The organism is [Bacillus] enclensis (assembly GCF_001456935.1).
In the GTDB taxonomy this organism is placed as follows: Bacteria; Bacillota; Bacilli; order Bacillales; family Bacillaceae_B; genus Rossellomorea; species Rossellomorea enclensis.
The window spans coordinates 1-56,912 of sequence record NZ_KQ758484.1 but is presented as its reverse complement, the minus strand read 5'-3'; the positions used below and the strand labels follow the sequence as shown (position 1 = coordinate 56,912).

Below are 56,912 nucleotides of genomic sequence, written 5' to 3'. Positions count from 1 at the left end.
ATGACGAAGCAGAATTGCAGTGTCGTCTACTCCGATAATATCGAGGGCGGCAGGCTTGCCGTGAATTATCTTCATTCACTGGGTCATTCGAAGATCGCCCATATCTCAGGGGATCCGGGCATCGATGCCGGTGCACAGCGTATCAAAGGATTCAAGAAGGGCATGAAGGAAGCGGGCCTTCCGATACGGAAGGAATTCGTGGTGAACGGCGGATTTTTCTCCATTGAGGAAGGAAAGAAAGCGATGAATACGCTACTCTCGCTCGAGGACCTGCCGACGGCTGTATTCGTATCCGGTGACCATATGGCAATCGGGGCGATGGAAGCGATCAAGGAAAAAGGTCTCAGGATTCCTGAGGACATTTCGATCATCGGCTATGATGATATTGACATGGCATCCTACGTGACACCGAAACTGACGACCGTCAGGCAGGACACCGACAAGATCGGTGAACGGGCCGGCGGAATGCTGATCAAACAGATGGATTTGAAGAAGAAGTTGAAGACGACGGACATCATCCCGGTGGAGCTCATCATCAGGGAGTCCTGTACATCAATTAAATAGTGCCTGGACTCCAGGCACGAAAAAATTTTTTAGGTGATTTCGAAACCGGTTTCGGAAAGAGTTTCCAGCTGTTGATTTCCGTGTAAGACCTTACCGTTTTACAGGGAAATCAACAGCGGCACCGAAGATTTTTTTACAGGTTTTACCGAAACCGATTTCGACCACATATATCCATAAAGGACAAAGGGGGATAAACATGAAGAAGTTTCTAGCATTATTTATGACAGCGGTCCTGCTTGCAGGGGTGCTTGCCGGCTGTTCCGGGAGCTCCGAGTCATCAGGCGGCAAGAAAGACAAAGATGTTGATTTGAAGATCTGGTCATTCACGGATGAATTGAAGAAGCCGATCACGAAGTTTGAAGAGAAGAATGGGGTCAAAGTGGAACTGACAATCGTTCCGATCGCGGATTATCCGACGAAATTGAAGCCGGTTCTTGAAAGCGGTGTCGGAGCTCCTGACGTGTTCACAGGGGAGATTGCATTCCTTAAACAATGGGTGGATGCAGGATACTGGGAAAACCTTTCAGAGGATCCGTACAATGTTGAAGAAATCAAGGATAAATATGTACCGTATGTATTCGATTTAGGAAAAGACAAAGATGGAAATGTAAGAGCCCTTTCTTGGCAGACAACGCCTGGAGGAATTTTCTATAGAAGAAGCATTGCAAAAGAAGTGCTTGGAACCGAAGATCCGACAGAAGTCGGCAATATGATGGCATCGATGGACGGCGTGTTTGAAGTAGCTGAAAAGATGAAGGAAAAAGGCTACAGCATGTTCCCGGATGAAGGTGCGATGCGCTGGTTCTCACAAGGCGACAATCCGCAGCCATGGGTGAACGACAAAGGCGAATTGCAATTGACAGACCAAAAGAAAGAGTTCATGGATCATGCGAAGACCCTTCGCGAGAACAGCTATACGGCTCTTGCTGCCGAGTGGTCTCCATCATGGTTCGAAGGCATGGATAAGCCGATCAAAGTGAAGCAGGACGGAAAAGAAAAAGAAACTCAAGTATTCTCATATGTCCTTCCGACATGGGGACTTCACAGCGTATTGAAAACAAATGTTAAAGAAACAAACGGCGACTGGGCCGTTACAAGCGGACCGAGCCCGTACTTCTGGGGCGGAACGTGGTTAGGTGTTTACAACAAATCAGAGAACAAAGAACTTGCGTATGATTTTGTGAAAATGATGACACAGGACGATGAATTCCTGACAGAGTGGGCGAAGGAAACAGGAGATGTCCTTGCCTACAATCCGGTAACGAACGCAATCAAGGATGACTTCAGCAGTGAATTCCTTGGCGGACAGAACAACTACCAGTTCTTCCTGGAGCAGGCGAAAGAAATCGAGCCTGGAATCGTCACGAAATATGACCAGCAGCTTGATACGTTCTACGGAAATGCCGTTCAGCAATATGTAGACGGCAAGAAGTCTAAAGAAGATGCAATTAAAGAATTCTATCAAAAAGCACAGAACGCGTACCCTGACTTGAAGGTACCGAAGAACTAAATTTAGTAGAAAGAGTGCGTCGAGGGGAAATGCTGCGGGGCCGGCCGGTGAACATTCAGCGGCCGTATCCGGCACTTCCGCCTGGCGCATGACCATACAAAAAAGGCAGGCGGCCGAAGTCTTGGCCGCCTGCAAAATCCAAGATAACGAAGGGGGCTCGGGGAATGAAAAACGTCAATAAATACGGCTATTTCTTCATTGCGCCGTTCTGGATCATCTTTTTGATCTTCAGTATTTATCCCGTGGCACTTACATTCTATTACAGCTTCACAAACTATACAGGAAGCGGCGTCGCGGAAGTCGTCGGCCTCGCCAACTATAAGCGGTTATTCACGGATACTTATTTTGTGGAAGCCTTTTTTAACACATGGAAGATCTGGGGAGTCAACTTCATCCTGCAGATCGGACTGGCTCTCATCCTGGCATTGATCTTTTCTGATATGAGAATGAAGTTGAGGGGACTCGCCTTCTTCAGATCGATTTTCTATCTGCCAAATTTGATCACCATCAGCTCGGTCGCCCTGCTGTTCGGTATTTTACTAGATTGGCAGCACGGCTCATTAAATATGATTCTTCTAAAAATTGGTCTTATATCAGAACCGATAAACTGGCTTAACGAGCCTGCCACCGCCCAGCTGTCCGTCTCGCTCATCCTGACGTGGATGTGGTTCGGCCACTCCTTCATCGTCGTGATGGCGGGGGTGTCGGGCATTTCGAAAGATTACTATGAAGCGGCACTGATCGACGGGGCCAACCGCTGGCAGACGTTCACGAAGATCACGCTTCCGCTCTTGAAGCCGATCCTCCTGTACATCATGATCACGTCGCTGATCGGGGGTCTCCAATTGTTCGACCTGCCGATGCTTTTGACCGACGGAATCGGGTCGCCGGACGGCTCGCTGAATACGATGGTGCTGTATTTATACAACCAGGCATTCAAGTATAACAATTACGGCTATGCTTCTGCAGTCGCGTACGGATTGTTCGTCATCACCCTGATCTTCTCGGCGATGGTGTTCAAAGGGATGTACCGAAATGAACGCAAGCAGACAAGGCAGGTGTAGGAAAGATGTTAGGAAAAACAGCAGTCGAAAACGAAGTGCAGTTCGAAGAAGAGGTGAAGGACCCGAACCCGGGGACCCTCCCTCAGGAAACAAAGGAAAAAAAGAAGGGCCGCACCGTCAAAAGCATCATCTACATCGTGCTGTCCGTGATGGCGGTCGTCTGTTTCATCCCGTTCCTGATGATGCTCGTCAACGCGACGAGATCGAATGAGGCGATCCTGTCGGGATTCACGCTGATCCCGGGCACCGCCCTCATGGAAAACTACCGGACGATGATGGAATACGTCAACATCTGGGCCGGTTTCAAGAACAGCCTGATCATCTCCGTGCTCGTGACGGTCCTGTCGGGATACTTCTCGGCGCTGACCGCGTACGGATTCGCCTTTTACACATTCAAGGGGAAGAACTTCCTGTTCGTCTTCATGCTCGTCATGATGATGGTGCCGGGACAGCTCGGACTCATCGGATTCTACGAACTGAGTAAGAACCTGGGAATCCTGGATACTTACATCCCATTGATCGTGCCGACGATCGCCAGTCCGTTCGTCGTGTTCTTCCTGCGACAGTATATCCAGACGACGCTGCATCCCAGCCTGATCGAAGCGGCAAGGATCGACGGCGCAAGCGAGTTCAAGATTTTCCACACAGTGGCGATTCCGATCATGATGCCGGCGATTGCGACGATGTCGATCTTCACCTTCATCGGTTCATGGAACAACTACATCATGCCGCTCGTCATCCTGTTCTCGCCTGAGAAATACACACTGCCTGTATTGATGGGTTTCCTAAAAGGATCACAGGTGGCACAGAATCTCGGAAGCATGTACCTGGGAATCGCGATTTCAGTCGTACCAATCATGATCGCATTCCTGTTCCTATCAAAATATATCGTCAACAGCATCTCTGCTGGATCAGTCAAAGAATAAAGGGGACGGTTGCGGCCGGTCAAATATCCGATTCTTTTGGAAGCGTCCGGCCGGGCTCACTCGCTTCAATCTGGAAAAATGGGGACGGTGCATGTGTATTAGGCACCGCCCCTGTTTTTCCCTGCATACACAAACAGGAAGTGCGGAGACGGTTCTCATGCTTCGGAAGCAGCAGAACCGTCCCCTTGCTTCCATACACAAACATAAAGGGGAGAAGACATAATGAAATTCGATAAACAGTTTACGTTCGGAACGGCAACATCCTCCTATCAAATCGAAGGGGCGGCAGCGGAAGGCGGCAGGACACCGTCCATCTGGGATATGTTCTGCGACATCCCGGGCAGGGTCCACAAGCAACATAACGGCGACGTTGCCTGCGACCATTATCACCGGTTCGAGGAAGACATCCAGCACATCAAGAGACTCGGTGTCGATACATACCGATTCTCAATTGCATGGCCGCGGATTTTTCCTGAGAAAGGCAAGTTTAATAGAGAAGGCATGGATTTTTATAAAAAATTGGCCTCGCGCCTCACGGAAGAAGGCATCAAGCCTGCAGTCACGCTTTATCACTGGGATCTGCCAATGTGGGCACATGAAGAAGGCGGCTGGGTGAACCGCGAGTCTGTGGACTGGTTCCTTGAATATGCGCGCGCCTGCTTCACGGAGCTTGACGGTATCGTCGATTCCTGGATCACGCATAATGAACCGTGGTGTGCCGGGTTCCTCGGCTACCATCAGGGTGTGCACGCACCGGGGCACACAAATATGGACGAAGCGGTGAAAGCCGTCCACCATATGCTGCTGTCACACGGAAAAGCCGTCGAGCTGCTGAAAAAAGAATTCGGATCGAACACGGAGATCGGCATCACGCTGAATCTGTCGCCTGTCTATGCGAATACCGATTCCGCCAACGATCGATTGGCTGCGAACAATGCGGATGGCTACTCCAACCGCTGGTTCCTTGATCCTGTATTTAAAGGCGAGTATCCGAAGGACATGATGAATCTATTTTCAAAATACGTGCACTCCTATGATTTCATCAAGGAAGGCGACATGGAGGCCATTTCGGTCGAGTGCGACTTCTTCGGCATCAACTACTACAGCCGCGGAATCGTCGAGTTCAGTGCAGCGTCTGACTTTTTACACAGAGGGGCGTATTCCGATTATGAAAAAACCGGCATGGGCTGGGATATCGCGCCGAATGAATTCAAGGACCTCATCCGCCGCCTGAGAGCGGAATACACGCAGCTTCCGATCATCATCACGGAAAACGGCGCGGCATACGATGATGTCGTTGAAAACGGACGTGTACATGATAAAGAGCGCACTGATTATGTCGAGAAGCATCTCCAAGCAGTTTCTGACCTGAACGGAGAAGGAATGAACATCTCAGGCTACTATCTGTGGTCATTGATGGATAACTTCGAATGGAGCTTCGGGTATGACAAGCGCTTCGGGATCCTTTATGTCGATTTCGACACGCAGGAGCGGATCTGGAAAGACAGCGCCTACCGCTACGCGGAAATCATCCGCGATCATAAGAAGAGCCATAATCTTCAAGCGGAGGTCGCGCAATGAGATTCAAGAGTGCAGAAGTGATCCTTACTGCCAAAGAAACAGGGGACCGGCTTTCTAAAAAGGAGCCGGTTTCCTTTTCGACTGGCCTGGATGCGGCAGGTACCCATATCGAACTTGATCCGGGGCTGAAATTTCAGGAGATGATCGGGTTCGGCGGCGCGTTCACGGAAGCGGCTGCTTACAGTTTGTCACTGGTGAGCCCGGAGAAGAGGGCAGAAGTGATCAAGCGTTACTTCGATCCCGTTGAGGGGCTAGGCTACCGTCTCGGACGCACCCATATCAATAGCTGTGACTTTTCGCTGGGGAATTATACGTATGTGGAAGAAGGGGACGCGTCGCTCGAGAGCTTCACGGTCGAACGCGAACGGAAGCTTGTCCTTCCTTTGATTCATGATGCGGTGAAGGCTGCGGGAAGCGAGCTGTCGATCGTGGCGTCCCCCTGGAGCCCTCCGCCGTGGATGAAATCTAACGGTGAAATGAACAACGGCGGCAAGCTGCTGCCGGAGTTTGAAGGGGCCTGGGCGGAGTACTATTCGAAGTATATCGATGCAATGGAAAAAGAAGGCGTCGCAATCTGGGGAATCACGATCCAGAATGAACCCGAAGCGAAGCAGGTCTGGGATTCATGCCTGTACACCGGGGAAGAAGAACGCGAATTTATCAAGAACCATCTCGGGCCGTCGTTGGAGCGGAACGGGCACGGCGATGTAAAGGTGATCATCTGGGATCATAACCGTGACGTCATTTTTGAACGTGCAAGTGCGGTACTGTCGGATCCGGAAGCAGCGAAGTATGTGTGGGGGACCGGCAATCACTGGTACGTGTCGGAGGAATTCGAGAATCTTTCGAAGGTTCACGATGCGTTCCCCGATAAGCATCTGATTTTCACAGAAGGATGCATTGAAGGCGGCGTCCAGGTCGGTGCCTGGCACACCGGCGAGCGGTATGCGAGGAATATCATCGGCGATCTGAACAATCATCTCGAAGCGTGGATCGACTGGAATCTCGTGCTGAACGAAGAAGGCGGACCGAACCACGTCGGCAACTACTGCGACGCGCCGGTCATCGTGGACACTGTGAAGGATGAGGTGCATTATAACAGTTCGTTCTATTATATTGGGCATTTCAGTAAGTTCATTGAGCCTGGTGCCCGCCGGATTTGGAGCGGAGTATCTTCCGACCGGGTTTCAGCCACGGCGTTTGAAAATCCGGACGGCCGGGTTGCAGTCATTGTGATGAATGCAGGTGATGATAAGGAAGACGTTTCGATGGCGGTCAGCGGCTCGGATGAAGCGGTTAGATTGGAACTTCCGGGTCATTCAATCGGGACGTTTGTGTTGAGTTGATTTTTGGTTTGGTTTGGGGCAGTCCTTTTTGCAGGGGGCTGCCTTTTTTGTGTGGCGGGCAGGTGAACCGGGGCCGGGATGCCGGATGTGGCTGGGTCGCGGGGACAGGTACGGCGGCTCTTTTTTAAAAGGAGAATGGGGGCGAAAGGGTGGAGGCAGGGTGGCGCCAGTTTAGAATGATTATCATGAGATCATATATTTCGATTTAGGATCGTATTTTTCGAATTAGGATCATAAATCCTGAAAACGGCACGTATTTTTTGTCGAATGGATCATAAATCTTTATTTTGGATCATATAAAGCGTTCAGCACCCTTGCAGCCGGATTTTAGCGGGAATGACGCCCCCTTTTCGTCTCCGAAACTCCATTATTTGCTCGTGAACTCATTGTCGCCCGAATGTTTTAGCTGAAAATGACAAATTTAGCTTTTTACAGGCTTGAAATGAGTTGTTTTCAAAGAGTAAGCTGCCCGCAAATGGCAGCCCCATCTTATCTTTTAGCAAATTAAAACTCTTTCAAATCAGACAGCAGCATGCCATAAATAATGCTGTCTGTCCATTCTTCTTTGTTCCAATAATTCTTGATGAAATGAGCTTCTTTCCTCATCCCTATACGTTCACACAACTTTTGGGAGGATGTGTTTCTGGCATCAAGCTGGGCCTGGATCCGATGCACATGAAATTCGTCAAATAACTTCTTGACTAAATTACCCACCGCTTCTGTTGCGTAGCCTCTTCCCGAGATTTCACTTGAAAAGCTGTAACCGATCTCCACCGTATCCTTCATATCTGTATACCAAACTGATAAATCGCCAATGACTTTGGTCTCGTGGACCACGGCCAAACTTAGCATCGTCTCTTTTGAGAGTGAACTATTTTTCACCTTTTTGTTGAATTTCTCCTGCCTATCTTCAAAAGTCCACCGATCATGCAGGAGATATCTGCACGTATCGTCATCCTTATAAATATCAAATACATCTTGTAAGTCCGTGCTCCTAAACGGCCTGATGAAGAGTCTATCGGTTCTGAATTCCATGAAACATCCCCCTTAATAGATTACGTTCATCAGTATATACGGTTTTTACGATGAAATTGTTTCAACTTAAAAGTTCCGGCTGTCAACGCAAATTACATATTTTAACAATACAGACACAATCTTATGTCTGTATTTCTAAAAAAAGTAAATCTTCCTATACTTTGAATGCCTAAAAACGTACATTTAAAATAGGTAAAAAGATACACGGAACTTACATATCAAAGGGGGAATCACATGGATACCCAAATGATCATATCCATCATCATTCTCATCACACTGGCGGAAGCAGGAGCCGTCATTCTGTTTGTGAAATACAGGAGGGGGGACATGGAAGCAAATCCGTTCGTGGCGATTTTGAAGAAAGAGTGGGTGGTGTTCTATCATGCTTTGTTCAAGTGGAAGATAAGGGATAGGAAAGAGGACCGGACTTACGCATTTCATAAAGGCTCAAACTATTTCTGGCTGTTTATTGCCCTCATTCACGAACAGGTAATCGAAGCATTCGCTTTTCATTACTACCTGAAAGAAGTGGACCCCCTCCGCGCAAACATCCTCGTTGTACTCCACATCTACACGATTCTCTACATGCTGGGGGATTATAATCTCGTCCGCAACTCTCCCATCCGGATGAAAGGAAACCATATTTTAATGAAAATCGGGGCGAGAAGGTCGCTTTGCTTTCACATTGGCGACGTCGCTGCCATCCAGCCTGCACGGACGCAGTACCGGAATAACGGCGGCATCATCCATGAAAAGAATGTCTTTCATGTAACGGCACTGCCAAGGGTGCTGACCCGGATTTTCGGTATGATTGATGAGCTTAGATACGAAATTGTTTTTAAAGAACCGATTTATGCCCGCGGTTACTTTGGACAGAAGAAAGAGGTGCGAAAGGCTTTGATTTATATGGAACAACCTGAGGCGCTCATAAAGGATTTCCAAGAAAGAGCCGCGGGTTATGATGAAAATGAAGAAGCTGAAGAAGAGAGGCTGACAGCTGCGGCTACGGAAGGGAAAAGACCGGCGCTGATTAACTGGAAGGTGTATTTCACACTTCTTTTCCTTAATTTGTTGGGCGCGCTTGCCATCGCCCCTTACGCGATGGCCCGGGAAAATCTTCATGAAGTCATGGGGCTGGGCAAGCTGTCCTTCACCCTGTTCTATGTGGTCCAGGTTCTTTTGGAAGCGGGAATCCTCTTATTCATTGCCTTGTGGCTTGCTAAAAAAGTGAAGCTGGGAGCTCCTGTCATTGATGCATTTTTCAATAAAAGCAAGCCGCTTCATTCTTTTAAAAAGAAGGGTATCCAGTCTGCTCTTTACGGTATCTTGGTCGGGGTGGCCATCAGCATCTTCAGCCTGATCGTTTCAAAACCGCTCGGCGTGGACAATTCCTCTTTGAATGAGCCGTCCTGGTGGCTGGGTATGCTCGGATCTTTCGGAGCGGCGGTGAATGAGGAGTCGATTTTCAGGTTGTTTCTCATCACCCTGATTCTTTGGCTGTTCCTGAAATTCACGAAAGGGACTGTCACGAAACCGAAGATATGGACAGCAATTGTCCTTTCATCCCTAGTGTTCGGGATCATGCATTTCAGCGTGGCGGCATCCAGCCTTGATATGACGCTGGGAGTTGTACTCAGCATGCTTGTCATAAACGGGATCGGCGGGCTGGTATTTGGAGCGCTGTTTGTGTTTATGGGGCTCGAGTTCGCGATGATTGCTCATTTTACTGCAGATCTTGTGATTCATGTGGCGGGGCCGCGGGTGATGGAGTGAAGCTGAACAATGGTTAGGGTTCTTGTCATGCCGGGGTTATTTTATAAAAAAAGTCAGGGAATGATTTCCCTGACACCTTTTACCCTTTATTCAATTCAATCCATTTCTTAATATCTTTTAATTCAATTCCTTCTTCATATAGCTGATCCGGGTCTAATCCCAGTTCTCCCGGCCATGTGACGGTTTTTAATTTCTCATCGACAGATACTTGTTTGAAGAATGCAGGATCTCTGAGCTGTTCAAGAACTCCATCCATATGCGGCTTAATATCAACGAACTTTTTTGATCCGTTTGAAAAATTTACAAGCAGCCATCCGTCCATCTCTGGAAGGACGGTGGCTTTTTTTATTTGAATCATGGAAACGCCTCCTATTAGATCGATAAATTTCAAACACAGTCTGTATCATTATACGCGGATTGAAACACGGGTCAAGGAACGTGTACCGCCGGCCCGCGCCGGAGACCCATCTGAAAGAGGGTGCGGTCGTGGAGCCGTTCACCCGCCCTGCCAAGAAGAAGTCAATCCTCCTTCAACACCCCGATCAGTTCCCGGATGACGCTGCCGGCCGGGGAGTCTGCAGGGCAGACTGCGAAGAATGGCCGGTGGATGACGTAGGGGTCGAGGGGGATGAGCTTTCCGGCTGCTACTTCGTCTTTGACCATGGAGCTTGAAAGGAAGGCGATGCCGAGACCCCTCAGTGCGAGCTGTTTGATGAGGTGGTGGCTGCCGGCTTCGATGATTTCGGCCGGTGTGATTTGTTCGGATTTGATGAACTGGTCGGCGTAGTCGCGAGTCCCCGATCCTTTTTCCCGGAGGATGAGGGGGGAGGTGTGCAGGTTCATGCCCCTGTTCGCGAAGAAACGCAGTTCGTCGCGGCTGATGACTTCGGTCTGGAACGGCTCGATCCCTTTTGTTCCTTCCACGATAGCAAGGTCGAGTTCCTGATTTTCAAGGAGTTCGACGGTGCGGTCATGGTTGTGGATCTCTATTTTCAGCCGGACATGCGGATGGAGCATTTTGATCTTTTTTATAAAATCAGGGAGCAGGGCCGCGCTCACGGTGTGGGTCGATCCGATCTTCAGCATCACCTCTTCGCGTTCTTCGCCTGCATGCTCCATTGATTTCCAGAGCTCGATCATCTTCTGGCCGTCGGCGAATACCTTCTCCCCGGCAGGTGTCAGGGTGAAGGGTACGCGGGTGGAGCTTCGGTCGATGAGTTTCACACCGAGTGACTCTTCCAGCTTCTTCACATGAATGCTGACGGTCGGCTGTGACATATTCAGGAACTCGCTCGTTTTCGTGAAATGCTGAAAATGGGCGAGCGTGACAAACGTGCGGATCCAGGTCAGTTCCATAAAAAAACACCTCCATTACGAAACGTAATCATACCCATTGTTATTATTTATTATTATTATAGCCAATCCCGCGATATAATAATAGTGAAGGAGTGACGAACGTTATGGAATGGATATTATTTATACTCGGGGGCGCCTCGATCGGGGTGATTTCCGGTTTCTTCGGGATCGGGGGAGGCATTGTGCTGACTCCGGCATTATTGATTCTCGGCTATGAACCGAGCCAGGCGATCATGCTGTCGCTGATGCTGACACTGGGCTCGACGATCACGGGAAGTTTGTCTCATTTCAGGCTGAACAATGTGAATGTTAAACTGGCCATGATTCTCGGCGGTTTCGGTGTGATCGGTTCTGTTGTGACCGCACCATTTGTGAAATGGCTGGATTCCCTGAACGGGGCCGCGACCGTCATTTCGGTTGCCTATATCGCCATATTAAGCTGGTTTTCGTACCAGTTTTTCAGTAAGCGTGAGAACGAATCGAAGGCTAAAGGAAAAGGCGCAGTACCTGTGATCGGATTTTTTACAGGCGTGATTTCTTCCTTGATGGGGGTCAGCGGCGGTTTCGTCATGACGCCTTTACTGACGAAATGGATCAAGCTCGATTTGAACAAGGCGATCGGCACGAGCATCTCGGCCGCGTCGATCATCGTGATATCAGGCATCGGATCGTATATGTTCACAGGCGAGACGCTGGATTTCAGGCACGGCATCGTCCTGATCATCGGGGCACTGCTCGGCACACCGCTCGGATCCGTGCAATTGAAGCGGTTCAAAGTGGCCAAAGTCAAGCAAATGCTGTCCTATATGTACATGATCGTCGCGGTGAGCGTACTCTTCAAAATGCTCTCGCTCTCAGCCGTCTCATTCGGCCTCATCCTCCTGTCCGTGATTGTCTTCTTCGGAATCCTCATTCATTCCGTGCAGCAGGCAAAGCGTGAAGAGAAGATGGAGCAGATGATGTAGCTGGCCGGGGTGCCGGTTCCCGGCCCGTTTTCGGGTAATACTTTGGCGTCCGGTTCCAGGTGAATGAGTGTTAACTAATCCAAAAATACAACAAAAGAGGCAGGATCCGGCACACCGGGTACTGCCTCTTTTATTATTCCCCTAAAATGAGTCACCGTACCTGTCCCTCCGGCTCTCCCCGCCCTTTCAAAATGGGCCGCCGTAGCTGTCCCCCCGGCTCACTCCAGACCCAAACTCTCTGACTTTTGTTTAACTTCTCCTTTTTGCGTGAAAACAAGAGATGTGGATAAAACTATATCAGTAAAAAATTTTACTTAAACGGGAGGAATCATTAATGAGTTCAAATAAAACAGCAATTATTACCGGAGCGAGCAGCGGGATCGGACAGGCGACAGCGAAGGAGCTGGCGTCGAAGGGGATTACGGTGATGCTTGCGGCTAGACGCGAGGAGCGCCTGAAGGAACTGCAGCAGGAAATCCAAGACAGCGGCGGCAAGGCTTTTTATCAGGTGACGGATGTGACGAACGTCGAAGAGATGGAGCAGCTTGCGAAGAAGACGAAAGAGGAGTGCGGAAGCATCGATATCCTTGTCAATAACGCGGGTCTCATGCCGCTTTCGTATATGAATAAGCTGAAGATCAAGGAATGGGATCAGATGGTGGACGTGAATATCAAGGGTGTCCTATACGGGATCGCGGCCGTGCTTCCATATATGGAAGAGCAGAAATCGGGGCACATCGTCAATATTTCTTCCGTCGCTGGCCACAAGGTCATGCCGGGCAGCTCCGTGTACAGCGGGACGAAATATGCGGTCCGTGCAATCACCGAGGGACTGCGTCAGGAAATGAATACGTCCCATAACATCCGCACGACAATCATCTGTCCTGGTGCGGTGGCGACGGAACTGACAGAAACAATCACAGACGAAGATGTCATCGAAGGGTTCAAACAGCAGGAAATGAAGCCGCTCGACAGTGAAAACATCGCGAAATCCATCTCATATGCAGTCGAACAGCCAGAACATGTCGACGTGAACGAAATCATTGTGCGTCCGACACAGCAAGGAATGTAGGAGGGATCATCATGAAGACCGATTTTACAAAACTATTCATCAATGGTGAATGGACAGACGGAAACAGCGACAGTACCATCAACAACCGCAATCCATACGACGGGGCAGATCTAGGAACGATCAAAGCCGCCAGCAAGAAGGACCTGGATCACGCCTACCAATCTGCCCAGAAAGCACAGGAGGAATGGGCAAATGAGCTTCCTCAGGTGAAGCGCGAGGTAATGGAAAAAGCAGTCCGCATCGTCGAGGAAAATCAGGAGATGATCATCGACTGGCTCATCAAGGAATCCGGCAGCACTTACATGAAAGCAGCCGGCGAGGTGAAGGTGTCGATCCTCAGCATGAAGGAAGCAGCCACCTATCCATATCGTATGGAAGGTAAGATTCTGCCTTCTCAGGTACCGGGAAAAGAAAACCGGGTCTACCGCGAGCCGCTCGGCGTCGTCGGCATCATCAGCCCATGGAATTTCCCGTTCCATCTCGCAGTGCGCTCGATTGCGACGGCACTCGCCACCGGGAACGGCGTCGTGGTCAAGCCGGCCACCCATACACCGGTAACGGGCGGACTGTTGTTCGCGAGCATTTTTGAAGAAGCTGGCCTTCCGAAAGGGTTATTGAACGTCGTCGTCGGACGCGGCTCTGAAATCGGCGATGACATCGTCACCCACCCAATCCCGCGCCTGATTTCGTTCACCGGATCCACCGAGGTCGGCCGCAGGATCGGCGAACTGGCTGGTAAGAATCTAAAGAAAACGGCCCTCGAACTCGGCGGCAACAACGTTTTTATCGTACTTGACGATGCCGATATCGACCAGGCCGTGGAGTCGGCCCTGTTCGGCAAATTCTATCATCAGGGTCAGATTTGCATGTCAATCAACCGCATCATGGTCCATAAGGATATCCATGACAAATTCGTCGATGCGTTCGTATCGCGGGTGAAGGAACTCAACACCGGAAACCCTGCTGAAAAAGCAACCCACATCGGGCCGCTGATCGATGAAGATCAGGCCGAGCGCATCCTGAAGGACATCGATGCCAGTAAGGAACAGGGTGCAGAAGTCATCCTAGGCGGAGACGCTAAAGACAATCTGCTGTCCCCGACCGTGATGACTGGCGTGACCAACGACATGCCGATTGCGAAAAACGAAATCTTCGGTCCGGTCGCCGCCATCATAGCATTCGACGATGATGAAGAAGCGGTGCGCCTGGCCAATGAACATCCATATGGACTGAGCGGAGCGGTTCATTCCTCATCGATTGAAAGAGGGACGAACTTTGCACACCGCGTCCAGACCGGCATGATCCACGTCAACGACGAATCCGTCAATGACGAGCCGCATATGCCGTTCGGAGGGGAAAAAGACTCCGGACTCGGCCGCTTCAACGGCGAATGGGCACTTGAGGAATTCACAACCGTCAAATGGATCGGCGTACAGCATAAACGCAGAGACTATGGTCCATTCATTGAGAAGAGATAAATAGAAGAGGGCTGATCTCGCGGCATTGGTTTTGCCGGGGACCAGCCCTTTTTATGTTTGATTTTAATTAAAATAGACAAATTGATCTTTTACAGGTGAAGAGTGTGGTGGATACGCTGCCGGTGGAATAGAGAAATTGAGGCTTGCGGTGGTTTTCGAGCCACTTTTCAGATTTACGGGACACTTTTTTGAAAATACGAGCCACATTTAAAATTTACGAGCCACTTTCGAAAAATACAGGCCAGATTTCAAAAATACGAGCCACTTTTTCATTTTATGAGCCACTTAGAATGATTCTAATTGGGTCATGCTGCGAGCGAGAGGAGCGGCGGCAGTAATAAGAATGCATCCGTCTTCTGGTGCACCACAGCGTAGGGAAAATGCATCCACCCATCCTCCGATTGCCACTCTCTCCAGCCCGACCGAAGCAAAAACTCCCCTAATCCCGCATTGCCCCGGCTTCACGCGATGTCATCGCACCCTGGCCGGCATTCACATCTTTCTGAATCTGCTTTTTGACTTCCTGCGCATTCGTTCCTGCGAAGTCAGGTTTCATAGCTGAATCAAGTTTCTGATTAGGCTTTTGATTTTGTGTCATGTTATCCACCCTCCTTTTAGGGTTTTATTATGAGCGGAAAGAGAGGGGGATATTCGTTTTCAGTGAAAAGGGTTGGGGGTGGAAAAGAAGAGAGGGGTGAGGGGCGTGTAGGTCTGCATCGGCAGTTCACTGATTTCATGGATTTGATAATATATTTCTATTTTTGATAATAAAAAGCCGTTTTTGATAATATAATTGGATTTTTGATAATAAAGTGTCCGGTTTTGATAATAAACGGGATTGAGGAGTTGAATATGGGGGTCCGGCCCCGGCTAAGGCACCACCGGGACCCGGTTTTAAACGTCATTCGCTCTTTTTAGTCAGATAAATGTGCAGGGAAGAGAGCAAAATGATGATTCCGTTCAAGATATAGAGGGCTGTGAAAATCACAGCCAATATACCGGCCCCCCAGCCGCCTTCGTCAAATATAAGGACGAAAAACAAGGTTCCAAAAAAGATGAGCGGGGTCAGCACCAGAAAGATGACACCTGCCCACAATCTTCTATTGATACTGCCGGCCGATATTTTGAATGCGTAGTAGTTAAACAGTACGAACACGAAAATCTCCAGTACAATGGTTAAAAACAAACCCAGGCCATCTGACATTCACGTTTCTCCTTTGTATGGAAATGAATTACAATTTCATTCTATCATATAAAAGAGTATGTGAATGGATCGTGATGTTGATAACCATTTTTCCATAGTGAATGACGCCATACCCCGCACAAAAGGAAATCTTGCGCTTTATCGCGGATCCCCCGCATCCATAATTTCTTTCCACTCACTGCCGCCGCCCTTGGACTGATAAATGTCATTTTTATAGGTCACAAACGTCAACTCGGCTGAGTCATCAGGATTGACGGCGATGTACATAATCGGGTTGTCCGCTTTCAAAGAAGGGAGCCGGTACTCGGTTTCTTCCAATGTGTCCAGGTCAAATTCCACAAGCTTGATGCTTTCGCCGTCGATGACGGAATAGATACCCTTTTGGTCGGTAAAGGCGATACTGGTGGAGGGTTTTCCCTCGGTGACGGGAGTGAAGGTGTCTCCTCCGTCTTTGGAAAGGTAGACGCCTGCCTGGCTGCTGACGCCGACAAGGTTCTGATCGGTCGGGTGGGCGGCCATGCTGACAAGGATGTCAGGTTCAACGCCTTTCATGTCCAGCTTGTCCCAGGTTTCGCCTTCGTCACTTGACGAGTAGAAGCCGGCTTGGAGTTCTGAGTTCTGCGCTTCATTCAGGACGTACAGCTTGCCGGATTCATAGCCTGCAGTGAGGTAGTGAAAGTCCGTTTCGCCGTAGAAGGCGAGCTTATCCAGGGTTTTACCGGAGTCTTTGCTCTTCACAAGTCCCAGGGGGTTCTTAAGGTCGGAACCGTGTTCAGGGTGTCCGCTGGAGTAGAAACCTTCCTTGTACGGAGCGAAGCCCATATAATCGTGTTTGTTGCTGTTGGATTCTGTCCATTCATTGTCTTCGTATTTGAAAAGGCCATTATGTGTGGCGATGAAGAAGGCTTCTCCGCTACCGGGATAGCCTGCTCCGTGCAGGTGTTCGACGTTTTCTGTTTCCGGACTGACAAATTCGTAGTCATCTTCCCCGGAAGATGAACAGCCTGTTACGATGAATCCTGCTGCGAGTATGATGCCTGCTGTTTTTTTGAAAATCATATGGGTTCTCCTTTACATTCGTTTATTATACTTTCCACTGATACCCGATCCCCCACACAGTCGACAGATGATCCTCGATCGGGAATGCAGCAGACCGCAGTTTATCGCGCAGGTTGCGGATGTGCGAGTCGACCGTGCGGATTTCGGTTTCAAAGCTGCTGTCCCACACCATCACGAGGAGCTGCTGGCGGGTGAAGACCCGTTCCGGTTTTTTCATGAGGGCTTCAAGCAGTTTGAATTCCTTCATGGTCAGGGAGATCTGTTTTTCCCCGTGATGCAAGGTGTAGGATTCGTAGTCCAGGGAAAAGCTACCTCTGGTGAGGAGGTGTGCATCCTCCGTTTGGAATTCATTTCTGTGCCTTCTCAGGACGGCTTTGATTTTGGCGAGCAGCACGTCTTCGTCGAAGGGCTTGGTGAGATAGTCATCCGCGCCGAGTTCGAGGCCTTTGATGAGGTCGGCTTTCGTGTCCCTGGCGGTGAGCATGATGATCGGAAGTGTCTGGAAACTCCTGATTTTTTCGCAGGTTTCCCAACCGGACATCTCCGGCATCATGATGTCGAGGAGCACGAGGTCGAATTCCTGCTTCTTAATGCGCTGGATCGCTTCGTGGCCGTTGTTCACCTTGACGCAGGAGTATCCGTGCGGTTTCAGAAAAAGTTCGATCAGGTTCAGCATCCTCGCTTCGTCGTCTACGATCAGTATGTTGGTCATGGGGTGTCCTCCTTCATCGGCATGGTAATGTGTACGGTAGTTCCTTTTCCTGGTGTGCTCTCGACAGAGATGTCCCCCTTGTGAGCTTCCACCAATTCTTTGACGATGGATAATCCGAGGCCCGATCCCCCGAGCTCCCTGGACCGTGATTTTTCCACCCGGTACAACCTGTTGAAGATGTTCGGGATCTCGGCCTGGTCGATGCCGATGCCTTCATCTTTCAGGGTGAAGATGACGCGGTCTCCATTGCGGGTGACGGTTAATGTGACGGTTGTATCCTCTTCAGAATATTTCCTTGCATTATCCAGGAGGTTCAGGAAAATCTGCTCAAGGCGGATCGGGTCGGCCGTGATGGTCAGGTTTTCTCTGCATTCAAATTCCAGCCGCATGTTTTTGGCCAGGAATGCGGGGTTCACTTTCGAATGGAGCCCCTTCAGGAAAGGGCACAGCTCAACTTCTTCTTTTAAAATGGTAAAAGCATTCTCATCGAGTTTTGCCAGCTCAAACAGATTCTCGACAAGCTTGACGATGGTTCCGGTTTCCTCGCCGATGATCTTCAGATATTCTCCTCTTTCCCGGTCACTGATTCCTTCCCTCAGGGCGACAGTTGTATAGCCCTGAACATACGTGAGCGGCGTCCTCAGTTCATGGGAAATGCTCGCTAAAAATTCGGCCCGTTCCGATTTCAATGTCTGCAGGTCCTGTGACAGCTTCCCGATGGCATTCGATAGCTGCCCAAGTTCGTCATTGCCTGCAGGCGGGAGACCGACATTGTAATTTCCCCTGCTGATCGTTTCGGTGGCGGTCTTCATTTTGACAAGCGGCCGGGTCAGTATTTTAGAAAGGATAAAGTGGAGGACGAGCATCAGGATGAGACTGAGGCCGCCCGCAATCAGAAAGTGGGAATTCAGCTTCTTGACCAGTGCCCTTAAAGGCCCGGTTTCTTTGAACATAAAGATGTACCCTGTCTGGCTGTCCGTATCGAAGGAAGAGACAGAGGCGATATAATCGCTGTTCCGGTAATCGTCCTCGAGCAGCCTGCTGCCCGGGTAAGAAGCTCCCGCAGCTCTTTCTTTAATCCTTTGCATCTGAGGGGTGACCCTGTCCGATGCAATGATTGGATTCATCTCTTGATCCGTGACCACCACAACCGTATCCGTCTTCGATTCCATGAGCGCGATATGCTGCAGCGTTTGCGGGGAGTAGTTGTCCTGCAGCACATCGCGGTGGCTTTCGCCTCTGGACTGAATAGCCGCCATCTCTTCCTCGATCCGGCTGTTCACGATATTTTCGTGCAGGAAAAATAAAATGAAGACGACAAGTGCAAACACGGCAGCCGTGAAATATAATGTCAGTTTCGTAGAAATTTTCATCTTCAGCCCTCGATTCTGTCCTATCTTCTATCATAAACAACCTTTTTGAAAAAAGTTTGCAGGCCGCTTACATATATTTTGCAAAATTACAGGGTAGAATTTTAAGTGATATCACAAAAGGAGGCAGCATCATGAATAAGAAGCGTTTTATGCTTTTGGCAGCAGCATTGCTCATTCTCATATTGGGTGCCTGTTCTAATAATAACGAAGATGAGATGGGAAACAAAGAATCAGGCAATGAAGAAATGAAGATGGAAGAAAATGAGGAAATGGAAGAGATGGACCACGGGGATATGGATCACTCCGGTTCGGGGGAAGTGCCGGAAGGTCTTGAAGCAGCGGCAGATCCAGTGCATCCGGTGGGGAGCAAAGCGATGATCAATACGGAACATATGCATGGGATGAAGGATGCCGAAGCGACGATTTCAGGAGCATTTGACACCGTGGTGTACACCGTTACATATACACCGACCACAGGTGGAAAGGAAGTCAAAAATCATAAATGGGTCATTCACGAAGAACTAAAGGATCCAGGAAAAGAGCCTTATAAAAAGGGAGATAAAGTCATACTGGAAGCCGATCATATGAAAGGCATGAAAGGTGCTGAAGCGGTGATCGAGTCTGCTGAGGAAACGACCGTCTATATGGTGGATTACATGCCGAAAGACGGCGGAGAAGAAGTGAAGAATCATAAATGGGTGACGGAGGAGGAATTGTCGACGGTGGAATAATGATTTGGTGATGGGGCCGTTCCCGGTTTTGTTGTGCCGGGCCGGCTTTTTTTGTATGGTTGGGGACGGTGGAGGTTGGTTGGGCGGATGAGGGCTGCGGATGGGTCCAGTCTCCCTTGTGCGGATGGTGTCTGTCCCCGGTTGGAGGCTGAGGCCCGTCCCCCGGCACGTTAAAGCATTAGCGCAATGAGGGACGGGCCTTGATCTAGGCTGCATCCCGGCTTGGGGAAGGGCTGGAATGTGGTTTTGATAATATATTTCTTTTTTTGATAATAAAAGGGTCGTTTTTGATAATATAATTGGATTTTTGATAATAAAGTATCCGGTTCTGATAATATATAGCAGGCTGGCAGCTCTGTTCAGGGGTGCTCGACCCGCGCAGTTTCCTTCTTTTTTTATAAAAAAATCAAACTTTCACACGTTTTGAGCCTGGATCCATTAAAAAAGTTCTGGTTTTATAGAAAAAAGGTCACCTCAGCCGCCAACATGGGATAGTGCAGATAACAGCCGGCAGCCAGGATCCCTAACCGGCCTTCTTACCCAAAAAATGATGCATCCACCTATTGACGATGGGTTTGGCCGCTTGCTATAGTGAAGGTAAGAAGTAAATTAAATAATGAAGACTCCAAAGGGGAGTAGCTTTCAAGTGTGTCGTCATTTCGTGACGGGTTTTCCGTCTCCGGTCCACTTGGCAACAGGGATGTTGCTTGCGAGACCTTTGCCTGAACGGTAAAGGACCCTTTGCGTATAGATTGCAGACATAAGACCTTTACCAATCGGTAGAGGTCTTTTTCTATTGGAAAGGAAGGGTGCCGGGGTTAGTGATCGCGTGGTGTGTCGGGGACTCGTCATTATGGAAAATATCATGAAAAGAGGGATGTTCGTTGGAATGGTCGATGTTACTTGAGTATGGATGGGTGCTGCTGATTTTGATTGGACTGGAAGGGATTCTGGCTGCGGATAATGCGCTGGTGATTGCCACGATGGTGCGGCACTTGCCGGAGGACAAACGGAAGAAGGCTTTGTTTTACGGTCTGGCGGGAGCGTTTCTGTTCCGGTTCGGTTCCTTGTTCCTGATTTCGTATCTGGTGGATATCTGGCAGGTGCAGGCGATCGGTGCCCTGTATCTTCTCGGGATTGCCGGCTACCATTTAGTGAAAAAGCACGTTATTAAGAAACAAATAGAAAAGCAAAAAGACAAGGAAGGATCCAAGTCCGGTTTCTGGTGGACGGTCGTGAAGGTGGAGGCAGCGGATATTGCATTTGCGGTCGATGCGATCCTGGCGGCTGTTGCGCTGGCGGTTACTTTGCCGGAGACGGATCTGCCGTCGATAGGCGGAATGGACGGCGGACATTTCATCGTCATCCTGCTCGGCGGAATTATCGGGCTCGTGATCATGAGGTTTGCGGCATCTGCATTTGTCGGCCTGCTTGAGAAGCGCCCAGGGCTTGAGTCAGCTGCCTTTGTCATCGTGGGCTGGGTCGGCGTCAAGCTTGCCGTCTATACACTGGCCCATCCAGCAATTGGATTCATCCCCTATGAATTTGCCAAAGGTCCCGTTTGGAAGGGGATTTTCTGGGCGGTCTTGACCGGGATCGGGATTGTTGGATGGGTGAAGTCGAAGCCGAAGGAAGACAAGTGACAGCATGAAGACCCTCGGCTGACTGGAGACAGCCGGGGGCTTGGCTGCAGTCTTAGTGAAAATCAGTGAAGCTTATTTACCACTAATATAGTAATATAGGGGTAAATGAAGAGCCGTGAAAAAGGCCGGTCAAGGGGAAGAGCCCATGGGAAAAGAAACGATTTATAAGAGTGAAGAGGGCAAGAGGCGGATCCAGGAGCATTATGAAGAGTATGTCCGGAAACTTGATTTTCAAGTGGAGAGGATGGAACTTGAAACGAGGTTCGGCAGGACACATATGCTTGCGGCCGGAACTTCTGATGGAAAACCGGTCTTTATTTTTCAAGGAGGGAACTGCATCAATCCCATGACGTTGTCGTGGTTCACGCCACTTGTGCGGGAGTACCGGGTGTATTCGCCGGATACAGTCGGGCACCCGGGGTTCAGTGCCGAGACCCGCGTTTCGGGGGACGACGACAGTTATGCTGCCTGGATCAGTGACATGATGGATGAACTGGGCATCGAACATTGTGCGTTTGTGGGTCCGTCGTTCGGAGGCGGCATGATCTTAAGGCTGGCGGCTTTCAGGCCGGAAAAAATCGATTGTGCGGTGCTCGTGTCACCGGCCGGCATCCGATTGGGTTCAAAGGTGCGGATGATCAAGGAGATCCTGCTGCCATTGCTTTTATATAAAGCGAATGGTTCAGGGAAATACCTGGACCGAATTGCAGATTCTATGTCGTCAGGTTTCATGAAAAAAGTGGACCGGGACATCATCGGAGAGGTATTCCAGCATGTGAAACTGGAGCAGGATATGCCGAAATTGACGGAGAAGCGTGAATTGGAGAGGTACTCCTCCCCAACGCTTGTCATCGCAGGTGAGCAGGATATATTCTTTCCAGCAGGTGCACTTAAAGCGAAAGCGGAGGAGATTTTGCCGAAGCGGACGTCTTTTAAAACGCTCGACATGGGGCATTTTCCATCTGAGGGTGCTCTGGAGAGAATCAATGAGGAAATCGGACATTTTCTTCAGATCCATTATTAATTAGATAAAACAGATAGTGTGAATAATCCCCATTAGTGTATAATTACACCAATGGGGATTTTGTTAATCCTGCAATTAAAAGAACAGGAGGGGCATGATGGAAAGAAAAAAATATTCCTGGTTAAGTTATGTATCATTGGGTTTAGGGGCAGGGTTGATTTTACACCCGCTGGTCACGAATGTGTTTCCAAAATACTTTATGAGCATCCAGTCAGCCGGTATACTTTTAACGATCCTTTTCAGTATTCTGGCTCTTCGGAAGAAGAACGAGAAGAAACTGCTGCCTGTTATAGGGTTGATGCTTGGGGTCATGATGATGTGTTATGTTGGCATACTTCTTTATATATCTTTTCATAAATATAATCCGGTTTAAGAGGTGGGCATCAAATTGGAAAAAATGAAGGCATGGGCGAAAAAATTAAAACAGCAAATCCTGGTCCTTTATTTAGCATATAAAGACGACAGAGTGCCGTGGTATGCCAAGATCTTTACAGCATGCGTCGTGGCATATGCGCTGAGTCCGGTTGATTTGATACCTGATTTCATACCCGTTCTAGGGTATCTGGACGATGTGATCCTCGTTCCGTTGGGAATCATGCTTGCGTTGAAGATGATACCAGATGAAGTCATAGCGGAATGTGAATTAAAGGCGGAAGAAATGATGAAAAAGGACAAGCCGAAAAATTGGGTGGCGGGTACAGTCGTCATTTTGATTTGGGTGGCCGTATTGTTGTGGGTTATATTGAATTTTCCGTTTGGAATGGGGTTTGCCGGGGTGGTATAGCTCGAGGGCTTTTTGACTGCGGCTTTTGGGGATTTGATAATATAATTGATTTTTTGATAATAAAAGTGTCGTTTCGATAATATATTTGGATTTTTGATAATAAGTGGTCCGTTTTTGATAATAAGTCAGATTCGGAGGCGAATATAAGCAGTGAATCTGGCGATCAGAGGGTCAGGATACATAAATGCAGCAGTAGAATAGAAGGAAAAGACCCGATCTTGAATAAAAATGACTCTTTTTTAACTAAAAAACATACAAATTATCTATTAACTAGCCAAGGAGCAATCATCGCCAGTATCCAGCAGCGGATCTCAGCCAGGGGGTTCCTATCATTTTTCTCTGCGAATCTAGAAAATTATGGTATACTAACATAGCCTGAGCGATTCAGGCCATTTTTGTTAAGGGAGGCGTTCATTATGAAAAATAGCACAGCATGGGTTAAGGCATCACACAAGGGGAGTACGCCTCATTAACAAAGGTGATCCCCATATTGAGAGGGGAAATTAGTATGAATGTAAGATTAGCAGAAATCAACTCGGAGAATTGGTATGAATGCTGCGGGTTGGAGTTATCAGAAGAACAAGCCGAATACATGGAATCAAATGCGGTTTCGATCGCGCAGACGAAATTCGAACCGACTCTGAAGGCATTTGCGATTTACTGCGAGGAGAAAGTGGCCGGGTTCCTTATGTTCAACACGGTCAAGGAAGAGCTTGGCGGGTACTGGGTGTACCGGATTATGGTGGACCAGAGCAGCCAGGGCAAAGGAATAGGAAAAGAAGCCACGAGACTGATGATCGGGGAAATGGCCAAGCTGCCCCATGCGGATAAGATCGTGGTCGGCTATCATCCTGATAACAAGGGGGCTCATCAATTGTATGCAAGCCTCGGGTTTGTTGATGAGGGTGCCCGGTTTGGCAGGGAGATGGCTGTGGTTAAGTATATTTAAATTGAAAAAGAGTCAGACTCACGTTGAAGCGGGGGTCTGACTCTTTTTTGCTGTGTCACACTTCTATAACCCTGTATTCTTCACTCAGCCCACGAAGCTTCTGGACGATTTTTTCCTCGTAATCCCCTTCGAGTGAAATGGATTCATCTGCATATTCGGACAGTTCGGCGTGGTAGCCGATCATGATGGAGCGGCATGCTCCCTTGAAGAGCTGGATGTCGTTGGCGTCGTTTCCGAATGCGACGTAGTCGCCGGTAAGACGCTGCATGGCGGCAAGTTTATGGATGCCTGTCGGGCTGATATCGATGACATCCTCCCCGCCGTGCATGTGGATGACAACATCGAGATCGGAGAGTTTTTGCAGCAATCCGTCTTTGTCTTCCGCGCTGAGAATCAGTACTTTCACAATGGAAGGATGATCAGTCAGGCTGATGTTGGCTGCCCGTTTCTGCGGGTCGAGATTTTGAAGAATCGGGTGGTCAGCAGAGCCTGTATAGGAGTAATCCCACTCCCCGTCGATGAGGTAGGTCGCCTTGTGTTCGGTGATTAATATTTTTATGTATTCGATTTGGTCCAGCGAGAAGTTTCGGGCATAGGTGATTTTCCTTTTTTCCGAGATCAACGCGCCGTTTCCGCCGATTAAGGTATGCTGATGAAAATACTCATCCAACACCGGAAGCAGGTCCCGGATCGGCCGGGCCGATGCGAAGATCACGGTGTGGCCGGCTTCCTCCAGTTCTTTGAGTGTTTCATTGATTCGGGTGGATACGGGGACTCCTTTAAAGCAGATAGTCCCGTCGAGGTCGAAGACGAAGTTCATAGTGACGCCCCTCCATTTGGTTATCATGATATAATTATCGTACCAATATTTATTATTAATGGGAATATTTATATTTTAAACTGGGGAGGGGGATCTCACGTTGAAAAAGTATCTGGGGCTCGTTTCAATCGGGATCCTGATTTTTACATTTATCGTCTTGCAGTCTCTCGTGGGAAAACAAATCGGCCATTTGTGGGTGTGGATTATGTTGATTGGCTATTTTGGTGCCGTCCTTGCTTCGTGGTTCAGTTCGGGCGGGTTTTGGAGAAAGGCATCCGCAACCATCTTGATTGCGCTTCCGCTTGCCTTTTTGACGGTTGTATTGACGTTTATATTTGCTTTGCAGGGAGTAGGCTTTTAATAGTTACGGAGGATCATAGTGAAAAAACTGCTTGGTTTAATCATTACATTCGTTTGGGTAACGATGTTTTTCTACTTTTTTAATATGCTAGTGCCGAGAGGGTTCATGTATGTATTGATTTCCCTGCCCGTTGTTTTTATCTCATCTTTTTTTATATTGAAGATATCGGGATTTAAATTGTAAACAGGTCCGTCACCCGGATAAGGGGTGAGGGATTTTTTTATAGAAACAATGCATTTGCAAATGGAAGTTTGATATGGTTTAATACAACTATACTCATTAAAACGTAATCATTACGATTTGAGAAAAGATTGGAGGAAAATCACTTGGCGAAGAAATCGAAAGTCGTAAAAGAAAAGAAACGTCAGGAGACGGTTTTGAAATATGCAGAGATGCGGAGAGAACTGAAGGAGAAGGGGGACTATGAGGCGCTTAAGAAGCTTCCGAGGGATTCTTCCCCGACACGTTTGAAGAATCGATGTGAAGTGACAGGACGCCCGCGCGGATACCTGAGGAAGTTCAAGATGTCACGTATCGCATTCCGGGAATTGGCGCACAAGGGTCAGATCCCCGGTGTGAAGAAAGCAAGCTGGTAAAAAAGAAAGGAGCATGTCAGATGAAAAAATCAATTCATCCTGAATATCATGATGTCGTATTTATGGACACGAACAGCGGATTCAAATTCATGACCGGTTCCACGATGACATCAAACGAAACAATCGAGTGGGAAGACGGAAAGGTCTATCCGCTCCTCAAAGTGGAAGTCAGCTCGGACACCCATCCGTTCTATACGGGAAGACAGAAATTCTCCGATCGCGGCGGCCGTGCGGAGCGCTTCATGAAGAAATACAATATGAAAAAATAACCGGAGGGGCTGCATGCAGGTGCAGCCCGTTTCTGCTGTAAGAAAGGTGTTAAGCATGAACGGATATCTGATGGAAATACTGGCAAGGGAGATCGTGCAGGCACTTCCCCCGCTGAAGAGAGAGATGTATCAGTATGTCGTGCGGCAGGAAGATGAACTTGCACGGCAGGCTTCCACCTCGGACGAATTCATGAGCCTGCTCATCAAGCACGCACCCCACCGGCAGGCGGCCGATTATTTCCACCTCACATTTGGCGAGTTCATGGCGGAGATGAGGGAGATTGAAAAGGAGATCGAGCGCCAATTGAACCGGAAGCTGAAGCAGGTGAAGTGGGTGGATTGTTCGGATGTGATGCAGGGCGCGGAGCCCGGCCTGTATGAAACGAAGTATTTTTATTTTTCGGTTGGATTGGGGTCGGTGCCACGGTAGGTCTTGGTCTGCAGTGTGGGGGCAGCCGGATCGGGCCGGTTGGTTGATAGGACGGCGCGGGTTCCTTCACTCCGGTTGGTTGATAGAACGGGGGGCATTCGCGCCGAATGGTTGATTGGGCGGTCCGATGATGAGGCTGATTGATGGTCCGCGATTCGGTGAAATGCGGTTTTGATAATAAAATCGGATTTTTGATAATATATCATCCGTTTTTGATAATATATTTGGATTTTTGATAATAAATTGGTCGTTTTTGATAATAAGTGCGGGACGCGCGCGACTGGCAGGGGGGGAGCCACCACGAGTCAGGTGCTCACTCTGAATAATAAACTGGGAACTTTTAAAAATAGTCAAATTTTGATCTTTTTTAAACGAAAAAGGACCAATTTGCAGACAGAACTGTCCTCATGCAGCAGTGGACCGGGACATATCAGTAATGGACACAATCATCGCCTCGAGGTACGATTAATAAAAAAACAGAGGTAATGGTGATGAAAAAATATCTGAAATATACCCTGATGACGATAGGGGTCCTTCTGCTTGCCGTACTAGCGGGCTTTTATGTGTGGACGCAGCAGACGTATGAACCTTCCGCAAAGCTTGTGGAGCTGGTGGATGAAGTGAAGGCCGACGACGGTTGGGTCGTCTATGAGCCTGAAGGAACCAGTAAGGCGGGCATTGTGTTGTATCCGGGGGCCAAGGTGGAACCGGAAGCCTACGCGTATCTTGCACAGCAGTGGTCCGAAGCGGGGTATATTGTCGGCATTCCCCATGTGCCGTTGAATCTGGCGTTCACGGGTGTCGGGAAAGCGGAGGAAATGATGAAGCGCTATCCATCTGTTGAGAAGTGGTATGTAGGCGGGCATTCCCTCGGCGGGGTGGCAGCCGCTTCGTTCGCCCATGATAACCTGGATGAGGTCGACGGTTTATTTTTCCTCGGATCTTATCCTGGCGGCGGGGATGATTTTTCTGAAAAAGACCTGCCAGTCCTTTCGATCTTTGCCGAGAACGACGGCCTCACGTCTTCTGAAAACATCGAAGAATCCAAGGCCCTGCTGCCGGATGATGCCATCTTTTATGAAATTGATGGCGGCAATCATGCGCAGTTCGGGATGTACGGCCCGCAAAAAGGGGACAACAAGGCGGAGCTGCCCGCGAAGGAACAGCAGGATCAAATTGTTGACGCCTTTGTGACGTGGGCACGGCCGTAAAATGAAAAGACCGGCCCACCGCGCAGGATTTTATAAGCAAAAAGGTAGAAACGTGCTGAACGCAGGTTTCTCCCTTTTTTTAATCGATCATCCGGCCGCTTCCTCAGGCGCCTGCTCCACCTTCTTAATAAAGAAGGAAAGCACAAGGCTGACAATCCCGATGATCATGATGGCAAAATAGGTGTCGCCGATCCCCTGGATGGAGGCTTCCATCAACATATGGGCCTGCGATTCTCCCGTGTGTCCGCTGGTTATCATGTCCTGGAAGTGGTCCTTCGTCCGGTTTGTCATGATCGTGATGAGCAGGGAGGTTCCGATTGCCCCCGCAACCTGTCTGGCCGTGTTGGAAATCGCGGTACCGTGGGCGTGGAGGCTTGCCGGCAGCTGGTTCAAGCCGGCTGTCTGGATCGGCATCAGGAATAAGGCCATCCCGATCCGGCGTCCCGCATACATCAAGATCAGATGCATATAGGTGGTCGAGTCCGTCAGATTGGTAAAGGTGTACGTCGTTGCCAAAATGATCGTGATGCCGATGATGGAGAGCCATTTTGCCCCGAAGCGGTCGAACAGTTTCCCGACTGCGGGGCTCATCAATCCCATCAGGAGGGCACCCGGAAGCATGAGGACCCCCGCTTCGAGTGCCGTAAATCCACGCGCGGTCTGCAGATATAGCGGCAGCAGGATCATGTCTGCGTACATGACCATCGTGATGACGCAGTTGATGATCGTCGTGAGCGTGAACATATTGAATTTGAATGCCCGCAGGTCAAGGAACGGTTCGTCCGCGGTCAGCTGCCTCCATGTAAACAGACCCACCGCAATCAAGCCGACGGTCAGCATCATGATGACGATGGAATCCGACCAGCCTGCACTTCCGGCTTCGCTGAACCCGTACAACAGGGCCCCGAACCCGACCGTTGAAAGGATCAGGCTGATGACGTCGATCCTGCTCATACTCGTATCGGATACATTTTTCAGGAAAATAAACCCGCACAAGATGATGAGCAGGATGAATGGGATCATCCCGTAAAACAGCGTCTGCCACGGATAGACGTCGAGGACGTATCCTGCAAGAGTCGGGCCGATCGCGGGGGCAAAGATGATCGCAAGGCCGACGGTCCCCATCGCGGTTCCCCTCTTTTCAGGAGGGTAAAGCGACAGTACGACATTCATTAAAAGCGGCATCGTGATGCCGGTCGAGGCCGCCTGTATCAGCCTTCCCGTCAAAAGCACGGAAAAGCTTGGGGCAATCGCCGAGACGATGGTCCCGATCAGGAAAATCACCATCGATGTCTGGAATAGCTGCCGGGTCGAGAACCGCTTCATCAGGAAACCGGTGACCGGGATCAGCACCCCGTTGACGAGCATGTAGCCCGTCGTCAGCCACTGCCCGGTGGACGCGTCGATGTTGAATGCCTCCATTAATTTCGGAAGGGCGACGGTCATCGTCGTCTGGTTGAAAATCGTGAAAAAGGCACCCAGGATCATGATGGCCATGATCGGGCCCTTTCTGAGAGAACTGCTTTCAGCTGCTGTGCTGCTGTGACTCAATCTTCTTCATCCTTTCCATCCTGTTGCAAACTTAATTTACAATGTGTAGTATAAATGCAAAAGCATACGTATCATTATAGGAGCAAGGATGGAGAGGTACAACATACAGTAAACGGATATCTGTCTATTAGTTTACAAATATCGTGGTTGTGTCGTTTATTTTAAAAAAATTAGACAGATTAGGTGGAATCGTCTATTAATCTGGAAAAAGGGTGAAGAATGCGATGGATAAACAATCGAAACAAACCGATCCGAGGGTGCTCCGGACGCGGCAGCTTTTGAAGGAAGCGTTCGTGGATCTGCTGCAGGAAATGGATATCGAGAAGCTGTCTGTGAACCGTCTGGCTGAACGGGCGACCATCAACCGGGTGACCTTTTATCTTCACTATAAGGACATTTCAGATATGCTCGATAAAATGGCCGACGAGGTCATCGAGGATATGTCGAACGTACTCGGCGAGCCAGAGGCGGACAAGTCATCGGGGGATGAGGAGAACATAAAGATGCTTGAGAGGTTCCTTGAGCATATAGCCGAGAATGCTAAGTTTTATAAAACGATTCTGGTATCGCGGGGGCTCCCGCATTTTAAGGAACGTTTGTTGTCGTTTTTCACGGAATGGCTTGTGCAGCGAATCGACAGCCGCGGCAGCGACTCCTTCGTCCGGCAGGCTGGGATAGAGAAGGAAATCTTCCTGTGGTATGATGCGGCAGCCGTGATGGGGACGGTCGAAGCGTGGCTGCGGAATGATATGCCGTATACACCGGCGTATCTGGCGCGGCAGTTTTATTTGATTCATAAGCGGGGGTTTGAGGATGGGGAGTGAGTTAGATCTTGCCGGTTCGATGATAGGTGGGGGAATTCGATAATAAGAGGAGAACCGCGATAATAGCTTCGGGTAATTGATAATAGATTCCAAGTGCTTTTATTAATTTGATAATAAAATCTTCATTTACGATAATAAATCTTTGATTTTCGATAATAAAATTGAAGAAATCGCTAATAACTGTATCGGCGGTCGGCCGCCGGCAGTGAATTTTATCATATTTGGTTAGAAATGAAGCTTAACTGGCGTTTCGAGGGTCGGCAGCGGCGTTACCTTGGCTGCCACTAGGGGTTTTTCATAAAAAACGAGCTGTTTTTTTCATGAAAACTGCTTAATAAAGATGATTTTGCCAGCTGAGTAAAGAACGCAGAGATATCCTCTAAGGGATGTGTCTGCTATCCTCTAATGAATTAATCGCACCCGTATTTAAACGGGTTCCGTCTAGTAATCCATTTGCCTGCTGGTCAGCGTTGTGGTTTAATATGAGTATAGTAATTAAATCGTAACGGTTACGATTTAAAAAGGAGAGAGTGACAGTACTTTCGCCCGGTTGCATCGATTTGATAATATATTTTGATTTTTGATAATAAATGGGCTGTTTTTGATAATATAATTGGATTTTTGATAATATCATGCCCGGTTTTGATAATATACGGGTCCGGCGGGTGGAATCGGACTAGTGTTATGGCTTATTTCGGGGGTCACCTCCGGGGAAGAGGCTGGATCATGAAGGAATAGACGAATTTATAGTATGAAAGTACGTTTTTTTAACTAAAAAAAGTACTTTTCAAATCAATCCATAAAGGGGCAAAGAACATGACTGAATTCTGGGAGACAAGTTTCATCAAAAACCAAACGATGTGGGGGTTCGAACCTGCCGATTCGGCCATCCTAACGAAGGAGTTATTCAAGGAAAAGAATGTAAAGGATGTGCTGATTCCGGGTATCGGGTACGGCCGGAATGCGAAGGTTTTTATGGAGAATGGAATGGATGTAACGGGCATTGAGATTTCAAAGACGGCGATTGAGCTGGCGAGGGAAAGCGGGCTTGAGATTCCGATTTTTCATGGGCCGGTGTCCGATATGCCGTTTGACGACAGGCAGTATGACGGGATTTTCAGCTATGCGCTTCTCCACCTGTTGAGTGAAGAGTCGCGGGTGAAGTTCATCCGCGACTGCTACGGTCAACTGAAGCCAGGCGGTCATATGGTGTTTACGACGATTTCAAAAGAAGCCCCAATGTACCGGAAAGGCACACAGCTCGGGGAGAATTATTACGAGATCATGGAAGGCGTGAAGATGTTCTTTTATGATCGTGAATCAATCAAGCGGGACTTCGGGGATTATGGGCTTGTGGAAGTGACGGAGATGATGGAGCCGCATAAGAATGAGGAGGGGAAGCCGCCGTTTCCGTTTATGGTGATTACGTGCCGCAAAGAAATATAAGTAAAAAAACCAGCACCCGTCTGGTTTTTAATAGTTTAAGTTTGAATTCAGCTTCGCCATATTATGGACCTGTCCCGCACGCCACTACATACTTATCGTTTTCGATCTTGTTTGTGTAGCACATCGTTGCTGTCTCTCCCGTGGGGCTATTGTAATCATACCAGTATACATTATAAAGCTGGCCGTAAGCTTCGTCCTTGTAATCTCCTTTTTTTATAAAAGCAGTAAAGCTTTGATAGGGGTGGCCGTCTTTGTATATGGCTTCACGCAGTGCTGACCTGGATGAATCATGGTTGTGTACGAGCGGTGCAAACAATGGCGGCAGGGTTATGATCAATACGAGCAATAGCATTCCTGAGATTAAAAGCTTGTTTCTATTCAATTTTCCACCTCAGTTCTTTTACATCAAATTCGATGTTAGCACTTTTTACAATTATACCATAATAACCCAATTTAGTATTTTCTCCTTCTTTTCACTCTTATAAATTGTCGATTCCCGTCCTCTTAGCTAATTTCCTGCTTGATCTGTGTTAACTCCCCCAAAAATGGGGAACTAGTATAAAGGAAGGTTTCCGACAAGAACGAAAAAGGAGTGGAACACATGAATCAAAGTCAATTGGATCGAATGAAGAATGGGAAAGGGTTTATTGCGGCGCTGGACCAGAGCGGCGGCAGTACGCCGAAAGCGCTGGCAGCTTATGGCGTGATGGAGGACTCTTATTCGAATGAGGATGAAATGTTTGAGCAGGTGCATGAGATGCGGACGAGGATCATGACGTCTCCAGCATTCAGTTCGGAGCACATCCTCGGGGTAATTTTGTTCGAGCAGACGATGGACAGTAAGGTGGAGGGGAAGTATACGGCGGATTATCTGGCTGACCATCATATCGTCCCGTTCTTGAAAGTGGATAAAGGCCTTGCTGAACAAGAAAACGGCGTCCAGCTGATGAAGCCGAATCCGGACTTGGATGAGACGCTTCGCCGTGCGAATGAACGGAATATTTTCGGCACAAAGATGCGTTCGGTCATCCATGAGCCGAATGAAGAGGGCATCAAGGCTGTGGTGGACCAGCAATTCGAAGTCGGCAAGAAAATCATAGCGGCCGATCTCGTTCCGATCATCGAGCCGGAAGTGAATATTCACAGCGAAAAGAAGGAAGAATGCGAAGAAATTTTGAAGAAAGAGATCCTCAATCACCTGAATGATCTCTCGGATGATGAAAACGTGATGCTGAAGCTCACGATTCCGACAAAGGCCAACGCGTACAAGGAATTGGTCGAGCATCCCCGCGTCGTCCGGGTGGTTGCGCTCTCCGGCGGCTACTCCCGTGATGAAGCGAACGAGAAGCTGAAAGAAAACGATGGAATGATCGCGAGCTTCTCCCGTGCACTGGCTGAGGAATTAAGGGTCAATCAAACGGGTGAAGAGTTCGATAAAGCGATGAAGAGTGCGATTGAATCGATTTATGATGCTTCTGTGAATAAAAAATAGAGCGTTTCGGCCTTCTGCTTCCTTTGGGAGCGGGGGTCTTTTTTTGTATAGATTAAAGGATATCACCCGTCTGACTAGAACTTATATATAGGAAATAAATAGAAAAGGAGAATACCAGATGTGAGTGATCAAATCATACCGGCCATCATTGCTTTTGTAATTGTTGCTGTGTTGTCCCCGTTCTTCATTGCTCTATTAAGAAAATTAAGGCTCGTGCAGCCGATCAGGAAGGAGCTCCCGGCCAATCATCAGTTAAAAAAAGGGACGCCATTGATGTTTGGGATCATCCTTTTAACAGGACTTATCGTATCCATCCTCTTTTCGCCCACGCCATTCATGTATTTCCTGGCAGTAACGTACATATTATTCGGTTTTATCGGGTTTTTGGATGATTTTTGGAAGGCTTCACGCCAGGATCCTTTAGGGGTATCGAGCAGGACCAAGCTTATCCTGCAATTTCTGTTTACGGGTACGCTGCTTTACTACGTGGTAAAAGAACTCGGTATCGACACCGTGGTCCGGATTACTGAAAATGTGTCCTTTGATCTTCCGATGGCAGTCTATATCGTGGTGATCGCATTGTTTGTCGTTGGTTCAGCCAATGCCATTAATTTCACAGACGGCCTGGACGGGCTGTTAGGGGTAGTGGCCATTCCCACTTACTTTTTCTTTTTTGTGATTTCAGACACACCAGAAGTGAAGCTTTTTAGTCTGGTCATGATCGGATGCCTGCTCGGTTTTCTGATTTATAATCTATTCCCAGCGAAAGCATTCATGGGGGATACGGGATCACTGGCGATAGGCGGATCGCTTTCATTTCTTGCCGTGATTGAGAAGGTGGAGATTCTGATTCCACTGCTGTTCATCATCTATTTTGCAGAACAGCTTTCGGTCATCCTTCAGGTGGCTTCATTTAAAAAGACAGGGAAGCGGATCTTCAGGATGACGCCGATCCATTTTCACTATGGGCTGAAATACGGGTGGTCTGAGAATACGATCGTGACGGTGTTCGGGTTTGTATCCTGGGTTTGTACGTTTATTTGTTTGGCTTATTGGAAGTTTGTGCTGCATGGGTGATCTTTTGTGTATGAGCTTTGAATACCGCTATTGATTTCCGTGCAAGACTACGCTTTCCGCGGGCGGTTGGTGAGCCTCCTCGTCGCGCTGCTCCTGCGGGGTCTCACCTAACTCGCATCTCCCGCAGGAGTCTTCGTCCTGCACTCCAATCAACCGCTGAGAATGATGAAAACTTAGATAAATCACGCCCTTCTATACATATTGTTTGGAACAACGGATCACTACCAATACTTCTCTTAAAGATTAGGGAAAGCAACCAGATTAATAGTGAGGTGATTCAGGTCTTTCACTATCAGGGAAGTTCAGGTCAAAGAAAGGGGGAGTAAATCAATGATTGAGCAAGCTCAAACTATAAAAAAACATATTGATTTAGAAGATGGGTTCAAAATGGTTTACCAGGAGCCCAAAGAGTTCACCCGTTATTATTCCATCTATTATGGACAGAAATATGCAGATTATTTTTTCAGGAGGTCAACGGGGGCAATGATTGAAATCGCAGCGATTTTTGACTGTGGTTATTTCATTAAGAAAGATGAAACGATTGTTGGCGGTGTATTCCTGAAACCTAATTTCATGGCGGATTTATTTGTTGTGCCGCCATATGATGATTATGAAGGGGTGCTCTGCAAGCTTCTAAACTACTTAAAAAAGGTATCGAAGACGGAAGGTGAAATTTATTTCAGGGACATTGTGGAAGAACATGTTCCCTCTTATGAACAACATGGCTGCCGGATTCGAGAAGCGAACTATTGGATGATCCGTCCGACACAATCTATGAAGGCGATACTTCCTGAAGGATATAGATCCAGAGCGGTTTCAAGTGAAGATACGAATGAAATCGCCTGTCTGCTTATGAAATCGTATAAAGCAAATCCAGCTTATAAACGAATCGGAGCGAAAGAGGATTATGTGAATCATGTAGATGAATTCCTGGAAAAATATCAAAACCAAACCATCATGGATGAGTGTTCAAGGGTGATTGTAGATACGGGCACGGACTCCATTGTTGGCGTATGCCTGCACATGGAGTTTGAAAACTATCCTCTCATCATGAGCTTAGCCGTGGACCCTGACCATCAGAAGAAGGGGATTGGACGATTTCTGTTAACCCATTCTATTAACATATCGAGTAAGGAGTACCCGGCTACGCGATTGGCTGTGCTGAAAGATAATCCCGCGATTAAGCTTTATGAGGATTTGGGTTTCATTCGGAATAAGGCTGTGGTGGATATGTATTTGGGTTGAGTGGTAACGATGGACGGCCTCGTGAATGATGATAAGGCTCCCTTTCAACTCAGAATTATAAAGCAAATCTATGGAGGAGTTAGAGGGGAGGATATATGAAGAAATTAATAGACCTAACGATCATTCTACTGCTTTTGTCTGGATGTGCTTTTTCTTCTCCCGAAACCCATAGTTCGGTAGAATGGTCAGATGTAGTCGTCTGGAATGACAAAACGTATTCTTATAATGAAGAAAAAGATATAAAAGAAGAAATTAGAGAGATAGATAAGGAAATAGGTGTAATTTCATTCAGTGTGGTAGGCAGCAAGGAAGAAAGTAATCCGAGATACCAATTGAAAAACGGAGAAGCCACTTTCGCTGGTGAAGGAAGTAAGATCTACTCCTTGAAGGGTCTGCCGGTTGAAGACTATATTTTGGTGCAAAATAAAATCTATGCTGCCAGGGAATGATTCGAATGTGTATGTAACTTAGTCTGAACTGGTTCAGTATTATTCGCTCTAATCGTGATGCTAGGGATATTTTTTGCGAAGTTATGTGGTTACTTTAAGCGGCGATTAAACGCATAAGAGAACCCATGTTTATAAAAAAAGGCTGGGACAAAAGTGATTTAGTCTAAGAAAAACTCGAACTAATTTGCATGAGATAAGGCAAATTAGTTTGGGTTTTTAATTTCTTCATTGTTCATTTAGGGTTTAGCTCATTCAGCGGTTGATTGGAGTGCAAGACGAAGACTCCTGCGGGAAGAGTAGCTTATAAGAAAAGCGGAAGGGCTTTGCTCAGAGGCGTGTGGCATAAGACGAATCGGCCACGAAGGCGTTCTTTGCCTTCTTGGTTGGTTTGGCTTATGACATGTGCCTCTAAGCCCTGCAGCTGGACAAGTGAGACCCCGCAGGCTTGCCGAGGAGGCTCACGGGCTACCCGCGGAAAGCGAAGTCTTGCACGGAAATCATTAGCGTTGTTTAGAGTCTACTCTATAATTTCGTCTTTAAACGTGGGTTTGCCCCAGCCTCTTTGTGTTTTTTTTCAATCAAACCTTCACCCTCACAAACTTCCTCTTCCCAACCTGCACGATTATCCCGTCCGTCACCGAAACCAGCATTTCGGTATCCAGCACTTTCTCGCCGTCGATCCTAATGCCGCCGTTTTTGATCATTCTTCTGGCTTCACTCTTTGAGCTTTGCATGCCAAGTCCGACTAGCAGTTCGATGATCGCGACTTCCGAGGCGCCTTTCCATTCGACTGAAGGAATATCCTCTGGCAGGGCTCCTTTTTGGAAGACGGTTTGGAAGTGTTCGACCGCAGCAGCGGCTGCTTCTTCTCCGTGGAACATGGAGACGATGGTGCGGGCCAGGCGGACTTTGGCGTCCCTTGGATGGAGGGTCTCGTCTGCCAAGCCGGCCGAGATTTTTTGTTTTTCTTCCAGCGGCAGGTCTGTGACCAGGTTGAAGTATTTGACGATGAGCTCATCAGGGATCGACATCGTTTTTCCGAAGATCTCGTTTGGCGGTTCGTCGATTCCGATGTAGTTGTGTTTGGATTTGGACATTTTGTCGACGCCGTCCAGTCCTTCTAGCAGCGGAAGCAGCATGACGACCTGTTTTTCTTTTCCGTAGTGCTCCTGCAGATGCCGGCCCATCAGGACGTTGAAGTGCTGGTCGGTGCCTCCGAGTTCGATGTCGCTTTCGAGGGCGACGGAATCGTAGCCCTGCATCAGCGGGTAGAAGAATTCATGCAGGGAAATCGGTTTCCCTGTTGCAATTCGGTTTGAGAAATCGTTCCGCTCGATCAGGCGTGCGACCGTGATGCTCGAAGACAAGCGAATGACGTCTTCGAGGTTCAGCGGTGTCAGCCACTCGGAGTTATAGAAAAGCTCCACTTTCTCCATATCGAGCACACGGCCGAACTGTTCAAAGTATGTCTGGGCATTCACCTTTACATCTTCATCGGTCAGCTGTTTCCGCACGGTCGATTTTCCGGTCGGGTCGCCGATCTTCCCGGTGAAATCTCCGATGATCAGCTGGATGATATGGCCGTTTTCCTGGAATTGCTTCAGTTTATTCAGGACCACGGTATGCCCCAGATGGACGTCCGGTGCAGTCGGGTCGAGGCCGAGTTTTATTTTAAGCGGCATCCCGGTCTGGATGGAACGCTCCACTTTATCCCTTAATTCATTCTCGGGAATCGTCTCCACAACCCCGTTCTGATAAAGGCTGATCTGCCTCTCCAATTCTGCCTGCTGTTCTTTCGTCAGTTCCTTCATCTATTTTTCCTCCTTATCAAAAATAAAACCACGCCCCTCATAAAGGGACGTGGTTAACGCGGTACCACCCTTGCTTGAAGAATTTCTCTTCCACTCAATCGGATAACGGTCCGGCCGTTTCCTGCTACTGATCTTCGCAGGAAAAGTTCAAGGGGGTAATTCGCCATTATCTGTGTTCTGACTCGCACCGGCCATCAGATCTCTTCGACAGGGAGATAATTGACTACTGAATCCTATCATCACTTGTTGTTATTGGAATTATTTTCATTAGTTTACTTGAGAAATTTTGTGATGGCAAGTGTTTTTTATATATATATTTATGCCCCCTGACTCTATAATATGGAATTTAAAGGAATTTAGGGATTTGTGTCGAACTAGTAAGTGTACTTAACTTTTAACGAGGTGTTATGATGGCTGAACCAGCGAAAGTGTTTATAAGCTCTGCAGCTGAACCTGGCTTAAAGCAACTAAGAGAGCAAGTACATACGGAACTAAAAATGATGGAACATTATCCGCTAATGTATGAGAAAGACTTCGGACCATGGCCTACACAAGAATTGGTTGAAAATTGTTTGGAATATGTAGGCAAAAGCGATGTTTTTTTGTTATTTGTGGCGCATAGAGCTGGAAACTATATGGAGTCGTATAAAGCAACAGTTACCCATTGCGAATTTCAAGCGGCTCACCAAAATAGTAAGCACATCATCGTGTTTGTCCAAGATGATATCTACCGTTTGTTTTGGTATGACCTGAGGATTATGATGGCTGAAATGGTTGAAGAGTATAAAAAAAATCATCAAGGTACGGAACCTGATACCTATAAAAATATTGCCGAAGCAGCTTGGAATAAACATCCTGAGAAGACAGATAGTATTGATTCCTATGTATGGGGATTTTTATTTGATATCTACAAAAAAGGGCATTATCTTGAGCAAATTGCCATCGGTGTTGACCCGATGAAAATTATTAAAAGGTACTTCAGTGATTTATTTCGAAAAGGAAGCAGGTATCTCGCACTGAAAGATGAAATTGATGAGCAAATTTCAGAGGGCCCCACTTATCGGAAACATGCAGAATTTACGTCTAAAATTATTGAATACCTTAAGGATGGTGAAATCCTAAACCCTCGAATGTTTCTTGAGTATCTACAGCGGTTTTTAAAAAAGGGCACCATCTATACAAGACCGGGAACCGTTTTTGAAGAAGAATTAGGTGAATATGAATCTTGTTCTGGAAGTACACTATATAAAAAGACAAGTGGACAACTTCAATTAGTTGCTGCATCTGGTATGGCCAGCGACGATAATACGATTTACAGCTTGAACGATCCGACTTCTTATGTAGTAAAAGCCTATAATAGCAATAATCCTGAATTATTCTATAATGAAAAGAAAAGACAATTTTATCTTGGGATTAAATCTGGATATTATGTTATTTGTTTTCATTATCCTGTCGATACATTTTGGACGGAAGAGAACGTACAACGCTTTAAAGAGGACATCATGCGTGATATAATTGAAACAGAACCTGCGTTATTTCGTAATTTTGTCATCAAATTACTTGGAGGGATAAAATAATGAGTACACATGCGATTCGAAATGAAGATGAGAAAATCATACATGTTGCCTCCGGTAAGGAAAAAGCTGGTGAAAAATATATTGAGGCAAAAGGTAAGAGATTTGACGAAACGAATAAAAGGCTGAGAGAAGCTTTTGGGAAAAATAAAAACCGGAAAATATAATGAAAACAAGGAACGTATAACAACCTGTTCATCAATATAGATGACCAGGTTGTTTTTAGGAGAAGAGTAATTCTCCCGGCAAACTTAGGGAAAACGCCGGCAATTTTTTACCCTCCATAACTACCGTCTTATTCAAAAAAAGGCCTGACCCCCTGTGCATAAAGGGTTCCGTTTTGAGGTGCTCAAACCCAAAAAACGAGCATTAACGCCACTCATATTGGCATAAAAACTGGCAACGAAAAAAGGTAAAAAGACTCGTCGATTGACGAGTCTTTTGTCTTGTACTATAAATTGATACCGGCTGTGCGATCTTCTATTAAAGCCCCCGTTAATTGAATATGCTTCTAGATAAATGTAATTAAAAGGAAACACCAGAGCGATTGTGTGTTAATATATAACTGAAAATTAAAAATTTTCAAGAAGGGCATATGAAATATTTATCTCTTATTTTGTTGAGTGTTTTCTGTTTGTTATTAGGAGGTTGTAGAGTCATCCTTTTTGAAGAATCAGTTGAAAACCCTAATACAAAATATAAATTGGATGCTAAAGTTTATATCAAGCGTGCAAACATAATAATACGAAATAAGACCAATCTTCCTCCCAATACCGAGTTAGCAATCTCTATTCAACCATATTCTGAAAATCAACTTTTAGGCAAAATACAAACATATAAAGTTGAGCCTCAAAACGAAAAAGTCACTAATACAACAGTCATCGTGGATGAAAAAGGAAAGGTAGAACCAGTCGTAATCGAAAGACCAGACCCTTCAAAAAGATACAGAATTGAAATATCAGTAAAAAACGAAAAGGCTACCGAAGACAACAATAAAATTTCACATGCAAAGTATATCAATTTAATGAAAATTGAAGACCCAGATGGAATAGGAGCAAACTTGACCTTTTTATCAATGGCAGAGATAAAAGAGTTGTTTCAAACTCCTATGCAGGCAAACAAAAACAGTTAAAATGAATTTATTAAAGGAACCTTCGATAAAACAGGAGATTCCTTTTAAAATGCCACCGATGGTTATTCCATTAACCTGCCCTTTAATGGAATGTACGTTATCTTTTTCTATCCTTATTTTACCATAGGTTAGGCTACCCATTTAAAAGTTTATGATGTTATCTTTGACGGATAAAATGGCCAGGTAATTGACGCTCATTTTGTCACTTTTTCTTACGAGGACAATAGCTGTTGTCTAGAATAAAAGTGTTGCCATTTGACTTGCCATTTTATCATTAAAAACCAAATGAAGCTTGATATTAAAAGAAACTGACCTATGCCAATTCATAAGTAAGTTTCAATGTCATTTATTCGAAAAGCACCTCAAAACGGAACCCCTTACCCTGTGCACTAAAACGCTATTGAACCGGGGGGGCAGGCCTTTTTTACTTGAGGGGGGGGATGGCAAGGATTATTTTATAATTCTCCTTTGTCCCGCCGTCTGGTTATGAAATAACCCATTCCCGCATAGACCACTCCCATCCCGACAATGATGCTGTATGGAATTTCTGCGGAGGTTACCTGGTTGGTCACATAAGTAAACATGATTGCTGCTAAAAACGAGAGGGGAAAGGAAACCCAAAAGTTCCTTATATAGAAAGAGAGAAAACCGATGGAGTACACGAGACAGAAGAAGAGCACCGTGAAATAGATCCATTCCATGAGTGGAAAGGAAGGCAGCAGGAGCAGGCAAATGGCGGAAGATAGGATGGTGAAGTAGATGAAGAGCAGTTTCAGGTGGCATTCCTCCCACGGGATGATAACTATATGTACCCATGTTTAGGATGGTTGAACCGTGGGGTTTTGACCAGACAGTTTTATAAAAAAGAGTGGCTCACTTATTACCATCTGCTATCTATTAAAAAATGGATATTATTTGTATGAAATTCCAATTTATGTTACGTTTGGACGGGATTTAGGACGAACAAGTTGGAAGGAGAGAGTCTATGAGGAAGATACGGAAACTATTGTGTGCAGTGTCGGTGTCCGGGTTGGTACTGGCAGGCTGCGGGGCTGAGGAAGCAGCGGATTCCCCGGAAAAGAGCACAGAGAAGAAGAAATCCACGGGGGAAACTGCCGGTTTTGAGGAAAAGGATTCATTCGAGTTGGAGGGTCACGTGAGCAGTATGAATTTTCAACTTGATGAAGAAGGGGACACGTTATTTTGGGGAGAACAGAATAGTGATTTCAGTGAGGAAGACAGGCGGCACGTAAGAGTGGGGGAAGAGGAGAAATCACTGGATCCAAAGGTGGTCAATCAATTCTCATTCCTGACGGATTCCGGGACCATTGTGAACGGGGTGACGGATTGGGATGCTCCTGAAGGGGAGCAGCATTGGATTGTCGAGCTGGACCCGGAGAGCGGAGATTCGGAGAAGTTCATCCCTGCAGGGGATCGCGATGACATTCTGCTTCCTTCCCCAGGTGCCTATCTGCTGGAACCTAAAACCTATATCCACACGGATACTGAGCCGAATGATGAACAGACGGATCAAACGTATCTTTGGAATGTAGAAACTCAGGAAATCACCCAGTTGGACTTTCTTGAAAAGATGATAAAGGAAGCAGGGGAAATCAAATACAATCCACATTATGATCTGAATGACGATGCGACCAAGGTATATGCCATCATCATGTACGCCGGGATTTTTTCCTATGATCTGAAGTCCGGGGAGACAGAGACCCTGATGCTTTCAGATAAAATCTATCCGGGCACCGGTAATAATGAAAACCTCACGGCAAATGAAGACTATCTCATCTACGGGGTACAGGATGAGGAAGCGGAATTGATGAAAACGGAATTTCATGCTTTGAACCTCGAGACAAAGGAAACCATGAAGCTCGGGTCCGGCACCAACTTATATACTCTGAAAGACGGCAATGCGGTCATTATTGATGATAACAAACTGATGAAATTTGATTTTGAAAATGAGGAACTGAGTGACCTTCATACCATCAAAGTCGATGAGAATCAGAAACTTGATAATGTGACGGTGAGTTCGGACGGAAGCACGATTGCATATGGCATGACGACGACGCCGGAAGATGGGGAAAAGCAATACGAGATGAAGATAGTATCAAAGTAAAGGACGGGGATGGATGATGCGAAAGGGCAATTGCATCATTCCATCCCCGTTTATGGTGTGCGGTTTTTGGAGCGGGATTTCAGCGGGGGCCAGCCCCCCGGCGCGTTTTTTTATCCATCCACAAGTGAGACACCAATGATGCGGCGGTTCGATCATAACTGCCCCGATTCGATCTTGAGGAGGTTAATGCGCTAATAGAACCGAAAAATCGATAATAGAACAAAGTCGATTATAACAATTCGATAATAAAATCCTCATTTTCGATAATAAATCTTTCAATGTCGATAATAAAATGAAAGAAATCGATAATAAACATGTCAGCTGGTTTCGGCGGGCAGCTAAAATGGCTGGATTGATTGAAGATTGGGCAATTTGGCTGTCAGGTAATGGTTCAGATAGAGACAAGGGCGTGAATTTTTTAAAATTAGTCAAATTTCAAAAGGGAAATGGCCGTTTTTCAGTGAAATTGGAGTCAATCCGAAGATGTGGTGGAAGATTGGGATGTGTCCCCCGGCCAAGGAAATCAACAGCCCGCCGGGGGACAAGTCCCTTTTTATATTTTATGTCTTCGGAAACGTAAACCCTTCCCCGAACACATCGCGCACATCATGGACGACCACAAAAGCTTTCTCATCTATCTTCTGAATCTTCTTTTTCAAGAGGAACAGCTCCTGCTTATTGATCACCACGTACAGGATATCCTTGGACTCTTTCGAATAATGACCTCGAGCGTTTATGACGGTCACACCGCGGTCCATTTCGGCACTCACTTTTTCAGCGATGTCGTCCGTATGGGCGGAAATGATCGTGACAGCCTTTCTCGTATCAAAACCATCAATCAGGTAGTCCAAAATTTTCGTGCTGATATAGATGGAGATTCCGGTGTACATCGTATTCTCGATTCCGATTACAAAAGAAGAACCTAATACCACCACGATATCGAAGACGAACATCGTAGTGCTGACCGCCCATCCGAAATGCTGGTTGAGCATGCGGGCAATGATGGTCGAGCCGCCCGTCGTTCCTCCCGAGCGAAGGACAAGACCGAGTCCGAGCCCGATGAACACACCGGCAAAGACAGTCCCGAGCATGATGTCGACCGATTCTCCCATGCCTTCAGTCAATTTGATGAAGAGGGACGTAAAGAAGATGGCAAGCATCGTGTACCAGGTCACCCGTTTATTGAGCACCTTGTACCCGACGGCGAGCAGCGCGCCGTTCATGACGAAGTTCGTGATACCCGGCGACCAGCCAAGAAGATAATAAAGGGTCATGGAGATCCCCGTCACGCCGCCTTCCCCAAGTTCGTTCGGGATCGCAAACAGGTTCACCCCAAGTGCAAAGAACACGGACCCGACGATGATCAAGGTGATTTCTTTCACAGTTGTTTTATTCATATCATCACTCCGTTCAAATGGAATACTAGGATACTATAGCACAGGCGATGATTGATGTCTTTAACGAATATGAGGAAGGGTGTGACCTGGTTGGATATGAAGGTGCAGCCTTAGATGTGGGCCTCATGCGGGGATGCGGGGACCTGATCCCCGGCGCACTAAAGCGTTACTGGACTGAGGGTCAGGCCCTTTTTGGGGGAGTTTTGCAATTTGATAATATAATTGGATTTTTGATAATATCCTGCCCGGTTTTGATAATAAACGGGTGGAGGCACATCGAATCGGGATGCTGACGGCCTGGATTCAGGGATCTTTCCTGCTTAATGGACTGAAACCATTCAAAATGGGCATTTTAGGATGGTTTTAAAAGCTTTTTTTAATAAAAAGCAACCATTTTAATAGGAGCACCATAACGCATCGGGTGCTTCTCTGATCAGTTCTTATCTGTCGCTTCCACCCTAACCCCCGCAGGATCCACACCTTCAAACCCACCGCCTGAAAAATGAACAGCATTAAATCGACGATCATCTGCCTTAGTAAAGATGAGACTCCACCGATCATACCCAACCGTCACACGCGACTCATCTTCATGAAGTACATCCAAATTCAACAAACGGGCAACGGATCTTGGGTGTTCGGTGAAAGGAACCCCAATTTCCATCTTCTGAATCACAGTATGCTGTTCCTCACTCACTACGTCGCTTCTTCGTTGAAGCTCGATCCGGAATGTCCACGGAGTCGAAATGAATGTCCGTCGTTCGCCTTCGTTGACGGCCCAACCTAATTCGGCAGCCCTGCCGGCAATCGCGCTGTATTCTTCTTCGTTCAGCAGCACACCGATATGGTCGAACATATCGCGTTTCCCCTGCCCGAATGTCACATTTGTCTGCCCCTTGACCATCTCGATAATCCTGAAGGCAATGTCTTTTCCTTTAAAATCATCCCAGGACAATGGGGGATTGAACGGCTGCATCTCACCATCCAGCCTGCCGACCCTGGAAATGGTCCGGAATCCGAGCTGCTGATAATAGGATTCCATTTCTTTAACTTTTGGTGTCCAGTGGTGGTAATGAAATAGGTTCATAGGTTTACTCCTCCTTGGTTGGCCCTGTTGACCTCTTTTTATATAGTATACGGGGAGCTGTGTGATTTTTCTTCGTAGGAAAGTTTGATGGGGTGTAAGGCTTTTGGCATAATAAGGGAGGTATCTGCATTTATTTTATAAAGTTGAAAAAACAACAGGGAAAGGGGATGTATTCGTTTGTACTTGATCCTATCGATTTTTTTAGCGAGTTTACTAGGTATAATATTATTTGTGACGGGCCCTTTTTATGGCGGCGTTCTTGCGTTCGGTATCATTGCGGGGAGTTTATTCAGGGGGCTATATTTGTTGAATGATATACATAGAAGAGTTTCTATGCAAATGCCGAAGCTGGATAAGGCGGGAGAGGCATATGAGAACTATTTAAGAGAGAAAGAGAATGACGATCAAAGGTCTCAGCATGAGAAACGTCCAGAGTAAGATCCCCTGGACGTTTTTTTACGCTCATTGTCAGCTGCCTGTATGCTGATTCTCTTTTTCCACGGCTTTCAGCCTTTGACCTTCGTCTGCAGAAGTACTATTCTTGTGATCGTGTCCATTGACTAGATCACTTGTAGCGCTTTTGAATTCTTTTAATGTGTTTCCGAATGCACGTCCGATCTCCGGGAGTTTGGAAGGTCCGAAGATGATCAACGCGATCACTAGTACAAGGATTAATCCAGGGATTCCGATATTCGATAGCATAATGTTCGCCTCCTAGTTTCATAGAATGGGGCTTTGCCACAGTCATGCAGCTGTTTCCCTTTGAAGTTGGAAGTAGTCATTCACTCCTAAACGGCACTCTCTTGAGCCATGGATGGTTCTGCCTGACGGGAAGCTCTTTTTTTATAGGCAATCGTTGAACAGGTGATGCTGATTTCATATAAAAGGAGAAGCGGCAGGATGACGAGTACATCCGATAGAAAATCCGGCGGCGTGATGAGCACGGAAATGACAATCAGGAAAAAATAGGCGACTCTCCTTGATTTCTTCAAATTGGCCGGATCAATTATGCCGAGTACCGTCAGGAAGACGATTACGAGCGGCATTTCAAATAACAGTCCAAATGGTAACGTAAGGTTCAGCATGAACCGGAAGTATTTTTCAGCTGTGAACATGGTTTCAAATTGGCCGGCTGACAGTGTGGTCAAAAAATTCAGGACAATCGGGAAAAGGAGAAAATACCCGAACCCGATGCCGAAAATGAATAAAAAGAATAAGGCTGGTATGAAGCGTACTGTCACGCTTCTTTCTCTAGGACTCAGTCCCGGTGAGACAAACCGCCAAATTTGGTAGGCGGCGACAGGGATGGTTGCAGCCAGCGAGCAGACGGCTGCAATCATCAAGTACACCCATAAAATCTCGCTTGGTCCGAGGACCGCAAGCTTCATGTCTAAATCCCTGATCAGCCACCTGTAGATCGGTTTCACAAAAACCATCCCGGCAATCAGGAACCCGATAAAGGCGAACACGGTTTTCATCAGGCGGCTCCTGAGCTCTTCCAAATGTCCAATCAGCTGCTGGCTGCTCTCATTCATGTCCTCTGCCTCCTCTATACTAGTTCATTTGCATATGTTTTCCTTTTTGAGCTTGTTTTTTATGGGCTCGTGCATGCGCTTCGTGGCGGTCATCTTCCACCTCGGAAGATTTCTGTATCCCTTGGGGAACGGTTGCTGCTGATATTTCCTTCAGCCCTTCTGGGTCTTTTTCGTAAACAAATGAAGCTCTTGTGGAAATATCCGCGCCGGGCTTCGAGACGAATGGGACGACACGATAATCGGCCTTCCATTGTGTCGGTGTGACGTGACAGCGGACATAGCCTCGGTAATCGTTAAAGAACTTGATATGTTCGTTCTGTGCGAGGATGCGGTCCGTGTCTGCACGCTTGTCCGCCCCGTTCCCGCCTGATGTGATCGAGGTACCGACAAACTCTGCGCCAAGCATCTTGGAAGACGGATCATCAAAGTCTGCCAGGATATTGGAAGCCCAGTTCGCATGGACATCACCGGTCAGGACGATCAAGTTATCCATGTTTTTCTGACGGGCAAAGTCTGTGATGCGCTCCCTAGCAGGAGTGTAGCCGTCCCATCCGTCCATGCTGTAAAGAGGCTGCTCCGGGCTCCGGCCATAGTTTCTTTTTGCAAAAAAGATCTGCTGGGCCAGTACATTCCAGGATGCAGAGGATTTACCGAGATGATCAAGGACCCATTGTTCCTGTTCGCCGCCCAGCAGTGTCCGTGAAGGATCCAGGGATTCAGCCGTCTGCGGAGAGCTTTTATCTCCATTCGCCTGGTCGGAGCGATACTGGCGGGAATCGAGGACCATGAAATTCGCGAGGTTCCCGTATGAGAATTGGCGGTAAAGCTGCATGTCAGATCCGTGCGGCATGGAAGATTGTCTCAGCGGCATGTGTTCATAATAGGCCTGATATGCAGCGACGCGGCGTTTCACGAACTCCTCTACGGACTGGCCTTTTTCAGGGATCATGTCAGCATAATTGTTCTCCACTTCATGGTCATCCCATGTGACCACCCACGGGAATGCCGCATGGGCAGCCTGCAAGTCACCGTCTGAACGATACTGGGCATGTCGGTTCCGGTAGTCATCCAGAGAACGGATTTCCGGTCCTTTATGCTGGCGGACGTTACCTGATTTAGCTACATACTCATCCGGACCATACTCATAAATGTAGTCTCCAAGATGGAAAACGAGGTCGAGGTCTTCTTTTGCCATATGCTTGTAGGCAGTATAATAGCCGTGCTCATACTGCTGACAGGAAGCGAAGGCGAAAGAGAGGCTTGCGACATCTGCGTTCAGGGCAGGAAGGGTTTTCGTTCTTCCGATCGGGCTGTAATCCTTCCCGACTTTGAACCGGTAGTAGTACACCGTACCAGCTTCGAGATTCCCTACCTCGGCATGAACAGAATGAGCGAGGGCGGGACTTGCCGTTTCCGTACCGCGCTGGATGATATGCCGGAAATGTTCATCCTTCGCGATTTCCCACTTTACTGGTATATTCCGGTCAGGCATGCCGCCGCCGTTAAGCGGGTCGATCGCCAAACGCGTCCATAACACGACACCGTCCGGGAGCGGATCACCTGAAGCTACCCCAAGCAGAAACGGATAATCCTGAAATCCGCCTTCTTCTGCTGAGACGGAAAAACCGCCCATCGACTGTGCAATCACCATCCCTAAAGAAATGCCAGCGACTTTTCCCGCCCCCTGAAGGAAGCTGCGGCGGTCGACCCCTTTATGTAAGGTCTCCTCATTAAACTTTTGCATCCAATTGTCCATCGGTCTCTCACTTGTCATGCGAATGTCCCCTTTCATGAATCGATTGAATGTAACAACTCACAGTATAGGGGACCATTTTTAAGTTGTTGTAAATGAATGTAAATAGAGGATAGAACAGGAGGGTCATCATTCCTGGGCAAAAAGATCGTTTGTTGTTTGAATATTTGATTAACTGGGACGGATTCAGTAGAGTACACCAGTTTTTAGTGGGTGTTCGGCCTCAGTTTTTTTTACATAGATAAAATGAAAACTACATAATAAATGGAAGGGGGAGGTTGTTTTTCGGGGATGAGGCAGCACGGTCGATTCGGGCAATAATTCGGCGGGTGACAGGGGGACTTGAGGATGTGTGATTGGTGGGGCTGATCCCCAATAATAAGGTGGGACAGCCCCGCTTTTATCTGGACGAATTCGATAATAACGAGCGTGATTCGATTAATTACCAGGTCAATCGATTATTGCGGGAAGCAGCCGCCCTGAATTCGATAATAGAATCTTCTTTTTCGATAATAAATTTTTGGATTTCGATAATAAAATTGAAGAATTCGATAATAAAAGAATGGCAAGGAGGAAGGGGGAGTTGATTTTGTGTGGTTTGGTCAGAAAACGGAGTGATTTTGTAAGTATGTGACCGGCTGACAGAAGGGAGGGCTTGATTTATAAAAAAATCGACTGATTTGTGGTGTTTTATGAAGGAAATGGTCTGTTTCCAGGCGATACACTCTGTCAGTGAGCCTGACCCCGGCCACGATGAAACGTGTCGGGGCCAAGGCCAAATCATGCCGATTACCAGTGCACTTGAAGCTTATTCCCATTCGGGTCATAGAAGTGAAAATAGGCATGGCCATTATCTTCTTGTATTTCCTCCACCTTGACGCCGTGATCTGCTAAATGTTTGTGGAACTTCGTTAATTCAGGACTGGTAAAGCCGATTGAAAAGGCTGACTCGTTATCAATTGTGAAATGGGCATAAGTTTCATCAGCAGTTGGGACTAATATAAGCAAAAATGGCCCATCATTTACTTTTATGATGGCATACGGATCTTCGGTGATGGACAACAGCTGCAGTCCCAACACGTCTCTGTACCAATGGGCAGACGCCTCCAGATCTCTTACAGGGATTCGAAAATAATGAACTTGATCAATATACGAATGACTCATTATGTATCTCTCCTTTAATTCGTATTTGCACATACTAGTAAACTCTTGGATGCTGTCACCTTATAAGAAATTATCGCAGATACGCTTGATTTTTACCATATTTATGTAAAAACAGGGTACACCAACTCGATATGGTGGAGAAAAGGAGGACTGTTCATGAAGAAAAATCAAAGTCACATATACTGTATCGGTTGATTGTCTTATTACTAGGTTTGCATACATATCCTGGGGAATGGTCCAATTTCTTTTTCTTAGTGGTTGGGTTAGGTTTCTTTTTCACTTTGGGGATTATGGTGCATGGAAACTCAAAGCATTCAAAATGACCGCCTGCCCTCATATCAACAACTGTGAATAAAAAAGAAGAGACACCGGCGAAAGCGTCTCTCCTGTAAAAACAGCTGTTCGAAGTGTTTATTTGAGAGATGTTCTATGAAGAATGGCAGCTTCGATCAATTTGATGAATTCCTTCGAGGTCCCAACTCTCTTGGAATCCACTAGAATTTTCTTTAGCTTTTCTTCTGGTAAAGTATTCAGCCCATTCAAAAGAATCACCCCTTCCCAAATTTACTCTTTTTTTAAGACAATTTCAGTTATATGCACCAATACACAATTACTTATTCTGTCTTTGGAGATTTCAAGGTAACCAGTATCGTAAACCCATTGAACTACGTATTCTTCGTTGTTATATACTACTTTATCACCAGAATGGAATTGCATGCATACCCTCCCTGAGAATAGTTTTGGGTATATACTACCATAAATGAATCAGGGGCTGATGTTGTTCAAATACTGTTTTCAGCGTATTGCTTCGACGAAAAGCCCGGATATCTCTTAAAATAGGGAAAAACTATTCATGTAAGAATAATAAATTTGCAGTGGAGGGACTCTTAGGGTGTTGTACGGATTTTTTCGTGAGGTTTCATTGTTACTTGATGCTTACATTCCATTTATCAGGACATTTGCAGCTGAAAAATAATACTAAACTCGTTAATGCGGAATGTATCTGAATCTTTCATCCTATTCCTTATTACAACTATAATTGGAAAGAAGGGATAAGTAAACATAAATTACACATAAGATAATAGTTGCGATTGGACATCTGTTCCAAACGGTCAAAATAGAAAGGTCCGACCCCCGGGCAATCAGCCGGGAATCGGACCCGCAAACTTACTTCAACTGCAGCTCAATCTCATATTCCTTTATCTCGGATTCAAAGTCATCCTCTGGTCCCTGGTGGCCGTGGAACTCGAGTTTGATCCACTCGATGTCTTCGGCATGGCCTCTTTCAAGGTACCAGATGATGTTGCCTTCTTTGATGACGCCTTTGTCGATCTCGCCGCCGATGCTGTCGGAGACCCACATGTCAGGCATGTCGATTTGTTCACCGGTGCTGGTCACGAGTACGGCCTGGTCGGGGTAGAAGGTGAACTTTCCGTCGGTTGTGTTTTCCATCTTGAACTTGACGCCGACTGCGGATGCTTTGGCGTTTTCGTCTTCCATGGTAGGGGCTTTATCCGTCACGACGGCTTTCTGGATCTCCATTTTCAAGCCATTGTAGTCATCGGACCACTTCGCATCATTATAGTACGTCCAGATATCTTCTTCCTGCGCTTCTTCCTCTGTCTTTTCTTCCTTGCCGGCATCACCATTCGTTTTTGCCTCGGCTTTTTCGGTGTCGTTTTTATCAAGTTCCTCTACAGCTGAATCACTGCCGCATGCTGCGAGTATCAGGATCATGGCACCTGCTAACAATAGATAAACAATCTTTTTCATAAAAAATTTCCTCCTTTAGGGTGTTCATTTGGAAATGTGAATCATTTCCTTGTAATTCCAGTTTATCTGCTCACCTGTTTGGTTTTTTGATAAGGTGAGAGGTTCTATTTTAAAATAAGGTTGTGTTAAACGCCGCTGTTGATTTCCGTGCAAGACTTCGCTTTCCGCGGGTGAGCCGTGAGCCTCCTCTTAAAGGAGGAATTACTGTCCAGCTGCAGGGCTTAGAGGCACATGTCATAAGTCAACTCGTCCAAGAAGGCAAAGAACGCCTTCGTGGCCGATTCGCCTTATGCCACACCTCTCTTCAAAGCCCTTCCGCTTTTCTGATAGGAGTCTTCGTCTTGCACTCCAATCAACAGCTGGATTCAAACTAAAAATCAACATTCTTCTTTAACAAAGCTTAAAATAAATAGAACAGGCCTCCCGGCATTTGAGCCTGGGGACCTGCCCTATGCAAGAGCAAAGCTTTCTTAATTTTCTTCTTCTGCTTCTTCAAGATCATCCGGGTAGACCACTTCTTCAAGTGTTTCGCCCGAAGCTTCGTCCTCGACTTTGACCGTGACAGAGTAGTCATCTGTGCTTACCCCGTCATACATTTGATACATCATGCCCGACATGCCGAGACTCATGGTGGCGAACGCGTCCATGCTGTTTTCATATTTCTCTTTCTCTACGATCATCGTAAACTCAGAGTATGAATCATTATGTTTGATGTCTTTGATGGAAACAAAGTCTTCGCTCGTCTTCGTTTCCTCGATGGTTTCGTCGATGCTGGCTGCAATGTCCTTCAGCATCTTTTTATGAGTGGATTTTGACATTTTATATGTAATGGATCCATCTTCATTCTCGGTTACATCCTTGATGCCATTTTCTTTCGCATCGGCCTTGATCGTTTCCAGGCTCTCATTCTCGAACATGGAAGCAGGCAGCGTGACCTCGACATTGAATAATTTTTTATCAACTTCTACACTTTCATCTTTCTTCGCAGACTCTTCCTTGTTGTCTTTTTTGCCGGCTTCTTCCGAAGAGCAGGCAGTCAGAAGAATGAGTGCCGCTAATACGGTAAATAATTTCTTCATCTATAAAACTTCCTTTCTTTCAATTACGTTACAATAGTGTAACAAACATATTTCTAAATAACTACCTGATTGGATTAATTCTATATTTTGGCATTTTTCGGAAAAGTGGACGGTGGGAAAACATTTCTTTCCAACCATTCCGTCCCTTCTCCGTCTAATATCTTTGAAAGGGTGTGGAGGATGCTTGAGAAAAAGCGTGAACAGAGAGAGTTTATGAATAAAGAAGACCGTCTCGTATGGCTGATGGATGAGTACGGGGACGATATTGCCCGCCTGGCCTTTTCGTATACGAAGCAGAAGCAGCTTTCGGAGGATATAGCGCAAGAGGTGTTTATCAAATGTTATGAGAACCTGGATCAATTCCGGAAAGAATCCACATACAAAACCTGGCTGTACCGGATTGCGATCAATTTATGCAAGGACAAGCTGAGGAGCTGGCCGTTCAGGAATATCGTGGTGACAGAATTTTTCGGGAAGACAAAGAGCGCCGGCAATTCCCCCGAGCTTGAATTGGCGGGCAAAGAGAATAAGCGGGTCATATCTGAAGCGATCCTTACCCTGCCCGTGAAATATCGGGAGGTCATCATCTTGTACTATTACGAAGAAATGTCCTATAAGCACATAGCGGACCTATTACATATACGGCTGCAAACGGTGAAGTCCCGACTCCATAGAGCCCGCATTTTGTTAAAAAAGGAACTTGAAGGGAGTGTGTGAGATGGATGAATTTCTGCGCCATACAAAAGAAAACATGAATGACACGGTGATGAAGGATATTCATTTCAATGAGGAAAATAAAAATCATGTACTGCAGGCAATCTCCCGAAAAAGAAACAAAAAACGGTTTCTAAAACCTTCATTAAGATATACGGTAAGTATCGGGACTGCCTGTATGTTCTTTTTGGGAATGGGTTATTATGTCTCAGAAAAATTGGATCTTTCGCGCGGGGAAGAAAACATCGCAAGCGTGGATCCGCCCGAGAAAGGATCGGATGCCGTACAACCTCCATTAATAGAAGAATCCAATGAGGACATGACAAGGAAAGAAGTGCTGGAGAAACTATTGAACACGGTGGATTATTTTAAGACGGCTTCGGGAGAGTTTGAATTATTTACAACCTATCGGGACGGAAGTACATCTGTGACCACCACAGAATTCAAATTGAGCAACAAGCGTGATTTCGGCGGATACGATAAAACGACTGAAAAGCTTCAGGACGGCGGGGAAAGTGTAAATGAAACCATCTATAATGATAAAAAAATCTGGAGAAAAGAAAGCGCCGGGAAAACCTATAGTGCTTGTGACTATCAACCCGTAACAAGCCAGGAAACGTTCACCACTCCCGAGGAAGCTTTCAGTGTTGACGAAAACCGCCTCTTCAAGCCAGACACAAAATTAAGGGAACGGCCATTACTCGGCAGCCGGTCGGCACTTTCACTTTTTCCTTATGAAATGACCGCAAGGAATTTAAGGAATGAACAGCTATGGAAAATTGAAAAGCAGAATGAAGAAGTGGCTGGTCATAATACGATTGTTATTCATGGTGAATTTGATGATAAGGATAAAGAAATGACGAAAAACGATACCTTCAGGTTGTGGGTGGATAAGGATACCGGCATCTTGGTGAAATATGAAATGTATGACAGTGAGGGAGAGGTGCAGGATTATCTTCATCCGATAAGGCTGGATTTGAATGTTCCGGTGGATCCGGAGGAGTTTGTGCCGGATTTGGAGGGGTATAACCGGATGGATCTTTGTGTGAAGGGGAGTTAAGTAGAGAGGGGGGGAGGATTTTACTGCTATAAAGGGCTGGTAGAAAAACTCCCTCTTTTTTGTTTGCGAGGTGCATTCCTTGCGCATAGATCGGGGACACCCAGTCTATTACTGATTCAGCGTTTCTTCAATTGCCGCAACCGCCATTTCAAATGCTTTTATCCTTCTTTCAATTAACGTCTTCTGAGGGCTTCCGGCTTTCGCCTTTTCCAACATGTTTTGAAGGGAGGGAAGCAATCCAATCAACACATTTCGGGCTTCTGCTAATTCTTCCCGATTGTAATTGCATGGTCTTTGATCCCAATTACTCTCCAACACAGCTAGTCCGACTTGAAGAGCATGAAGTCGCTTCTTGATCAAAGTAGTATTAGAACCCTTTTGAGCCATATTCTCCAGGGCATTTTCTGATTTGCGGATGGCGGATTGAAAGGCTTTGATGGATTCTGTTTTGATTTCGTTTGAAACAATTTGCATTTTATCTCATCCTCTCTTGCAGTGAGTCTCAGTTTTCATAGTGAGGAAGGGAGCTTCAGTCGTGATCACTCCCGTCCACATTCATTTCCATGGAATCGTCCTCAAAATCTCCGTTTTGATATTTATTCCTATCCGGATTCCCCAGAATCATGGCGCTGTCCCGCAGTCTGATTTGCTTGATTATGAGAGCGGCGACTATTCCCGGTATTGCTAGATAAAATAAATAGGGGAGGTGAAAAAATAAGGAAATGAATAATAAAATCACAGAGGGGATGGCAATGATCGCTTGAACGTTTCTCATAACGTTTCACCACCTAATTCGAGTGTTTTAGCTGTATTACTTGATAGTAAACGATTCACCCGAATTCATAAAGAAAAACGAAGCCACCGAAGCCATTTCCCCAGGCTGCTCCAAAACCGTCCAATGCCCGCTTTCCCCGATCTCAACAATCTCAACATGCGGAAGATGCTCCTTGAAAAAACGTTCCATATGAAAAGGAGTGAGGATATCATGTGAACCTTGCGCAATCAGGATCGGAATGCTGCTCAAGGTTTTTACGTGCGGCAATAGATTGTATGATTCCTCTATGTCCTTGCTGATCTTGCTTTGGACGACATCATTGTATGGGATGTGTTTTTTCTTCTTTAATGTTTCTTGGGAGTAGACGTAGTAAGGATCCAGAAGGTTGAGAATCTGTTTAGTACGGTTGATGCCGATGGCGTGGAGCATGCCATTCACCATGAATCTCATCTTTTTAAATGTGCCGAGCTTTTGTAAAAGTTCCGTCTTAAAAGCAGCGTATGCTTCGTTCGTTAATCCGATTGCCGCCGTCAGCATGATTTTTTCTACATGGGATGGGTGTTTAGCGGCATACGACAGGGCGAGCATGCTGCCCCATGACTCGCCGAAAAGATGCATGCGCTCCAAACCCATTTCCTGTCTAAGAGCTTCCAGGTTCCCGACTTCATCCTGGATGGAGTACCGGTCTCCTTCAACGGCACCGGACATCCCGCAGCCGGCCTGGTCATATAAAATTACCGTATGATCCGCTGCCAGACTCTCTGCAAAAGGAAGGAAGAACTCGTGGCTTCCGCCGGGGCCGCCATGAAGGAAGACGATCGGGTCGCCATTTCCAAACGATTTGACGTAGATTGATTTTCCGTTGAGGGTCATGTGCTTGCCCATTATCATCATCCTTTTTTGACAAGAGCTCATTTATTTTTACGAGATATATAGAAATAGAGAATCCAAAACAGCAGGGGCAGTAAAATGACGAACGGTTTTCCGCGGGGCGGCAGTGCAAAGGCTAAAACAAGTCCGATTATGGCAAATGGGATGAGCAGCAGCCCGTAGATCCTTTTTCTCTAATATAGTTCCTCCTGACCATTTGATCACTCTTCTTACATTACTCCAAGCCCTGCCGATAATCCTTCATGAATGATGGAAGGATTTGTGTGATACAATTGAAAAATAATGGATATTGAATGTAAGTGCAGGAATTTAAAAGCGACTCCAAGAGTATCTTCAGCCCCTTATTAATGAGTTCTTCAATTAAAGGACAGATTAGCAGAATAAGAGGTTTAAATAAAGGGGGAGAGTTTGATGGATATTCAGACTGTTGTAAACACATATTTTATACTATTATTGGTCGGTGCTGTAATTTGTTTTTTTATAGGTTTTGGATTGAAGAAAAAATTTAACAGCCATAAAATCGGTTTTTATACTACGTTTATTCTTAGTCTTATAATACTTGTTTTTCTTATCCAATGGTTCAAAACTGCATCAGCAGAATTATTTATAGGTACTTTACCTTGGTTATTTAATCAAGCCATTGCTATTATTTTGTATCCTATTTATCTTGCATTTACTTGGTTTGTATTAAAAAGGACTAACATAAAAAAATTTTAAACTAACGGGGGCGTTTGCTGAACAAGCAGCAGCCCTTTGTTCAAGAAAAGGGCAGGTTACTTGAAGAAGGAAGCCAAATAATCGATGTACGAAAGGCTGGAATGAATCATGGTGAAAAAAGAAGCACCGAGAATTGAAACAGAACGATTGATTTTACGTCCGAGAGCGGAAAAAGACATTCCCAATATGCTTAAAATGTTTAACAGTGATGAAGTAAGAGAATTTCTTGGAATTAATCCCCCTCGTGATGAACACTCAATGGTAGAAATGGTTAGGAATCGTACTGAAACAAAATGGACGGTCGCCTTAAAAGATACGGATGAATTCATCGGTGATGTCATGATTCCAGAAATAGCAGAAGGTTATCTTGGCGAAATTGGCTATCGCTTCATGAGGGAGCATTGGGGA

The 56,912-nt window shown here is 46.7% G+C and carries 59 protein-coding genes, 1 pseudogene and 1 other annotated feature (1 of these 61 running past the window's edge); of the genes and pseudogenes, 36 read left to right on the top strand and 24 right to left on the bottom strand.

Features of this window, described 5'->3' with window-relative positions; all coding sequences use genetic code 11:
• From AS034_RS13040 to AS034_RS13015, 6 genes are all read left to right on the top strand, one after another.
• Positions 1 to 564, top strand: partial view of a LacI family DNA-binding transcriptional regulator gene (locus AS034_RS13040; RefSeq protein WP_058298812.1) — the 3' portion only. The gene continues 447 nt to the left of window position 1, outside the view; only the last 564 of its 1,011 coding nucleotides appear in the window; its start codon lies beyond the left edge, outside the window; its stop codon occupies positions 562 to 564.
• Positions 565 to 760: 196 nt separating this feature from the next.
• A complete protein-coding gene (locus AS034_RS13035; protein WP_058298811.1) occupies positions 761 to 2,074 on the top strand; it encodes an ABC transporter substrate-binding protein in 1,314 nt (437 codons plus the stop codon).
• A 164-nt stretch (positions 2,075 to 2,238) separates the two neighbouring features.
• On the top strand, positions 2,239 to 3,138 hold the full coding sequence (locus AS034_RS13030; RefSeq protein ID WP_058298810.1) for a carbohydrate ABC transporter permease: 900 nt from the start codon (positions 2,239 to 2,241) through the stop codon (positions 3,136 to 3,138).
• Positions 3,139 to 3,287: 149 nt separating this feature from the next.
• Complete coding sequence (locus AS034_RS13025) at positions 3,288 to 4,064, top strand: carbohydrate ABC transporter permease (protein WP_058299134.1); 777 nt, start codon at positions 3,288 to 3,290, stop codon at positions 4,062 to 4,064.
• Between the two features lie 222 nt (positions 4,065 to 4,286).
• A complete protein-coding gene (locus AS034_RS13020; protein ID WP_082641692.1) occupies positions 4,287 to 5,645 on the top strand; it encodes a GH1 family beta-glucosidase in 1,359 nt (452 codons plus the stop codon).
• Complete coding sequence (locus AS034_RS13015; protein WP_058298808.1) at positions 5,642 to 6,991, top strand: glycoside hydrolase family 30 protein; 1,350 nt, start codon at positions 5,642 to 5,644, stop codon at positions 6,989 to 6,991. The genes AS034_RS13020 and AS034_RS13015 overlap by 4 nt, the downstream gene beginning before the upstream one ends.
• A 504-nt stretch (positions 6,992 to 7,495) precedes the next feature.
• Here the strand turns inward: AS034_RS13015 and AS034_RS13010 are convergent.
• Positions 7,496 to 8,026 (bottom strand): GNAT family N-acetyltransferase, encoded by a 531-nt coding sequence (locus AS034_RS13010; protein WP_058298807.1) that lies wholly within the window; start codon positions 8,024 to 8,026, stop codon positions 7,496 to 7,498.
• Positions 8,027 to 8,260: 234 nt separating this feature from the next.
• Between AS034_RS13010 and AS034_RS13005 the strand changes: the two genes are divergently transcribed.
• Positions 8,261 to 9,799, top strand: a complete 1,539-nt coding sequence (locus AS034_RS13005; protein ID WP_058298806.1) for a CPBP family intramembrane glutamic endopeptidase — start codon at positions 8,261 to 8,263, stop codon at positions 9,797 to 9,799.
• Between the two features lie 79 nt (positions 9,800 to 9,878).
• Here the strand turns inward: AS034_RS13005 and AS034_RS13000 are convergent, their stop codons facing one another.
• Complete coding sequence (locus AS034_RS13000; protein ID WP_058298805.1) at positions 9,879 to 10,157, bottom strand: DUF2442 domain-containing protein; 279 nt, start codon at positions 10,155 to 10,157, stop codon at positions 9,879 to 9,881.
• 161 nt (positions 10,158 to 10,318) lie between these two features.
• Positions 10,319 to 11,155, bottom strand: a complete 837-nt coding sequence (locus AS034_RS12995; protein WP_058298804.1) for a LysR family transcriptional regulator — start codon at positions 11,153 to 11,155, stop codon at positions 10,319 to 10,321.
• Between the two features lie 104 nt (positions 11,156 to 11,259).
• On the opposite strand from AS034_RS12995, the gene AS034_RS12990 reads away from it, so the two are divergent.
• The 3 genes from AS034_RS12990 to AS034_RS12980 all read left to right on the top strand — a co-directional run bounded on the left by AS034_RS12990 (position 11,260) and on the right by AS034_RS12980 (position 14,670).
• Positions 11,260 to 12,120 carry a sulfite exporter TauE/SafE family protein gene (locus AS034_RS12990; protein ID WP_058298803.1) on the top strand — a complete coding sequence of 287 codons (861 nt, stop codon included), beginning with the start codon at positions 11,260 to 11,262 and terminating at the stop codon, positions 12,118 to 12,120.
• 334 nt (positions 12,121 to 12,454) lie between these two features.
• Positions 12,455 to 13,192 (top strand): SDR family oxidoreductase, encoded by a 738-nt coding sequence (locus tag AS034_RS12985; RefSeq protein ID WP_058298802.1) that lies wholly within the window; start codon positions 12,455 to 12,457, stop codon positions 13,190 to 13,192.
• An 11-nt stretch (positions 13,193 to 13,203) separates the two neighbouring features.
• Positions 13,204 to 14,670, top strand: coding sequence for an aldehyde dehydrogenase family protein (locus AS034_RS12980; RefSeq protein ID WP_058298801.1), 1,467 nt, complete (start codon positions 13,204 to 13,206; stop codon positions 14,668 to 14,670).
• 439 nt (positions 14,671 to 15,109) lie between these two features.
• Here the strand turns inward: AS034_RS12980 and AS034_RS22980 are convergent, their stop codons facing one another.
• The 5 genes from AS034_RS22980 to AS034_RS12960 all read right to left on the bottom strand — a co-directional run bounded on the left by AS034_RS22980 (position 15,110) and on the right by AS034_RS12960 (position 19,018).
• Positions 15,110 to 15,268 (bottom strand): hypothetical protein, encoded by a 159-nt coding sequence (locus AS034_RS22980; RefSeq protein ID WP_169792811.1) that lies wholly within the window; start codon positions 15,266 to 15,268, stop codon positions 15,110 to 15,112.
• Between the two features lie 303 nt (positions 15,269 to 15,571).
• The gene (locus tag AS034_RS12975) at positions 15,572 to 15,874 is read right to left on the bottom strand and encodes a hypothetical protein (RefSeq protein ID WP_058298800.1); all 303 of its coding nucleotides are present in this window, start codon (positions 15,872 to 15,874) and stop codon (positions 15,572 to 15,574) included.
• Between the two features lie 138 nt (positions 15,875 to 16,012).
• The gene (locus AS034_RS12970) at positions 16,013 to 16,933 is read right to left on the bottom strand and encodes a F510_1955 family glycosylhydrolase (RefSeq protein ID WP_058298799.1); all 921 of its coding nucleotides are present in this window, start codon (positions 16,931 to 16,933) and stop codon (positions 16,013 to 16,015) included.
• A gap of 25 nt (positions 16,934 to 16,958) precedes the next feature.
• Positions 16,959 to 17,645, bottom strand: coding sequence for a response regulator transcription factor (locus tag AS034_RS12965; RefSeq protein WP_058298798.1), 687 nt, complete (start codon positions 17,643 to 17,645; stop codon positions 16,959 to 16,961).
• Positions 17,642 to 19,018: a sensor histidine kinase gene (locus tag AS034_RS12960; RefSeq protein ID WP_058298797.1), complete on the bottom strand. Its 1,377-nt coding sequence runs from the start codon at positions 19,016 to 19,018 to the stop codon at positions 17,642 to 17,644. The genes AS034_RS12965 and AS034_RS12960 overlap by 4 nt, the downstream gene beginning before the upstream one ends.
• A gap of 131 nt (positions 19,019 to 19,149) precedes the next feature.
• Between AS034_RS12960 and AS034_RS12955 the strand changes: the two genes are divergently transcribed.
• From AS034_RS12955 to AS034_RS12930, 6 genes are all read left to right on the top strand, one after another.
• Positions 19,150 to 19,749, top strand: a complete 600-nt coding sequence (locus AS034_RS12955; protein ID WP_058298796.1) for a YdhK family protein — start codon at positions 19,150 to 19,152, stop codon at positions 19,747 to 19,749.
• Between the two features lie 884 nt (positions 19,750 to 20,633).
• A complete protein-coding gene (locus AS034_RS12950) occupies positions 20,634 to 21,392 on the top strand; it encodes a TerC family protein (protein ID WP_058298795.1) in 759 nt (252 codons plus the stop codon).
• A 145-nt stretch (positions 21,393 to 21,537) separates the two neighbouring features.
• A complete protein-coding gene (locus AS034_RS12945) occupies positions 21,538 to 22,416 on the top strand; it encodes an alpha/beta fold hydrolase (RefSeq protein ID WP_058298794.1) in 879 nt (292 codons plus the stop codon).
• A 97-nt stretch (positions 22,417 to 22,513) separates the two neighbouring features.
• Complete coding sequence (locus AS034_RS12940) at positions 22,514 to 22,789, top strand: hypothetical protein (RefSeq protein ID WP_058298793.1); 276 nt, start codon at positions 22,514 to 22,516, stop codon at positions 22,787 to 22,789.
• A gap of 24 nt (positions 22,790 to 22,813) precedes the next feature.
• Positions 22,814 to 23,200 carry a YkvA family protein gene (locus AS034_RS12935; protein ID WP_058299133.1) on the top strand — a complete coding sequence of 129 codons (387 nt, stop codon included), beginning with the start codon at positions 22,814 to 22,816 and terminating at the stop codon, positions 23,198 to 23,200.
• A 508-nt stretch (positions 23,201 to 23,708) separates the two neighbouring features.
• Positions 23,709 to 24,149 carry a GNAT family N-acetyltransferase gene (locus AS034_RS12930; RefSeq protein WP_058298792.1) on the top strand — a complete coding sequence of 147 codons (441 nt, stop codon included), beginning with the start codon at positions 23,709 to 23,711 and terminating at the stop codon, positions 24,147 to 24,149.
• Between the two features lie 55 nt (positions 24,150 to 24,204).
• Here AS034_RS12930 and AS034_RS12925 read toward each other — a convergent pair whose 3' ends face one another.
• A complete protein-coding gene (locus AS034_RS12925; RefSeq protein ID WP_058298791.1) occupies positions 24,205 to 24,969 on the bottom strand; it encodes an HAD-IIB family hydrolase in 765 nt (254 codons plus the stop codon).
• Between the two features lie 100 nt (positions 24,970 to 25,069).
• Between AS034_RS12925 and AS034_RS12920 the strand changes: the two genes are divergently transcribed.
• The 5 genes from AS034_RS12920 to AS034_RS12900 all read left to right on the top strand — a co-directional run bounded on the left by AS034_RS12920 (position 25,070) and on the right by AS034_RS12900 (position 27,836).
• Positions 25,070 to 25,330 carry a hypothetical protein gene (locus tag AS034_RS12920; RefSeq protein WP_058298790.1) on the top strand — a complete coding sequence of 87 codons (261 nt, stop codon included), beginning with the start codon at positions 25,070 to 25,072 and terminating at the stop codon, positions 25,328 to 25,330.
• Between the two features lie 326 nt (positions 25,331 to 25,656).
• Positions 25,657 to 25,926 (top strand): 30S ribosomal protein S14, encoded by a 270-nt coding sequence (gene rpsN / locus AS034_RS12915; RefSeq protein WP_058298789.1) that lies wholly within the window; start codon positions 25,657 to 25,659, stop codon positions 25,924 to 25,926.
• A 20-nt stretch (positions 25,927 to 25,946) separates the two neighbouring features.
• Entirely contained in the window at positions 25,947 to 26,195 is a 249-nt protein-coding gene (locus tag AS034_RS12910; protein WP_058298788.1) for a type B 50S ribosomal protein L31, read from the top strand.
• Positions 26,196 to 26,208: 13 nt separating this feature from the next.
• On the top strand, positions 26,209 to 26,625 hold the full coding sequence (locus AS034_RS12905) for a hypothetical protein (RefSeq protein ID WP_244888156.1): 417 nt from the start codon (positions 26,209 to 26,211) through the stop codon (positions 26,623 to 26,625).
• Positions 26,626 to 27,116: 491 nt separating this feature from the next.
• A complete protein-coding gene (locus AS034_RS12900; RefSeq protein ID WP_058298787.1) occupies positions 27,117 to 27,836 on the top strand; it encodes an alpha/beta hydrolase in 720 nt (239 codons plus the stop codon).
• Positions 27,837 to 27,923: 87 nt separating this feature from the next.
• Here the strand turns inward: AS034_RS12900 and AS034_RS12895 are convergent, their stop codons facing one another.
• The gene (locus tag AS034_RS12895) at positions 27,924 to 29,333 is read right to left on the bottom strand and encodes a DHA2 family efflux MFS transporter permease subunit (RefSeq protein WP_058299131.1); all 1,410 of its coding nucleotides are present in this window, start codon (positions 29,331 to 29,333) and stop codon (positions 27,924 to 27,926) included.
• A gap of 278 nt (positions 29,334 to 29,611) precedes the next feature.
• Between AS034_RS12895 and AS034_RS12890 the strand changes: the two genes are divergently transcribed.
• Entirely contained in the window at positions 29,612 to 30,211 is a 600-nt protein-coding gene (locus tag AS034_RS12890) for a TetR/AcrR family transcriptional regulator (protein WP_058298786.1), read from the top strand.
• A gap of 816 nt (positions 30,212 to 31,027) precedes the next feature.
• Complete coding sequence (locus tag AS034_RS12885) at positions 31,028 to 31,657, top strand: class I SAM-dependent methyltransferase (protein WP_058298785.1); 630 nt, start codon at positions 31,028 to 31,030, stop codon at positions 31,655 to 31,657.
• A 61-nt stretch (positions 31,658 to 31,718) separates the two neighbouring features.
• Here AS034_RS12885 and AS034_RS12880 read toward each other — a convergent pair whose 3' ends face one another.
• Positions 31,719 to 32,039 (bottom strand): hypothetical protein, encoded by a 321-nt coding sequence (locus AS034_RS12880; RefSeq protein ID WP_244888155.1) that lies wholly within the window; start codon positions 32,037 to 32,039, stop codon positions 31,719 to 31,721.
• Between the two features lie 219 nt (positions 32,040 to 32,258).
• Between AS034_RS12880 and AS034_RS12875 the strand changes: the two genes are divergently transcribed.
• Positions 32,259 to 33,149: a fructose bisphosphate aldolase gene (locus AS034_RS12875; RefSeq protein WP_058298784.1), complete on the top strand. Its 891-nt coding sequence runs from the start codon at positions 32,259 to 32,261 to the stop codon at positions 33,147 to 33,149.
• A 120-nt stretch (positions 33,150 to 33,269) separates the two neighbouring features.
• Positions 33,270 to 34,226: a phospho-N-acetylmuramoyl-pentapeptide-transferase gene (gene mraY, locus AS034_RS12870; protein WP_419184986.1), complete on the top strand. Its 957-nt coding sequence runs from the start codon at positions 33,270 to 33,272 to the stop codon at positions 34,224 to 34,226.
• Here mraY and AS034_RS23170 read toward each other — a convergent pair.
• A pseudogene (locus tag AS034_RS23170) lies at positions 34,186 to 34,379 on the bottom strand (hypothetical protein). The gene mraY and the pseudogene AS034_RS23170 overlap by 41 nt on opposite strands.
• Before the next feature lie 177 nt (positions 34,380 to 34,556).
• On the opposite strand from AS034_RS23170, the gene AS034_RS12865 reads away from it, so the two are divergent.
• Positions 34,557 to 35,471 (top strand): GNAT family N-acetyltransferase, encoded by a 915-nt coding sequence (locus tag AS034_RS12865; protein ID WP_058298782.1) that lies wholly within the window; start codon positions 34,557 to 34,559, stop codon positions 35,469 to 35,471.
• Positions 35,472 to 35,566: 95 nt separating this feature from the next.
• Entirely contained in the window at positions 35,567 to 35,920 is a 354-nt protein-coding gene (locus AS034_RS12860) for a hypothetical protein (RefSeq protein ID WP_058298781.1), read from the top strand.
• A 578-nt stretch (positions 35,921 to 36,498) separates the two neighbouring features.
• On the opposite strand, the gene tyrS is transcribed toward AS034_RS12860, so the two are convergent.
• Complete coding sequence (gene tyrS, locus AS034_RS12855) at positions 36,499 to 37,731, bottom strand: tyrosine--tRNA ligase (protein WP_058298780.1); 1,233 nt, start codon at positions 37,729 to 37,731, stop codon at positions 36,499 to 36,501.
• Positions 37,732 to 37,771: 40 nt separating this feature from the next.
• Positions 37,772 to 37,980 (bottom strand) — a binding site (T-box leader).
• Between the two features lie 161 nt (positions 37,981 to 38,141).
• Here tyrS and AS034_RS12850 point away from each other — a divergent pair.
• From AS034_RS12850 to AS034_RS12840, 4 genes are all read left to right on the top strand, one after another.
• The gene (locus tag AS034_RS12850) at positions 38,142 to 39,308 is read left to right on the top strand and encodes a DUF4062 domain-containing protein (RefSeq protein ID WP_058298779.1); all 1,167 of its coding nucleotides are present in this window, start codon (positions 38,142 to 38,144) and stop codon (positions 39,306 to 39,308) included.
• On the top strand, positions 39,308 to 39,472 hold the full coding sequence (locus AS034_RS22755; RefSeq protein WP_156416144.1) for a hypothetical protein: 165 nt from the start codon (positions 39,308 to 39,310) through the stop codon (positions 39,470 to 39,472). The genes AS034_RS12850 and AS034_RS22755 overlap by 1 nt, the downstream gene beginning before the upstream one ends.
• Before the next feature lie 428 nt (positions 39,473 to 39,900).
• Positions 39,901 to 40,437 (top strand): hypothetical protein, encoded by a 537-nt coding sequence (locus AS034_RS12845; RefSeq protein ID WP_058298778.1) that lies wholly within the window; start codon positions 39,901 to 39,903, stop codon positions 40,435 to 40,437.
• A 985-nt stretch (positions 40,438 to 41,422) separates the two neighbouring features.
• On the top strand, positions 41,423 to 42,562 hold the full coding sequence (locus AS034_RS12840; protein WP_058298777.1) for a hypothetical protein: 1,140 nt from the start codon (positions 41,423 to 41,425) through the stop codon (positions 42,560 to 42,562).
• 560 nt (positions 42,563 to 43,122) lie between these two features.
• Here the strand turns inward: AS034_RS12840 and AS034_RS12835 are convergent.
• Both AS034_RS12835 and AS034_RS12825 read right to left on the bottom strand, forming a co-directional pair.
• Complete coding sequence (locus tag AS034_RS12835) at positions 43,123 to 43,959, bottom strand: YitT family protein (RefSeq protein ID WP_058298776.1); 837 nt, start codon at positions 43,957 to 43,959, stop codon at positions 43,123 to 43,125.
• A 433-nt stretch (positions 43,960 to 44,392) separates the two neighbouring features.
• Complete coding sequence (locus AS034_RS12825) at positions 44,393 to 45,043, bottom strand: hypothetical protein (RefSeq protein WP_058298774.1); 651 nt, start codon at positions 45,041 to 45,043, stop codon at positions 44,393 to 44,395.
• Between the two features lie 306 nt (positions 45,044 to 45,349).
• On the opposite strand from AS034_RS12825, the gene AS034_RS23330 reads away from it, so the two are divergent.
• A complete protein-coding gene (locus AS034_RS23330) occupies positions 45,350 to 45,481 on the top strand; it encodes a hypothetical protein (protein ID WP_272867404.1) in 132 nt (43 codons plus the stop codon).
• 30 nt (positions 45,482 to 45,511) lie between these two features.
• On the opposite strand, the gene AS034_RS12815 is transcribed toward AS034_RS23330, so the two are convergent.
• The 6 genes from AS034_RS12815 to AS034_RS12785 form a co-directional block, all read right to left on the bottom strand.
• Positions 45,512 to 45,745, bottom strand: coding sequence for a twin-arginine translocase TatA/TatE family subunit (locus AS034_RS12815; RefSeq protein ID WP_058298772.1), 234 nt, complete (start codon positions 45,743 to 45,745; stop codon positions 45,512 to 45,514).
• An 86-nt stretch (positions 45,746 to 45,831) separates the two neighbouring features.
• The gene (gene tatC, locus AS034_RS12810; RefSeq protein WP_058298771.1) at positions 45,832 to 46,578 is read right to left on the bottom strand and encodes a twin-arginine translocase subunit TatC; all 747 of its coding nucleotides are present in this window, start codon (positions 46,576 to 46,578) and stop codon (positions 45,832 to 45,834) included.
• Between the two features lie 19 nt (positions 46,579 to 46,597).
• Positions 46,598 to 48,352, bottom strand: a complete 1,755-nt coding sequence (locus AS034_RS12805) for an alkaline phosphatase D family protein (protein ID WP_058298770.1) — start codon at positions 48,350 to 48,352, stop codon at positions 46,598 to 46,600.
• 768 nt (positions 48,353 to 49,120) lie between these two features.
• Positions 49,121 to 49,495 carry a VOC family protein gene (locus AS034_RS12795; RefSeq protein WP_058298768.1) on the bottom strand — a complete coding sequence of 125 codons (375 nt, stop codon included), beginning with the start codon at positions 49,493 to 49,495 and terminating at the stop codon, positions 49,121 to 49,123.
• A 1,167-nt stretch (positions 49,496 to 50,662) separates the two neighbouring features.
• Positions 50,663 to 51,268 carry a hypothetical protein gene (locus AS034_RS12790; RefSeq protein ID WP_058298767.1) on the bottom strand — a complete coding sequence of 202 codons (606 nt, stop codon included), beginning with the start codon at positions 51,266 to 51,268 and terminating at the stop codon, positions 50,663 to 50,665.
• 470 nt (positions 51,269 to 51,738) lie between these two features.
• Positions 51,739 to 52,347 carry a hypothetical protein gene (locus tag AS034_RS12785; RefSeq protein WP_032085890.1) on the bottom strand — a complete coding sequence of 203 codons (609 nt, stop codon included), beginning with the start codon at positions 52,345 to 52,347 and terminating at the stop codon, positions 51,739 to 51,741.
• Positions 52,348 to 52,527: 180 nt separating this feature from the next.
• Here AS034_RS12785 and AS034_RS12780 point away from each other — a divergent pair, with 180 nt between their 5' ends.
• The gene (locus AS034_RS12780; protein WP_058299129.1) at positions 52,528 to 53,064 is read left to right on the top strand and encodes a sigma-70 family RNA polymerase sigma factor; all 537 of its coding nucleotides are present in this window, start codon (positions 52,528 to 52,530) and stop codon (positions 53,062 to 53,064) included.
• Position 53,065: 1 nt separating this feature from the next.
• Complete coding sequence (locus AS034_RS12775) at positions 53,066 to 54,121, top strand: sigma-E factor regulatory protein RseB domain-containing protein (protein ID WP_058298766.1); 1,056 nt, start codon at positions 53,066 to 53,068, stop codon at positions 54,119 to 54,121.
• A 108-nt stretch (positions 54,122 to 54,229) separates the two neighbouring features.
• On the opposite strand, the gene AS034_RS12770 is transcribed toward AS034_RS12775, so the two are convergent.
• From AS034_RS12770 to AS034_RS12760, 3 genes are read right to left on the bottom strand one after another with little or no spacing between them, the layout of a single operon-like run.
• Entirely contained in the window at positions 54,230 to 54,595 is a 366-nt protein-coding gene (locus AS034_RS12770) for a hypothetical protein (RefSeq protein WP_058298765.1), read from the bottom strand.
• Positions 54,596 to 54,650: 55 nt separating this feature from the next.
• A complete protein-coding gene (locus tag AS034_RS12765) occupies positions 54,651 to 54,896 on the bottom strand; it encodes a hypothetical protein (protein ID WP_058298764.1) in 246 nt (81 codons plus the stop codon).
• A gap of 36 nt (positions 54,897 to 54,932) precedes the next feature.
• Positions 54,933 to 55,781 (bottom strand): alpha/beta fold hydrolase, encoded by an 849-nt coding sequence (locus AS034_RS12760; protein WP_058298763.1) that lies wholly within the window; start codon positions 55,779 to 55,781, stop codon positions 54,933 to 54,935.
• A gap of 417 nt (positions 55,782 to 56,198) precedes the next feature.
• Here AS034_RS12760 and AS034_RS12755 point away from each other — a divergent pair, with 417 nt between their 5' ends.
• Together AS034_RS12755 and AS034_RS12750 are read left to right on the top strand one after the other, a co-directional pair.
• Positions 56,199 to 56,504 carry a hypothetical protein gene (locus AS034_RS12755; protein WP_058298762.1) on the top strand — a complete coding sequence of 102 codons (306 nt, stop codon included), beginning with the start codon at positions 56,199 to 56,201 and terminating at the stop codon, positions 56,502 to 56,504.
• Positions 56,505 to 56,612: 108 nt separating this feature from the next.
• Positions 56,613 to 56,912, top strand: a 300-nt coding sequence (locus AS034_RS12750) for a GNAT family N-acetyltransferase (protein ID WP_141687717.1), incomplete at its 3' end; no start/stop codon positions are given.

Bases quoted from the DNA above. Each gene is read 5' to 3' on its own strand.
- AS034_RS13035 (WP_058298811.1), top strand. From the start codon at position 761: ATGAAGAAGTTTCTAGCATTATTTATGACAGCGGTCCTGCTTGCAGGG.
- AS034_RS13030 (WP_058298810.1), top strand. From the start codon at position 2,239: ATGAAAAACGTCAATAAATACGGCTATTTCTTCATTGCGCCGTTCTGG.
- AS034_RS13025 (WP_058299134.1), top strand. From the start codon at position 3,288: ATGGCGGTCGTCTGTTTCATCCCGTTCCTGATGATGCTCGTCAACGCG.
- AS034_RS13020 (WP_082641692.1), top strand. From the start codon at position 4,287: ATGAAATTCGATAAACAGTTTACGTTCGGAACGGCAACATCCTCCTAT.
- AS034_RS13015 (WP_058298808.1), top strand. From the start codon at position 5,642: ATGAGATTCAAGAGTGCAGAAGTGATCCTTACTGCCAAAGAAACAGGG.
- AS034_RS13010 (WP_058298807.1), bottom strand. From the start codon at position 8,026: ATGGAATTCAGAACCGATAGACTCTTCATCAGGCCGTTTAGGAGCACG.
- AS034_RS13005 (WP_058298806.1), top strand. From the start codon at position 8,261: ATGGATACCCAAATGATCATATCCATCATCATTCTCATCACACTGGCG.
- AS034_RS13000 (WP_058298805.1), bottom strand. From the start codon at position 10,157: ATGATTCAAATAAAAAAAGCCACCGTCCTTCCAGAGATGGACGGATGG.
- AS034_RS12995 (WP_058298804.1), bottom strand. From the start codon at position 11,155: ATGGAACTGACCTGGATCCGCACGTTTGTCACGCTCGCCCATTTTCAG.
- AS034_RS12990 (WP_058298803.1), top strand. From the start codon at position 11,260: ATGGAATGGATATTATTTATACTCGGGGGCGCCTCGATCGGGGTGATT.
- AS034_RS12985 (WP_058298802.1), top strand. From the start codon at position 12,455: ATGAGTTCAAATAAAACAGCAATTATTACCGGAGCGAGCAGCGGGATC.
- AS034_RS12980 (WP_058298801.1), top strand. From the start codon at position 13,204: ATGAAGACCGATTTTACAAAACTATTCATCAATGGTGAATGGACAGAC.
- AS034_RS22980 (WP_169792811.1), bottom strand. From the start codon at position 15,268: ATGACACAAAATCAAAAGCCTAATCAGAAACTTGATTCAGCTATGAAA.
- AS034_RS12975 (WP_058298800.1), bottom strand. From the start codon at position 15,874: ATGTCAGATGGCCTGGGTTTGTTTTTAACCATTGTACTGGAGATTTTC.
- AS034_RS12970 (WP_058298799.1), bottom strand. From the start codon at position 16,933: ATGATTTTCAAAAAAACAGCAGGCATCATACTCGCAGCAGGATTCATC.
- AS034_RS12965 (WP_058298798.1), bottom strand. From the start codon at position 17,645: ATGACCAACATACTGATCGTAGACGACGAAGCGAGGATGCTGAACCTG.
- AS034_RS12960 (WP_058298797.1), bottom strand. From the start codon at position 19,018: ATGAAAATTTCTACGAAACTGACATTATATTTCACGGCTGCCGTGTTT.
- AS034_RS12955 (WP_058298796.1), top strand. From the start codon at position 19,150: ATGAATAAGAAGCGTTTTATGCTTTTGGCAGCAGCATTGCTCATTCTC.
- AS034_RS12945 (WP_058298794.1), top strand. From the start codon at position 21,538: ATGGGAAAAGAAACGATTTATAAGAGTGAAGAGGGCAAGAGGCGGATC.
- AS034_RS12940 (WP_058298793.1), top strand. From the start codon at position 22,514: ATGGAAAGAAAAAAATATTCCTGGTTAAGTTATGTATCATTGGGTTTA.
- AS034_RS12935 (WP_058299133.1), top strand. From the start codon at position 22,814: ATGAAGGCATGGGCGAAAAAATTAAAACAGCAAATCCTGGTCCTTTAT.
- AS034_RS12930 (WP_058298792.1), top strand. From the start codon at position 23,709: ATGAATGTAAGATTAGCAGAAATCAACTCGGAGAATTGGTATGAATGC.
- AS034_RS12925 (WP_058298791.1), bottom strand. From the start codon at position 24,969: ATGAACTTCGTCTTCGACCTCGACGGGACTATCTGCTTTAAAGGAGTC.
- AS034_RS12910 (WP_058298788.1), top strand. From the start codon at position 25,947: ATGAAAAAATCAATTCATCCTGAATATCATGATGTCGTATTTATGGAC.
- AS034_RS12905 (WP_244888156.1), top strand. From the start codon at position 26,209: ATGCAGGTGCAGCCCGTTTCTGCTGTAAGAAAGGTGTTAAGCATGAAC.
- AS034_RS12900 (WP_058298787.1), top strand. From the start codon at position 27,117: ATGAAAAAATATCTGAAATATACCCTGATGACGATAGGGGTCCTTCTG.
- AS034_RS12895 (WP_058299131.1), bottom strand. From the start codon at position 29,333: ATGGCCATCATGATCCTGGGTGCCTTTTTCACGATTTTCAACCAGACG.
- AS034_RS12890 (WP_058298786.1), top strand. From the start codon at position 29,612: ATGGATAAACAATCGAAACAAACCGATCCGAGGGTGCTCCGGACGCGG.
- AS034_RS12885 (WP_058298785.1), top strand. From the start codon at position 31,028: ATGACTGAATTCTGGGAGACAAGTTTCATCAAAAACCAAACGATGTGG.
- AS034_RS12875 (WP_058298784.1), top strand. From the start codon at position 32,259: ATGAATCAAAGTCAATTGGATCGAATGAAGAATGGGAAAGGGTTTATT.
- AS034_RS12865 (WP_058298782.1), top strand. From the start codon at position 34,557: ATGATTGAGCAAGCTCAAACTATAAAAAAACATATTGATTTAGAAGAT.
- AS034_RS12860 (WP_058298781.1), top strand. From the start codon at position 35,567: ATGAAGAAATTAATAGACCTAACGATCATTCTACTGCTTTTGTCTGGA.
- tyrS (WP_058298780.1), bottom strand. From the start codon at position 37,731: ATGAAGGAACTGACGAAAGAACAGCAGGCAGAATTGGAGAGGCAGATC.
- AS034_RS12850 (WP_058298779.1), top strand. From the start codon at position 38,142: ATGGCTGAACCAGCGAAAGTGTTTATAAGCTCTGCAGCTGAACCTGGC.
- AS034_RS22755 (WP_156416144.1), top strand. From the start codon at position 39,308: ATGAGTACACATGCGATTCGAAATGAAGATGAGAAAATCATACATGTT.
- AS034_RS12845 (WP_058298778.1), top strand. From the start codon at position 39,901: ATGAAATATTTATCTCTTATTTTGTTGAGTGTTTTCTGTTTGTTATTA.
- AS034_RS12840 (WP_058298777.1), top strand. From the start codon at position 41,423: ATGAGGAAGATACGGAAACTATTGTGTGCAGTGTCGGTGTCCGGGTTG.
- AS034_RS12835 (WP_058298776.1), bottom strand. From the start codon at position 43,959: ATGAATAAAACAACTGTGAAAGAAATCACCTTGATCATCGTCGGGTCC.
- AS034_RS12825 (WP_058298774.1), bottom strand. From the start codon at position 45,043: ATGAACCTATTTCATTACCACCACTGGACACCAAAAGTTAAAGAAATG.
- AS034_RS12815 (WP_058298772.1), bottom strand. From the start codon at position 45,745: ATGCTATCGAATATCGGAATCCCTGGATTAATCCTTGTACTAGTGATC.
- tatC (WP_058298771.1), bottom strand. From the start codon at position 46,578: ATGAATGAGAGCAGCCAGCAGCTGATTGGACATTTGGAAGAGCTCAGG.
- AS034_RS12805 (WP_058298770.1), bottom strand. From the start codon at position 48,352: ATGACAAGTGAGAGACCGATGGACAATTGGATGCAAAAGTTTAATGAG.
- AS034_RS12795 (WP_058298768.1), bottom strand. From the start codon at position 49,495: ATGAGTCATTCGTATATTGATCAAGTTCATTATTTTCGAATCCCTGTA.
- AS034_RS12790 (WP_058298767.1), bottom strand. From the start codon at position 51,268: ATGAAAAAGATTGTTTATCTATTGTTAGCAGGTGCCATGATCCTGATA.
- AS034_RS12785 (WP_032085890.1), bottom strand. From the start codon at position 52,347: ATGAAGAAATTATTTACCGTATTAGCGGCACTCATTCTTCTGACTGCC.
- AS034_RS12780 (WP_058299129.1), top strand. From the start codon at position 52,528: ATGCTTGAGAAAAAGCGTGAACAGAGAGAGTTTATGAATAAAGAAGAC.
- AS034_RS12775 (WP_058298766.1), top strand. From the start codon at position 53,066: ATGGATGAATTTCTGCGCCATACAAAAGAAAACATGAATGACACGGTG.
- AS034_RS12770 (WP_058298765.1), bottom strand. From the start codon at position 54,595: ATGCAAATTGTTTCAAACGAAATCAAAACAGAATCCATCAAAGCCTTT.
- AS034_RS12765 (WP_058298764.1), bottom strand. From the start codon at position 54,896: ATGAGAAACGTTCAAGCGATCATTGCCATCCCCTCTGTGATTTTATTA.
- AS034_RS12760 (WP_058298763.1), bottom strand. From the start codon at position 55,781: ATGGGCAAGCACATGACCCTCAACGGAAAATCAATCTACGTCAAATCG.
- AS034_RS12755 (WP_058298762.1), top strand. From the start codon at position 56,199: ATGGATATTCAGACTGTTGTAAACACATATTTTATACTATTATTGGTC.